Here is a 57,671-nt window from a genome sequence, read left to right as displayed (position 1 = left end):
TTCCCTGATCATTCAAATGATGAGATCAGCCAAATTAAACATTTAAATGCTTACATTTGTTCATATCCTATTAATGGCTCTCATATTAATACAGGAACTGTATTTGAACTCAGTGATAGAGATGAGCTGCAGTTCTGGGTCTGTTTAAGTCCTGCTTGTGATTTAGTTCCAAATCAGGCTCAAAAACGCTGGGGGGAGAGGCTTGGCAATAAACATTCTGCTTTTCAAGCAGTTAGGCTTTTTGAAGATCCCATAAGCAGTAGTGATGGTAAGGAGAAAAAAAAGAAGTTTAAGAAAAAAATAAATCAAAATGAACATATATTTATACGTTATGGTCAAGGAATAAAAACCTTTCGTTTTACAAAAGATGAAAGTTCTAACCCAGAGTGGGAAACTTTTTATGCTTTAAACCATGGTAATTATTTTGAGGGTAACATTTTAAAAATACAGCATTTAAGATCTATGCTTGATGACCAAAATGATCCTGAATCCGCTGCTAGCCTTAAGCTATCAGATGTGAAAGATGTTAAAGCCATCGTATCTCTCCGTTATGAATATGGCTTGAACTTATTACAAAAACTTGGCGGTAATCAATCGCGTGTTGGCCTAGATTTTATATCATCTTTATAGCAACCTATAAATTCAAAATTTCTTCAGCTTGCCTTTGCTTTAATCGCGATGGATACACTGTATCCATCGCGATTAAAAACTCATGAACACTCGAATATAGTTCATTTTCATACACTATTTTACTGACTTCCTCGGCCACTCTTAGGCCGTGGATAAGTATGATGGGGTATTTGCCTTCAATCACTTCTCTCTACACAGAATCAGAGAAATAGCTTGTCGTCACATAGACACCTAGCCAACCTCGCTTTAACTTAACGGGCCACAGTACCATCGTAAACCTGCCCTGCCAGTGATTTATGGATTTAAATCCCTTGTCACTTTCATTTTTAATCGATCGCTGTAAAATCCGCGCCTTGTTTTAGTCTTTAACCTTAAGCAGTCCATTTTTGATGATCGATCTCAACCTACTACCACTCTATTTAACCACTGTAATTGCGCTGCTGCTGATCCCTGGCCCTGACATGCTATTAATCGCCAGTTCTAGCCTAAGCTATGGTAAAAAGGTGGGGGTTTATGCCAGCTTTGGTAATGCCACATCGGGGCTTATTTTGACATTGCTGGCGGCACTGGGCGTTTCTGCAGTCATAGCGGTTAATCCATTAGCTTTAGAACTACTTCGTATATTAGGTGCCGCCTACTTATTGAAGATGGGATGGGATTGTATTCGCAGCAGTGCGGCCGATGCCCCGCAAATTGAGCAACAAGATAATATTGCTAAACAACTGTACCGACGTGCAGTGATGAGCAATCTGCTCAATCCTAAAGCGTTGATCTTTTTTGTATTGTTTTTACCGCAATTTGTCTCGACTCAGCTAGCCACGAGCTCTGGCCAGCAAATGTTAGTCTTAGGTCTATTACTCAATGTGATGGGATTACTATTTAATCTATTATTGGTCGCAATGGTGGGTACATTAGGTAAGTCATTACTTAATAATGATAAATTTAGACAAAATCAAAATAAGTTTATGGGGATCATCTTTTTTGCTTTAGCCATTTGGCTTTTGGTATCACAGGTTAAAAGTATTAGTTAACCCAGCTTTAACGCGTTGTTGGCTGCTGTACTAACTAATATAAGCCTACTAAATATAAGCTTATGAACAGTAAGCCGCCGACAAAAGCACGCCTTTTACCTGCTAATTACCCAGTGTTGTTTAAACCACACTTTGACACTGACTAATAAAGTAAAGCCGCCTCATTCTGAGTGAGCAATAACTAGTTATCAATAACACTCAATAATGCTTAGCCATTAAGTCATAGCCCTAAAATAAACGACTTAACCACCCCACTCTTTCCCCTGTAAACAGCTACCACTGGGCGCCCAGCGCTTGCCTCTTTTACTACACTGTTAATGATTGATAAATCTGCAGCGCTATACTATTCGTCACTTGATGCCATGACTAACCTTCCTTTAGCCTAAAATTAATGATGGCTCCGACAAGTAATGTGTGCACTGATTTAGGTGAACTATCGTCACCGTTTTGTACGTATATAATCAAATAACCTGCAAATAGAAATGGATCTTTATGTTAGATAAAAGCCAGCTGAGCAATAGACCCAAGATGCTCGACCAACAAGCTGAAATCGCCAAATTTGATGCACTAGCGCAGGAGTGGCGCGATCCTAAAGGTAAATTTAAGCACGTATTAGCCTTTAATCAGACGCGCTTAACCGCCATAGAAGATGCCATAGCAGGTCATTATCAACGAGATTTAACTCAAGACGTCTGCTTCGAAGGTTTGTCGATCTTGGATATTGGTTGTGGTGTAGGCCTACTATGCGAACCGTTAGCCAGTCAGGGGGCTGATGTAACCGGTATCGATGCCAGCGCCCATAATGTGTTATTGGCACAACGGCATGCTAAAAGTTGGTCGATCAAAGTCGAGTATCTACATTGCTTAGCCGATGATTTACTGAATAAACCACTCCAATATGATGTGATTTTAAATACCGAAGTGATTGAACATGTCGACGACCAACGCCAGTTAATCGATGTGTGTTGTCAGCTGTTAAAACCAGGAGGATTATTGGTGATGGCGACCCTCAATCGCACGATAAAATCCTATCTTATCGCCATTATCGGGGCTGAGTATGTCATGGGGTACCTACCCAAGGGCACTCATGATTGGCGTCATTTTGTAAAGCCACAAGAGATAGATAACATGATATCGCGCCACGGATTAACCACCATAAAAGTGGAAGGAATGCGCTTTAATCCATTTTTTAACCAATGGAAAACCTGCCGCCAACCCGACGTAAACTATTTGCTCTATGCCCAAAAACCGCTTTAAAACTGGCTAGCAGAGACCCCATCACATTATGAGGTATGGCGTTTATTTATCGTTATAAGCTGCTTACCTACAAGACCTAAATGGGCTTTTCACTTATGATGCCATAATGGCTTAGATTGACATTAACTCGATTTTAATCGGTTAATGCGGCATAAAGCTTAATCATCTTGTGACTCAATATAGGAAAAATAATGGCGAAAATAGAACTGATTGTCGGTACAACACTGGGCAGTGCCGAGTATGTTGCTGATGAATTAGCGGCACAATTAGAGGCTTTAGATCACCAAACTCAAGTACATTTAACCCCAGAACTGAGCGATCTTGATCCTAAATGCCTATGGTTAATCGTGTCATCAACCCATGGTGCAGGCGATCTACCTGACAATATTCAGCCTTTTTACGAAGAAATAGTGGCCAAAAACCCCGATCTTAGTCGAACCAAATATGCTTTGTGTGCCATTGGCGACTCCAGCTACGACACTTTTTGCCAAGGGCCTGAAAAATTAATTGAAGCGATCGAAAATTGCGGAGCACAAGTCTATGTGGATAAGATCCAGATCGATGTGCAATACGATCCTATCCCTGAAGAGCCAGCTCAGGCTTGGTTAAGCACTTGGCAAGATCATCTCTAACGATCCCATATCCGTATAACTCTAGTAATAGCCCACAGATTAGATCACGTTTATCCACATATTACGATCTTAAATGATAAATATGTGGATAACCTATTATTTGATCATGATCTAACTCTGTATTATTCACTGACCTCGATGACCAAAGATCCCCCTTGTGGATAAGTAGGCGATCTATCCCCAAGCTTAAGCCAGTTAGATCGCGATCAGATCACAGGATCAGAATGACGCTATCTATTGATATTAAAGGTGAATTAGAGTTATCCACCGAAAAGTGCGATCCTAATAGTAAACATAATAAAGGATCTATATAAAGATCTTAAGATCTATTAAGCAGATCCACTTGAGATCGAAAGGGCTAAATTGATCTTTCACCAAATGCCTTCCAGGTGCTAAAATGCTCGGCTACTCGATGGTTCGTTTGTCGGTAGCGAATATCAATCTACTTTCAATTTCGATACAGGTTTTATTTAAGGTACTGTGATGCATTTTCATGAACGGTTTGATGTAATTGTTGTTGGTGGCGGTCATGCCGGAACCGAAGCTGCATTGGCATCAGCTAGGATGGGGTCAAAAACATTATTGTTGACCCACAACATTGATACCTTGGGACAAATGTCCTGTAATCCAGCAATTGGAGGGATTGGTAAGGGCCATTTAGTTAAAGAAATTGACGCCTTAGGTGGCGCTATGGCCATAGCAACAGATCATGCGGGGATTCAATTTAGAACCCTAAACTCGAGCAAAGGCCCTGCAGTTCGAGCCACCAGAGCCCAAGCTGACAGAGCTCTTTACCGAGCTAAGATCCAACAAATTTTACAAAATCAACCTAACCTGCGCTTATTTCAACAAGCGGTAGATGATCTCATTGTTGAAAACGATCGCGTTATAGGGGTTGTTACTCAGATGGGCTTAGCATTCGAAGCTCCAGCGGTAGTGTTAACTGCAGGAACCTTCCTAAGCGGTAAAATTCATATTGGCTTAGAAAACTACAGCGGAGGACGCGCTGGCGATCCGCCATCGATCTCTTTGGCGCAGCGATTACAAGAACTGCCTATCCGTGTAGGACGTTTAAAAACCGGTACTCCACCACGTATCGATGCCAACACCATTAATTTTGACTTGATGAGTGAGCAAAAAGGTGATGATCCATTACCTGTAATGTCGTTTATCGGCGATGTAAAAGATCATCCTCGTCAGGTCTCTTGCTATGTGACCCATACTAACGAGCGTACCCACGACATTATTCGTGGTGGACTCGACAGAAGCCCAATGTATTCAGGCGTCATTGAAGGTATTGGTCCGCGTTATTGCCCATCGATTGAAGATAAGATCAATCGCTTTGCAGACAAAACATCACACCAGATTTTTATTGAGCCAGAAGGGCTTAATACTAACGAGATCTACCCTAATGGTATCTCAACCAGTTTACCTTTTGATGTACAGTTAAACCTGGTTCGTTCGATCCAAGGTATGGAAAATGCACAAATTATTCGCCCTGGCTATGCCATCGAATATGATTATTTTGATCCGCGCGATCTCAAAAACTCACTCGAAACTAAAGCGATAAGTGGACTCTTCTTTGCTGGCCAAATTAATGGCACCACAGGTTACGAAGAGGCTGGCGCACAGGGGTTACTTGCTGGCATGAATGCATCACTACAGGTACAAGGCAAAGAGTCTTGGTGTCCACGTCGTGATGAAGCCTATCTTGGTGTTTTGGTTGATGATCTATCAACCCTTGGTACTAAAGAACCCTACCGCATGTTTACCAGCCGCGCGGAATACCGTTTATTGCTGCGTGAAGACAATGCGGATCTGCGCTTAACCGAGAAAGGTCGTGAACTGGGATTGGTTGACGATAACCGCTGGGCTAAATTTAATACTAAACGTGAAGCCATTGAACTAGAGCTTCAACGTCTACGCAGCCAGTGGATCCACCCTAATTCACCTTTGGTGGATGCGTTAAATCCGCACCTCAATACGCCAATTACGCGTGAAGCGACCTTTGAAGATTTACTACGCCGCCCAGAGCTAGATTATCCTAAGTTGATGAGTATTGAAGGTTTTGGCCCAGCCATTGAAGATCAACGTGCTGCAGAACAAGTGCAAATTCAGGTGAAATACTCTGGCTATATTCAACGCCAACAAGATGAGATCGATAAAGCGATTCGCCATGAAAAGACTCGTCTGCCGTTGGATCTTGATTATCAAGAAGTGCCCGGTTTATCTAACGAAGTGATCGCCAAATTAAACGATCATAAACCTGAAACTGTCGGCCAAGCGTCGCGTATTTCTGGTATCACACCTGCCGCGATCTCTATTTTGTTGGTCCATCTTAAAAAACGTGGTTTGCTCAGAAAGAGCGCATAAAACCAAGCTGTTGATTGATATAAGTCTAGATGGTAAGCCTTGGTGCTTCCCATCTAGGCTCGTCCGCTTCATAATATCCCATTGTTTATCGAGGATACGTCTGTGTTATCAGCCCAATTAGATACTTACCTTGCCGAAATCGAGATGACGGCAACGCCAGAGCAAAAACAACAGCTGCTCGACTTTGTTGCCATGTTGGCTAAATGGAATAAAGCCTACAATCTAACGTCGGTGAGAGAACCCGAGCAGATGCTGATCCGTCACATCATGGACAGCTTAGCGGCAAGCAAACATCTTGTTGGAGAGCGTTTTATCGATGTGGGCACTGGCCCAGGATTGCCCGGTATTCCGCTGGCGATTATGAATCCCGATAAAACCTTTGTACTGCTTGATAGTTTGGGTAAGCGAATTCGCTTTCAGAAACAGGTTCAATTTGAGCTTTCTATCGCTAATATAAGCTCGGTGGAAAGTCGTGTCGAAGCCTATCAACCTGAAGAAAAGTTTGATGGCGTATTAAGCCGCGCATTTGCCTCAATTCAGGATATGCTGCATTGGTGTCACCATTTACCGAAAGAGACTGGCTGTTTTTACGCGCTAAAAGGCCAATTAAGTGATGACGAAATGGCACAACTACCTGAAGGCTATAGCGTTACTCATGTATTTGAATTAAAAGTCCCTCGTCTCGATGAGCAGCGTCATTTGCTCAGAGTGGTTAAAAACCCTTAGGCTCGAGGTCGATGACTGTTGCATTATTAAATCAGTTCAAGCAATTTGATAGCAGAATAAACTGACCCTAAACCAGCTAACAAGATAGACAGGATAATATTGTGGGTAAAGTGATAGCCGTGGCCAACCAGAAAGGTGGTGTCGGGAAAACAACAACTTGTGTGAATTTAGCTGCATCTTTGGCTGCCACTAAGCGCAAAGTTTTGCTTATCGATCTTGATCCTCAAGGTAACGCTACTATGGGTAGCGGTGTCGACAAATACAGTGTCGAAAATACCGCCTATGAGTTGCTCGTTGAAGAAAAAAGTTTCGATGACATAGTGTATCGCGACACAACGGGTAAATACGATCTGATCGCCGGTAATGGCGATGTGACCGCAGCTGAAATTAAGCTGATGGAGTTTTTTGCCCGCGAAATTCGCCTTAGAAATGCACTTGCGCCTATCAAAGATGATTACGACTTTATCTTTATCGACTGCCCGCCTTCGCTCAACATGTTGACGGTCAACGCCATGTCGGCAGCCGATTCAGTGCTTGTGCCTATGCAGTGTGAGTATTACGCTCTCGAAGGCTTAACCGCACTCATGGATACCATCAGTAAGTTAGCTGCTATGGTTAATCCTGGGCTGTCTATCGAAGGGATCTTACGCACCATGTACGATCCGCGTAATCGACTATCTAACGATGTATCCGATCAACTTAAACAGCATTTTGGCGATAAAGTGTACCGAACGGTGATCCCTCGTAATGTGAGGTTGGCTGAAGCCCCCAGTTTTGGTGCTCCTGCCATGTATTACGATAAGTCTAGCGCGGGGGCTAAGGCTTATTTGGCGCTAGCTGGTGAAATTATTAGACGTGCAGAGCAACATTCTCAGTTAGAGCAAGCTTAAGGAAAAATTGATGACACCGAAAAAACGTGGCTTAGGCAAAGGGTTAGATGCGCTATTAAGCACTAGCCATGCAGCGGCTAGCAATATGGCTTCTAAAGATACCAGCAGTGACAGCCATGAAGAGCTAAAGATGATTGCCGTAGACTTGCTGCAACCGGGTAAGTATCAGCCTCGTAAAGATATGTCACCCGAAGCGTTAGACGAACTTGCTGAATCGATTCGTAATCAAGGTATTATTCAGCCCATCGTTGTGCGCCGCGTTTCTGAGCAAGGATATGAAATTATTGCCGGTGAACGTCGCTGGCGTGCGTCTCAATTAGCTAACTTAGACAAAGTGCCTTGTATCATTAAACAGGTGCCTGATGAGTCGGCTGTTGTTATTGCATTAATTGAAAATATTCAGCGTGAAGATCTCAACGCGATGGAAGAAGCGATTGCGTTAAATCGTTTAATTGAAGAATTTGACCTCACCCATCAGCAAACTGCCGATGCTGTAGGAAAGTCGCGTACTACTGTATCAAATTTATTACGCTTGAATGGCCTAAACGAGCCAGTAAAGCGCATGCTTGAGTATGGTGATATCGATATGGGCCATGCCAGAGCGTTACTTGCCGTCTCTGGCGATGAGCAAACGACACTGGCTAGATTAGTGAGTGCTAAAGAGCTAACTGTTCGAGAAACTGAACGTTTAGTTAATAAAACCTTAAATCCACCTGAAATCATCGATAAGCCAGCAAAAGATCAGGATGTTGCCCGCTTAGAGAGCCAGTTAATTGAAAAGTTAGGTGCCAAAGTTTCTATTACTCATAATAAAAAGGGTAAAGGTAAAATGGTAATTAACTATCAAAACTTGGCTGAATTAGATGGGATTATTGAAAAAATCCGCTAATTATTACAAGTTAACGCAATATTATGTAATTTTGTGACATCTGTTAATCTTCCTCTTTTAGACTTTTGGCGTAGATCACGCGAAAAGTCTCGATTTTCCCTACCTTAAACTTGCTTTGAATGTGCGAAAAGGTATACTTTCGCAAGCTTTTTGTACCTCGTCAGTGAACGGATATTTGTAGTCCGGTCATAGAAACAAAAAGTATGAATGCGGAGAAGATGAATTGAGCAAGGTTTTAGCACGTCGTGGCCGGTGGTCTGCCTATAAGTTGGTGATGATGCAGGCGGCGATGGCTGGGGGTGTTTCGATTGTCTTTTTCGCCGTGTGGGGAGCTCAGTTTGGACTATCTGCGTTAGCAGGCGGTGCAATTGCTGTACTCCCTAATTTTGTATTCGCGACCCTCGCTTTTTCCCACACGGGAGCAAGTTCAGCAGGAAAAGTTATGAAAACTTTTTACTGGGGGGAAGCGGTAAAGTTGCTGTTAACCATTGCTATGTTTTCGTTAGTGTTTATCAATCTTAAAGTCGTATTTATGCCGCTTTTCGTTTGTTATGTTGCTACCTTATTCGTACATTGGACAGCTCCTTTATACTTCAAGCAAAGTTAAGTGGGATGAATCATGGCTGCAACTGGTGAAGCGTTAACACCGCAGGGCTATATCCAGCACCACCTTACCAACTTACAGGTTGGCGAAGGCTTCTGGACATGGCACATTGATTCGTTGTTCTTTTCGGTTGGGCTTGGTGTTCTATTCTTGTGGCTATTCCGCAGTGTTGGCAAGAAAGCAACGACAGGTGTTCCCGGTAAGCTTCAATGCTTTATCGAGATGATCGTTGAATTCGTCGACTCTAGTGTGAAGGAGACCTTCCACGGCCGCAATCCTGTTATTGCTCCGTTGGCGCTAACTATTTTTATGTGGGTATTCATGATGAACTTCATGGATATGATTCCAGTTGACTGGATTCCATCACTGGCAGCTGCTGCTGGTATCCCATACATGAAAATTGTGCCAACTACTGACTTAAATATCACCTTCAGCTTAGCTATTGGTGTGTTTGTGCTGATTATCTATTACAGCATCAAGGTCAAGGGCATTTCAGGTTTTGTTAAAGAATTGACATTACAGCCTTTTAACCATAAGGCAATGATACCCGTCAACCTCCTATTAGAGTCAGTTACTCTGATCGCTAAGCCTATTTCATTGGCATTGCGTCTATTTGGTAACTTGTACGCAGGTGAGTTGATCTTCATCCTTATTGCGCTGATGTATGGTGCTAACATGGCGTTATCTGCCCTAGGTGTGACATTACAACTAGGTTGGTTAATCTTCCATATTTTAGTTATCACTCTGCAGGCGTTTATCTTCATGATGCTGACGATCGTATATCTCAGCATGGCACATGAAGATCATTAAGGGTTGCTGAAGAAATTTTTTTTAAGCTAAATCACTAACTAACTAAAGATTTAGAATACTGGAGATAGAGATGGAAACTGTATTAGGCATGACAGCTATCGCTGTTGCTCTACTGATTGGTATGGGTGCTCTAGGTACCGCTATCGGTTTCGGCCTACTAGGTGGCAAGTTCTTGGAAGGCGCTGCGCGTCAACCAGAAATGGCTCCTATGCTACAAGTTAAGATGTTCATTGTTGCTGGTCTATTGGATGCGGTAACCATGATCGGTGTAGGTATTGCACTATTTATGCTGTTTACTAACCCACTAGGTGGCATGCTAAAACCTGCGGTAGCAGCTGTGGTAGGTTAATCAACGCTTCTGTCTTTAATCTAACTAGGAGGCTGTTGTGAATATCAACGCTACCCTAATCGGTCAGACGGTTGCCTTTATTATCTTCGTGTGGTTCTGCATGAAGTTTGTTTGGCCCCCTTTGATGAATGCCATCGAAGAGCGTCAAAAAAGGATAGCCGACGGTCTAGCTGATGCTGATCGTGCTGTAAAAGACCTTGAGTTGGCACAGGCGAAAGCCACCGACCAACTAAAAGAAGCTAAGGCAACTGCTAACGAAATCATTGAGCAAGCTAATAAGCGTAAAGCTCAGATTGTCGAAGAGGCCAAAGCCGAAGCAGACGCTGAGCGTGAAAAAATTATCGCTCAGGGTAAAGCAGAAATTGAAGCTGAACGTAATCGCGTGAAAGAAGACCTGCGTAAGCAAGTCGCCTCTCTAGCCATCGCTGGCGCAGAGAAAATCCTTGAGCGTTCGATTGATGAAGCCGCCCACAGTGACATAGTTAATAAACTAGTTGCTGAAATTTGATAAGGGAGTTGAGTTATGGCTGAAATAACCACCATCGCTCGTCCTTACGCAAAGGCAGCGTTTGACTTTGCTCTTGAAAAAGACACAGTAGAAAGCTGGGCAGAAATGCTTAGTTTTGCAGCTCAAGTCAGTGAAAACGAGACGATGAAGCCGCTACTGTCTGGCGCATTAGCCAGTAACCAGCTTGCAGAACTTTTTATTAAAGTGTGCGGTGAGCAGGTCAATGAGCAAGGTCAAAACCTGTTAAAGGTAATGGCTGAAAACGGTCGTTTGGAAGTACTTCCTGCCGTATGTGAACTCTTCCAAGGGTTCCGCAATGAGTGGGCGAAAGAGGTTGAAGCACATGTTGTTTCTGCCACTGAGCTTAGCGCAGAGCAACAACAGCAAATCGGTGCTTCTCTAGAGAAACGTCTCACACGCAAAGTTAAGCTGAATTGTAGCGTAGATGCCAGCCTAGTCGCTGGTGTAATTATCACGGCAGGCGACCTAGTCATTGATGGCTCGGTCAGCGGTAAACTAAACCGTCTGTCTGATACGCTGCAGTCGTAATTGGGAGTTTGAGCATGCAACTGAATTCCACTGAAATCAGCGATCTGATTAAACAGCGGATCGAGCAGTTCGAAGTCGTTAGTGAAGCTCGCAACGAAGGTACTATCGTTGCAGTAAGTGACGGCATCATCCGCATCCACGGCCTAGCCGATGTGATGCAAGGTGAAATGATCGAACTGCCTGGTAACCGTTTCGCAATCGCGTTGAACTTAGAACGTGATTCTGTCGGTGCCGTAGTTATGGGTCCTTATGCCAATTTGGCTGAAGGTCAAAAAGTTAAAACAACTGGTCGTATCTTGGAAGTTCCAGTTGGCCGTGGTCTATTAGGCCGCGTAGTCAACACATTGGGTCAACCAATCGACGGTAAAGGACCTATCGACAACGATGGTTTCTCTCCTGTTGAAGTTATCGCACCAGGTGTTATTGAACGTAAGTCAGTAGATCAGCCAGTGCAAACTGGTTATAAAGCCGTTGACTCTATGATCCCTATCGGTCGTGGACAACGTGAATTGGTAATTGGTGACCGTCAGACTGGTAAAACAGCGCTAGCGATCGATGCCATTATCAATCAAAAAGACTCTGGCATTAAGTGTGTATACGTAGCAGTAGGCCAAAAGGCTTCTACCATTGCTAACGTAGTTCGCAAACTTGAAGAGCACGGCGCATTGGCTAACACCATTGTTGTGGTTGCAACCGCTTCTGAAGCTGCTGCACTACAATACTTGGCGCCATATTCTGGCTGTTCAATGGGTGAATACTTCCGTGATCGCGGTGAAGACTCACTAATCGTCTATGATGACCTGTCTAAGCAAGCAGTTGCTTACCGTCAGATCTCATTGCTACTTAAGCGTCCTCCTGGACGTGAAGCATACCCAGGCGACGTTTTCTATCTTCACTCACGTCTACTAGAACGTGCTTCACGTGTAAACGTTGAGTATGTTGAGAAGTTCACTAAAGGCGAAGTTAAGGGCAAAACAGGCTCTTTAACAGCACTGCCGATTATTGAAACTCAAGCGGGTGACGTATCTGCATTCGTACCGACCAACGTAATTTCGATTACCGATGGTCAGATCTTCCTTGAAACTGACCTATTTAACTCGGGCTTACGTCCAGCAGTTAACCCAGGTATCTCTGTTTCTCGTGTTGGTGGTGCGGCGCAGACTAAGATCATCAAGAAACTGTCTGGCGGTATCCGTACTGCACTTGCACAGTATCGAGAGCTTGCGGCGTTCTCTCAGTTTGCATCTGATCTTGACGATGCAACTCGTGCTCAGCTTGAGCATGGTGAGCGTGTTACCGAACTAATGAAGCAAAAGCAATACGCGCCAATGAGCGTAGCTGCTCAGTCTGTGTCTATTTTCGCAGCTGAAAAAGGTTACCTAAAGGCTGTTGAGCTTAAAAAGATCGGTGATTTCGAAGCTTCTTTGCTCTCTTACATGAACAGCGAGCATGCTGACCTAATGAAGACTATCAACGAGACTGGCGATTATAACGCCGACATCGAAGCTGGTCTGAAGGCTGGCCTCGACAAGTTCGTAGAAACCCAAACCTGGTAAAGACCCAGAGGTGTCTTAAGGCACCTCAGGTCCAGATTGGAGAGTAAAGATGGCCGGCGCTAAAGAGATTAAAACCAAGATCGCGAGTGTTCAAAACACTCAGAAGATCACATCTGCGATGGAAATGGTTGCAGCCAGCAAAATGCGCAGAGCGCAGGAACGCATGGCAGCGAGCCGTCCATATGCAGAAAATATGCGTAAGGTGATCGGTCACGTGGCGCAAGGTTCTCTCGAATATAAGCATCCTTATTTGGAAGTGAGAGAGGCTAAGCGTGTTGGTTACATTGTAGTGTCAACCGACCGTGGTCTTTGTGGTGGTCTGAACGTTAACCTTTTCAAAAAGGTTATCGCAGACGTGAAGAAGCAACGTGAAGCCGGTGCAGAAGTTGAATTCTGCCCTATTGGCGCACGCAGCGTACAATTCTTCAATAGCTTTGGCGGTAAAGTGTCTGCTTCTGCTTCGGGTTTAGGCGATGCTCCAAAGCTCGCTGACCTGATCGGAACAGTACGCGTAATGCTACAAGCTTACAACGAAGGCAAGCTAGATCGTCTGTATGTGGTATTTAACAAGTTCGTTAATACCATGAGCCAGACGCCTGTGATCGAACAGCTGCTACCTTTGCCTAAGTCGGATAGCGATGAGATTTCTCATCATTGGGATTATCTATACGAGCCAGATCCAAAAGAAATTTTGGAAAAACTATTGGTTCGCTATGTTGAATCTCAAGTTTATCAAGGTGTTGTCGAAAATATCGCATCTGAGCAAGCAGCCCGTATGGTTGCTATGAAAGCTGCGACAGACAATGCTGGTGAGCTTATCGATGACTTGCAGTTGGTCTATAACAAAGCCCGTCAGGCTGCGATTACGCAAGAACTGTCGGAAATTGTTTCTGGTGCCGCTGCAGTTTAGGCTGGGTAACGAATACAAGTTTTAGAGGATTAATCATGAGCACAGGTACTGTTGTCCAAGTAATTGGCGCGGTTGTGGACGTTGAGTTTCCACATGATGCCGTACCTCAGGTTTATGACGCTCTAGAGATCAAAAGTGAAGGCTTGGTGCTGGAAGTTCAGCAGCAACTTGGTGGTGGTGTAGTTCGTACCATCGCTATGGGTACTTCAGATGGTCTGCGTCGTGGTCTTGAGGTAGTAAATACAGGTTCACCTATTTCTGTTCCGGTTGGGGTGAAAACTCTTGGCCGTATCATGAACGTACTAGGTCAACCTATTGATGAAGCGGGTCCTATTGGTGAAGAAGAGCGTTATGAAATTCACCGTGAAGCTCCTTCATACGAAGATCAATCAAGCACGACTGAACTGTTAGAAACAGGTATCAAGGTTATTGACCTTGTATGTCCGTTTGCTAAGGGTGGTAAAGTCGGTCTGTTTGGTGGTGCGGGTGTTGGTAAAACAGTTAACATGATGGAACTGATTAACAACATCGCTAAAGCACACTCTGGTTTGTCAGTATTCGCTGGTGTAGGTGAGCGTACTCGTGAGGGTAACGACTTCTACTACGAGATGGAAGAATCTGGTGTTCTCGATAAAGTGGCCATGGTTTATGGTCAAATGAACGAGCCTCCAGGAAACCGTCTACGTGTGGCACTGACTGGTCTGACTATGGCTGAAAAGTTCCGTGATGAAGGTAAAGACGTACTATTGTTCGTCGATAACATCTATCGTTACACCTTGGCGGGTACTGAAGTATCTGCACTGCTAGGCCGTATGCCATCAGCAGTAGGCTACCAGCCAACATTGGCTGAAGAGATGGGTGTTCTTCAGGAGCGTATTACTTCAACTCGAACTGGTTCTATTACTTCAGTTCAAGCGGTATACGTACCTGCGGATGACTTGACGGATCCGTCACCAGCAACAACCTTCGCTCACTTAGATGCGACTGTTGTATTGTCACGTAACATTGCTTCGCTAGGTATTTACCCAGCGGTTGACCCATTGGACTCGACTTCACGTCAGCTAGATCCATTGGTTGTTGGCCAAGAGCATTACGACGTAGCTAGTGGTGTACAGACTGTACTACAACGCTATAAAGAGCTTAAAGATATCATCGCGATCCTAGGTATGGACGAATTATCTGATGAAGATAAGACCACTGTATCTCGTGCGCGTAAGATTGAAAAATATCTTTCTCAGCCATTCTTCGTAGCAGAAGTATTCACCGGTTCTCCAGGTAAGTACGTTTCTCTAAAAGACACTATCCGTGGCTTTAAGGGACTATTGGAAGGTGAGTTTGATCACATTCCAGAGCAAGCGTTCTACATGGCTGGTTCTATCGACGAAGTTATCGAGCGAGCTAACAAAAAATAATCGGGCCCTAGGCTTGGTATTTTAAGGAGAACGGATGGCAGCCATGACAGTACAACTTGATATTGTAAGTGCAGAAAGTAGCATCTTTTCAGGTCTTGTAGCACACCTACAGGTAACTGGTAGTGAAGGTGATTTAGGTGTTATGCCAGGTCACGCTCCTTTGCTTACACCTATCAAACCTGGCATGGCGCGCATCGTCAAGCAAGATGGTAAAGAAGAAGTGTTCTATCTTTCAGGTGGTATCCTGGAAGTACAACCTTTTTCGGTATCCGTATTGGCTGACGTGGTATTGCGTGCCGAAGAGATTGATGAGCAGGCAGCTGTAGAAGCCAAGCGTCGTGCAGAAGCCCATATGGCTGATGCTGGTGCAGACTTAAACTATGCCGCTGCAGCGATTGAATTAGCTCAGGCTATCGCTCAATTGCGCGTTGTAGAAACCATCAAAAAGAACATTGCCAGATAAGGTTATTGTTTGATTATAAAAGGCGCCTCTGGGCGCCTTTTTTGTATCTAAAATCAGTTGATGGGAACCGCTATAACGTGACAGATACAGATCTTTCATTACACTGATACTGTTACTATTTGGCTATTTATCTCTGGTTGAAGAGAGCTCCAATGCTGCACGTGCTTATAATTGTTAATGACGCCCCCTATGGTTCAGAACGCTTATTTAATGCTTTACGCTTGGCAATACAGCTCAATGAGCAAGAATCACCACCAGCAAAGGTAAAGCTCTTCTTATTGTCAGATGCCATCACCGCAGTACTGCCTAAACAAAACCCCAATGAGGGTTACAATATTCAGCAGATGCTAGAAATTATTATCGCCCAAGGTAGTGAGGTGAAGTTCTGTGGCTCCTGTATGCAGGCTCGTGGCTTTGGTGAATTAGCGGTGATTGAAGGTTGCCAGGTTGCCACTATGGATGATTTAGCCCAATGGATATTAACCACGGATAAAAGCGTGACTTTTTAACTGTTAACAATGAGCGACGTTTTAATGAGCCCGTCATTCGCTTTTACATGCTCAATCCATTAAAATCACCCCCACAAAAAATTGACCTCATTATTTAAACCAGCATTAGCTCAAGGATAACCCATGGCACTGAATGTAGTGATTTTGGCCGCAGGCAAGGGAACCCGCATGCGCTCAGATCTTCCTAAAGTTCTTCACCCGATTGCCCACAAAAGCATGGTGCAACATGTGATAGATACCGCGCATAATGTGGGTAGCGATACCATTCAGCTGGTGTATGGCTATGGTGCCGATAAGCTGCAAGCCAGTTTAGGTGAGCAGCAACTTAACTGGGTGCTGCAAGCCGAGCAACTGGGTACCGGTCATGCTGTGGCGCAAGCCAACGACAATATTAATGATGACGATACCGTGCTGATTTTATACGGTGATGTGCCCTTGATTCAGCCATCGACTCTTCAGGCGTTGCTTGCAGCCCGCGAAGCTAATGGTTTGGCTATTTTGACTGTTAATCTGCCCAATCCAACGGGCTATGGTCGTATCGTGCGTGAGGCGGGTAAAGTCGTTGGTATTGTCGAGCAAAAAGATGCTAATGCCGAGCAGTTAGCCATTAATGAAGTGAATACCGGTATTATGGCAGCGCCAGGTAAACAGTTAAAAGAATGGCTGGGTCAATTATCATCGAATAACGCGCAAGGTGAATACTACCTTACCGATATCGTGGCTATGGCTCATCGCGATGGGGTTGCGATTACCACAGCCCAACCGCAGTCGGCTATTGAAGTGGAAGGCGCTAATAACCGCGTACAGTTAGCCCAACTTGAACGTGCTTATCAGGCGCGCGCCGCTGAAAAACTGATGCTAGCAGGGGCAAATCTTAGAGATCCAGCTCGTATCGATATTCGCGGTGATGTTAGCGTGGGTATGGATGTGATGGTCGATGTGAATGTGATATTCCAAGGTAAAGTGACCATAGGTAATAATGTGACCATTGGCGCAGGCGCGATTTTAATTGATTGCGACATTGCCGATAACGCGGAAATCAAACCTTATTCGATTGTTGAAAATGCCATTGTTGGCGAAAAAGCCAGTGCAGGACCTTTTGCGCGTTTGCGCCCCGGCGCCGAACTTAAACGTGATGCTCATATTGGTAATTTCGTTGAGATGAAAAAAGCCGTGTTAGGTGAAGGCTCTAAAGCGGGTCATTTAGCTTATATTGGCGATGCGCAGATTGGCGCGGGAGTGAACATCGGTGCCGGCACCATCACCTGTAACTATGATGGCGCCAATAAACATCTTACTGTGATTGAAGATAATGTGTTTGTCGGCAGTGATACTCAGCTTGTAGCGCCTGTTACCATAGGTAAGGGCGCAACATTGGGCGCGGGTTCGACCATAACCCGTGATGTAGCGGCCGATGAGCTCGTTATTACTCGTGTTAAGCAGCGCCACTTAAGCGGCTGGACTCGTCCCGTTAAGCTAAAGAAGTAAAACACGGTATTAAGTTTGGAGTTGAATACCACAATTAAGCGACCTTACTGGGTCGCTTTTTTATTGCTAGCTCATTGAAGTGCATGAAATTTAACCGCTAAGGCGCAATAAATTGAACTGGCTCACCTTGCAATGTAAATAGATGTAAAGAAACTTAAATAAAAACGATTCTCATTTATATTTAGCGCAACTTTTTCTGTTGTCGTTTTTAGTTATGGGGTTGTTATGTCAATCAAGGGCGCTGCGTTTAAATACTCGAGTGTAGGTTTAGCGGTTATAGCTGCATTAGCCAGTGTGTCAGTTTCGGCTGATGAAGCGGGTAATACTACTGCCGATGCTAACATAGAACGTATTACGGTTACCGGCCGTACCTTTAACGATTATAAAGTGGGTGTTGCTTCTGGCGCCATGCGTGGCGATATTGATTTAATGGATACTCCTCAGTCTGTTGCCGTCATCCCTGATTTTGTCACTGATGAGCAGTTAGCAACTAACCTTTCTGAAGTATTGGTGAATGACTCAAGTGTCACTGGTGGTAGTGAGAAATGGAACCGCCAAGTGTTTAATATTCGTGGTTTTGAGTTGTCTTCAGGTTCAGGTTATTTGATCAATGGCCAGCAACAGTGGTCTCACTATGTGCAGCCTATCGAGACATTGCAGCAGGTTGAAGTGCTCAAAGGTCCATCTAGTATGCTATATGGTCAGTCTGGTCCTGGTGGATTGATCAACATGGTGACCAAAAAGCCAACCTATGACACCATGTTTGAGGTCGGTTTCGATACTGATGAATACGGCTCTACCCGCGTACAACTCGATGCTGGCGGTAGCTTAAACGAAGCTCAAACTATGCGCTATCGCACTGTGTTGGTTAAGCAAGATACACAATACTGGCGTGACTATCAGGATGACACTAATCAAGAGCGTGACCGTTGGTTAGGTTATCTAAATCTAGAATTTGATATTACCGACGACCTTCTGTTGTCACTCAAATATGATCATACCCAAGATAAAACCGGTATTGACCGTGGTGGTTGGTTAAACCGTGACGGTGAGTTGATTGGTGGCCGTGACATTATCTGGGATATGCCGTGGGCGTTTACCGACAATACTATTACTAACTTGGGCGCCGAACTGACTTACCACATCAATGATGATTGGAAAGTTAAAGCCGGTTATAACGACCAGCAGTTTAATCGTCAGCGCCTAGACTCGTCACCTAGCTTAGTAAAGGGCTCTGAAAACCCATTCCAAGACGGCTACACAGTCAGCCCATTTGATAGATACGACGATTGGCAGCACAAAACTGGCTTTGTTGATATCACGAGTAAATTCAGTACGGGCAGTTTTGAGCATCAGTTCTTAATCGGCGCCAATATGCTGGATTACTATTACGGTCAGTTGAAAGACTCTGGACCTAAAGGCCAGGTGGTGATGCCGGGTCAGCCGCTTGCCAGACCCGATCTTGATTACCATAGAGATGACACTAAATATGAAAGTGATTACAAACACTATGGTTTCTATATCCAAGACTTGATCAGCATTAACGATAGCTGGCAAGTATTGGCGGGTGTGCGTTATGACGAGCAGAAAAAAGAGGGTGCGGGTAATAATAGTTATGCTGTGTCGCCAAAATTTGGCGTGATCTACTCGCCAATGGATAATGGCAGTATCTATGTTAACTACTCTAAGAGCTTCACACCGCAAGGCCAGGTTAACGATGCCGAAGATGTTAACGATAAGATGAACCTTAATCCTGAGTATGGTGAGCAATACGAAATCGGTACTAAGTGGGAGCTATTTGATGGCAGCTTACTACTGACGGGAGCCGTATTTGATATCACAGTCTCTAACGTCACGGTAACCGAAGAGCTTGATGTTATCGCTAGTGTCGATAAGCAAACCATTACCACCCAAAGCGGCGAGCAGCGCCATAGAGGCTTTGAGATGGGAGCGCAGGGTCAAGTCAGTGAACAGTGGTTTGTAACCAGTTCAATGATGTATCTGGATGCCGAGTATGTTCGTCCAGCTGCTGACAGCTTGAATGGTAAGACTCCTGTTGATGCTCCTGAGTGGTCGGCAAACGTCTGGACTCGTTATGAAATGACTGATGATCTAGCGTTTAACTTCGGTGCTATCTATGTGGGTGAGCGTTTTGCCAATACCAGCAATAGCATCAGCAAAGATAGCTACGTACGCTTTGATATGGGCGCGGCTTATAGTATGGATATCTTTGGCAGCGACATGAATGTGCGACTCAATGTGAAAAACCTATTCGATACCGACTACCTAGCTGGCGGTACTAATACCGATGTCACGGTTGGTGAAGGGCGTCATTTCAGCCTAGCATTAGAAGCTAAATTTTAACATAAGCTCATAGTGATGATATAAAAGCCTCTGTCTTATCGGATAGAGGCTTTTTGCTATTTAAGGCATTTGCCATTTTTTAAGCTTCAAGTCTGGCAAAAAAGTTTCGTTTCATTATAATCGGCTTTCGAAACGAAACTTAGCAGCCACTTTTATGAATAAACGCAACACTCAACAGCGTCGACATAGCATTATCGCCATCCTCAATGAGCAAGGTGAAGTGAGCGTTGATGAGTTATCGTTACGTTTCGATACCTCTGAAGTTACCATTCGTAAAGATTTAGCCGCTTTAGAAAAAACTGGTCTTTTACTGCGCCGTTACGGTGGCGCGGTTGCCATTCCCGATGAAGTTACTTTGCATTTTAGTGCCAAGGTTGCACCCAATAAATTAGCCATTGCCGCGGCAGCGGCTAAATTAATTAAAGATCATAACCGCATCATTATTGACAGTGGCAGTACGACCTCTGGTTTAGTGCAGCAGCTTAATGATAAGCGTGGCTTAGTGGTGATGACCAATGCGCTGCAATTGGCCAATGCCATACATGAGTTGGAAAACGAACCGACATTATTGATGACCGGTGGCACCTGGGACCCGCACTCTGAATCCTTTCAAGGACAAGTTGCCGAACAGGTATTACGTTCATATAACTTTGACCAACTGTTTATCGGCGCTGACGGCATCGATCTCGAGCGTGGTACCACCACTTTTAATGAATTGACGGGCCTGAGCAAAGTGATGGCCGAAGTCTCGCGCGACGTTATCGTGATGGTTGATTCAGATAAAATTGGCAAACGAATACCGAATTTAGAGCTGGCATGGCAACAGATAAGCGTGCTGGTGACAGACGACCGCATTGATACCGCGGTGGTTAAAAAAATTACCGAGCAAGGCGTTGAAGTGATCTTAGCCCCTTACTCAAACTAGCTTTTATTTTTAAACCTTAAGATTAGCGTGTAGGAAAACATTATGTGTGGAATTGTTGGCGCAGTAGCGCAACGGGATGTTGCAGAAATTTTGGTCGAGGGGTTACGTCGTCTCGAATACCGCGGTTATGACTCAGCCGGTGTGGCGGTTATCCACAATGGCGAGCTCAAGAGTACGCGCCGCGTGGGTAAAGTACAGGAGCTCTCTAGTGCGTTAGAGCAAACGCCATTAGCGGGCGGCACAGGTATCGCCCACACTCGCTGGGCAACCCATGGTGAGCCAAGTGAGCGTAATGCCCATCCACATCAATCATCTGGCGACATTGCCGTGGTGCATAACGGCATTATTGAGAACCACAATAAACTGCGTGCAATGCTAAAAGGCTTAGGTTACGTATTTACCTCTGATACCGATACCGAGGTGATTTGTCACTTGGTGCATCACGAGCTTAAGTCGCACGACACCTTATTGGCAGCGGTACAGGCAACGGTAAAACAGCTAGAAGGTGCTTACGGCACTGTGGTGATTGACCGTCGTGATTCTGAGCGCATGATCGTGGCGCGTTCTGGTAGTCCGTTGGTGATAGGCTATGGCTTAGGCGAAAACTTTGTTGCCTCCGATCAGCTAGCACTGTTACCTGTGACCCGCTCTTTTGCTTTCTTAGAAGAAGGCGATGTGGCCGAAGTGACTCGACGCCAAGTCTCAATTTTCGATATTGACGGTAATCCTGTTGAGCGCGAAGTGAAAGAGTCTGAAGTGACTCATGATGCGGGTGATAAAGGCGAATACCGTCACTACATGCTCAAAGAGATCTATGATCAGCCACGTGCGATTGCCCATACCTTAGAAGGCCGTATTGCTGGTGGTCAGGTATTGGACTCGGCGTTTGGCGACAATGCTGCAGAGTTTTTAAAAGACATTAAACACGTGCAGATCATCGCCTGTGGTACCAGTTATCACGCCGGCATGGCGGCGCGTTATTGGCTTGAAGATTGGGCGGGGGTGTCATGCAACGTCGAAATCGCCTCTGAGTTCCGTTACCGTAAGTCTCACCTGTTCCCCAATAGCTTGTTAGTGACTATCTCTCAATCGGGTGAAACGGCCGATACGCTTGCTGCACTGCGCTTGGCTAAAGAGATGGGTTATAAAGCCACCATGACCATCTGTAACGCGCCGGGTTCATCTTTGGTGCGTGAATCAGATATGGCTTACATGATGAAAGCGGGCGCCGAAATTGGCGTTGCGTCAACCAAAGCCTTTACCGTGCAGTTAGCCGGATTGCTGATGTTAACGGCCGTGATTGGTCGTCATAATGGGATGTCTGACGAGATGCAGGCAAAAATCACCCAGAGCCTACAATCTATGCCTGCCAAAGTGGAGCAAGCACTGGGCTTAGATGATGCCATTGCCGAACTGGCGGAAGACTTTGCCGACAAGCATCACGCACTCTTTTTAGGTCGTGGCGATCAGTATCCCATCGCGATGGAAGGGGCGCTAAAGCTAAAAGAGATCTCTTATATTCATGCCGAAGCTTATGCCTCGGGTGAGCTTAAGCATGGCCCGCTAGCGCTTATCGATGCCGATATGCCTGTGATAGTGGTGGCACCTAATAACGAGTTACTGGAAAAGCTTAAGTCAAACGTGGAAGAAGTGCGTGCTCGTGGTGGCTTAATGTATGTGTTCGCCGACAAAGATGCTGAATTTGAGTCAGACGACACCATGAAGGTGATCCCTATTCCTCATTGTGATGAGTTTATGGCGCCACTGATCTACACCATTCCGTTGCAGTTGCTGTCATATCATGTGGCACTGATTAAAGGCACCGATGTGGATCAGCCACGTAACCTGGCAAAGTCGGTCACGGTTGAGTAATAAAATCGATTCACGATAGTGATTGGTTAACCGATAGCAAAAGCCTCCTTTTGGGAGGCTTTTGCTTTTATTCATACAATGAGGCGGGTTGGTTCATGACTGTGATTTGGTACAGTATATGCTAGGAAGGACAGTAACTACTTAGGCCTAATGGCATTGCACGACGATTTTCTATTCGTTTCCATACCTTATCATGAAAATAAAACACCACAGTGTTAACCGCTGGCTCAATAAGGGCTACCGCGCCACCAATAACTAAGCTACCCGTTAATAGGTAAGTAATCGTAAAGGCAACGCTAAAGTGCAGTATTGCAAAAGTGAATGTCTTAGCCATGATGAAACTCCTCTTTAATTAAGGTAAATGATATTCGTTATCATTTGAGTTCTAAAGAGGTTAATGTCGATAGGGCTAAAAGAGTTTTTAGATTGACCGCAGGTATATGCGAGTTATCAATATAAGCAAGCCGCAGTGATGCGGCTTGCTTAGTAGGTGAGCCTATTCGTGGTTAATAGTGCCAAGGGAATTTAGAAAAATCTTGCTCACGCTTCTCTAAAAAGGCATCTCTGCCTTCTATGGCTTCATCGGTGCCGTAGGCTAAGCGAGTCGCTTCACCGGCAAACAGTTGTTGGCCGACGAGTCCATCATCGGGCAAGTTAAAGCCGTATTTAAGCATGCGCATGGCGGTGGGTGATTTCGAGTTGATCTCTTTGCCCCAATTTAATGCTTCGATTTCCAGCTCTGCATGGGGCACTGAGCGATTGACCATGCCCATATCGAACGCTTCATCGGCACTGTAATTAAAACCTAAGAAGAAAATTTCACGGGCACGTTTTTGACCAATCATTTTAGCAAGATAGGCGCTACCGTAACCTGAATCGAAACTGCCCACATCGGGATCCGTTTGCTTGAATATGGCGTGTTCCTTCGAGGCGAGAGTGAGGTCACATACCACGTGTAGGCTATGACCACCGCCCACCGCCCAACCTGGGACGACCGCAATCACCACTTTGGGCATAAAGCGGATAAGCCGTTGCACTTCTAATATATGCAACCGTCCCATGCGAGCGATATCGGGCTTACCCTCTTCTGCACCTTCGTATTTGTAGCCATCTTTGCCACGAATGCGTTGATCGCCGCCGGCACAAAAAGAGTACTGCCCTTTAGCCGATGGGCCGTTACCGGTTAATAGTACGCAGCCAACATCAGACCATTGGCGCGCATGATCTAAGGCGGTATAGAGTTCATCAACGGTTTTAGGGCGAAATGAGTTAAGGCAATCAGGGCGATTGATAGCAATACGTACCGTGCCTTGCTCTTTAGCCCTGTGATACGTGATATCTTCAAATGCAAATCCGCTGACTTGCTCCCAAAGGCTTGGGTCAAAAATATCGGAAACTTGGTCTGTCATATGGATTACCTTGTGTCTGTATTGTCAATTGAGACGAATCGCCCAAGGCTAGGCTCAATCGTTATAGAGGTCAATTATGGATATAAAAACCGTGCGCAGGGCGCGGCATTGATATCGGCGCTAATGGGAAATTATCGTAATTTATCGCATATGAATAATTGGTTGTCGCGGCTTAATATCGTAAAACGACTGGCGTTATCACCGCAGTATTGTTCTTTATAGGCCATGACAGATTGCTCTGATTCGAAAATACCCTCTAACGCGGCCTGTTCCGCCTTGTTGAGTCGGTTAGCGATCTCTGCCTTTAGCTGAGATAAATGATTATCGACTTTAATAATTTTCGTGCCTGTCATTGAGTCGAGTTTTCGCTCAGCTTTTTGCATAAGCGCATCGGCTTGAGCCATTGGCTCATCGAGCTTATTGGTTTCGGTTGCAAGGTAATAGAGTAGCCCTGCACCTGCGCCTAAAATAATCCAGCCTCTCATTATTTCTCCAACCATGATGAACAATTTGTGATAGAAAAGGTATAATAAGCCAGTTTTCATGGAATATTAAAGCTGTAAGGCTGTTAAATATGAACGCAGAATCAAATAAAAAGGACTATTCGAAGGTTGAGCGAATCAAAATTCACCAGCCTGATGTAAATAAGTCCGACCGCTTCAATCCCCGCAATCGTATTTATGTCAGAGCAATACAAGGGTTTTGGACCCAGCTGCGCCGCCGTCTAGGTTGGGTCGCAATATTGTTCTTCCTTATATTACCTTGGATCCCATGGGGTAATAGGCAAGCGGTATGGTTTAACCTAGGTGAGCAAAAGTTTCACATCTTTGGGTTGACCATTTGGCCGCAAGATTTAACCCTGTTAGCCGCACTCTTAATGATAGCCGCTTTTGGGTTGTTTTTTGTGACCACCTATCTTGGTCGAGTCTGGTGTGGCTATACCTGTCCGCAAACGGTATGGACCTTTATCTTTATTTGGTTTGAAGAAAAGCTTGAAGGTGCACGTAACAAGCGCATTAAGCTTGACCAAATGCCATGGAGCTTTAATAAGGTATGGCGTAAAACCGCAAAGCACCTCGCTTGGTTGCTAGTGTCCTTGTTAACAGCCATGACCTTTGTCTCCTATTTTGTTCCCACCACAGAAGTGTATGCCGAGGTATTCAGTGGCACCGCATCTGGCGGGGTTTACTTCTGGGTCATGCTTTTTACCTTAGCGACTTATGGCAATGCTGGTTGGATGCGCGAAATCATGTGTACCCACATGTGTCCCTACGCTCGTTTTCAATCGGCCATGTTCGATAAGAACACCTACATCGTTGGTTATGACACTAAACGGGGTGAAGCCCGAGGTCCTCGCTCGCGTAAAGCTGACCCTAAAGAGCTAGGTTTAGGTGATTGCATCGATTGTGACTTATGCGTTCAAGTGTGCCCGACAGGTATCGATATCCGTAACGGTTTACAATATGAATGTATTAACTGCGGAGCATGTATTGATGCTTGCGATAACACCATGGAGCGTATGGGATATCAAAAAGGCTTGATCGCTTACACCACCGAAAACAAACTCGATGGGATAAAAGAGAAAGTATTAAGACCAAAGCTGGTCGGTTACGGTGCGGTGTTAGCCATCATGATCGTTATCTTTGTCTATGCCAGTGCCACCATTGCCCCTGTTCGTGTTGATATTATCCGCGATCGTAATCAGCTATTTAGAGTCAACAACCAAGGATTAATTGAAAACACCTTCACATTAAAGATACTCAATAAGACCGAAGCGCCGCATGAGTACCAGTTGGGCGTAGAAGGATTACCCAATTACAAATGGTATGGCCCGCAAACGGTCACCATTAATGGTGGCGAAGTGTTAACTCTGCCAGTCAGTATTGCGGTCGATCCTGTTGAGCTTTCGCGCCCCATGATAAAAATCGACTTTAAAGTGACGACCATCTTAGATGGTGAAAAGGTAGAGGCTACACAAGAATCGCGATTCTTCGGCCAATAACCGCCAACAAGTGTACGAACACAAACAAGAAAGGGGCTAACTAGCCCCTTTTTTATACGTATCGTTTGATAAGTATTCACTCAATAGTAAAAGTGTTACTTTCTTTCAAAAAGCGCTTGCGCCCATCCGAGAACTGCCTATAATGCGCATCCACTGACACGGCACAGCAGGCCAACTACCTAGGTAGTACGGGACTTGCAGCGGTGTTAGGAGTTGAACTCTTCGGAGATTAACTCAGGTGATAAGCGCTTTTAAGGGCTTCGATTGATGACTTCTGTTTAAGAAAGCATCGCTTGGAAAACTTCTTAAAATAAGCACTTGACGCCAACAACGGGGCGTGTAGAATACGCATCCCTAAGCCAACGACCTAGCGTCAACGGCGGCTAAATGAAAGATTGATTCTCTCATGCTAGCAACGCTCTTTAACAAGATAAAACAAGAAATCTGTGTGGACACTCACAGGTGTTGAGTTAATCGAAATTGCCTAACCTTCGGGTTGGCAATCAAAGAATTAAATCAATGTAACGATGAGTGTTCATAGCAATATGTACAAACGTTTTTAAGATTCTTCCGAGTCTTTTAAACGGAATCAGAATTCATTGAGCCGAATCGCAAGATTCAACAAAACTTTAATTGAAGAGTTTGATCATGGCTCAGATTGAACGCTGGCGGCAGGCCTAACACATGCAAGTCGAGCGGTAACAGGAAGAAAGCTTGCTTTCTTTGCTGACGAGCGGCGGACGGGTGAGTAATGCCTAGGGAACTGCCCAGTCGAGGGGGATAACAGTTGGAAACGACTGCTAATACCGCATACGCCCTACGGGGGAAAAGAGGGGACCTTCGGGCCTTCTGCGATTGGATGTACCTAGGTGGGATTAGCTAGTTGGTGAGGTAATGGCTCACCAAGGCGACGATCCCTAGCTGTTCTGAGAGGATGATCAGCCACACTGGGACTGAGACACGGCCCAGACTCCTACGGGAGGCAGCAGTGGGGAATATTGCACAATGGGCGCAAGCCTGATGCAGCCATGCCGCGTGTGTGAAGAAGGCCTTCGGGTTGTAAAGCACTTTCAGCGAGGAGGAAAGCTTAAGCGTTAATAGCGTTTAGGTGTGACGTTACTCGCAGAAGAAGGACCGGCTAACTTCGTGCCAGCAGCCGCGGTAATACGAGGGGTCCAAGCGTTAATCGGAATTACTGGGCGTAAAGCGTACGCAGGCGGTTTGTTAAGCGAGATGTGAAAGCCCCGGGCTCAACCTGGGAATTGCATTTCGAACTGGCAGACTAGAGTCTTGTAGAGGGGGGTAGAATTTCAGGTGTAGCGGTGAAATGCGTAGAGATCTGAAGGAATACCGGTGGCGAAGGCGGCCCCCTGGACAAAGACTGACGCTCAGGTACGAAAGCGTGGGGAGCAAACAGGATTAGATACCCTGGTAGTCCACGCCGTAAACGATGTCTACTCGGAATTTGGTGTCTTGAACACTGGGTTCCCAAGCTAACGCATTAAGTAGACCGCCTGGGGAGTACGGCCGCAAGGTTAAAACTCAAATGAATTGACGGGGGCCCGCACAAGCGGTGGAGCATGTGGTTTAATTCGATGCAACGCGAAGAACCTTACCTACTCTTGACATCCAGAGAATTCGCTAGAGATAGCTTAGTGCCTTCGGGAACTCTGAGACAGGTGCTGCATGGCTGTCGTCAGCTCGTGTTGTGAAATGTTGGGTTAAGTCCCGCAACGAGCGCAACCCTTATCCTTATTTGCCAGCACGTAATGGTGGGAACTTTAGGGAGACTGCCGGTGATAAACCGGAGGAAGGTGGGGACGACGTCAAGTCATCATGGCCCTTACGAGTAGGGCTACACACGTGCTACAATGGCAAGTACAGAGGGTTGCAAAGCCGCGAGGTGGAGCTAATCTCACAAAGCTTGTCGTAGTCCGGATTGGAGTCTGCAACTCGACTCCATGAAGTCGGAATCGCTAGTAATCGTGGATCAGAATGCCACGGTGAATACGTTCCCGGGCCTTGTACACACCGCCCGTCACACCATGGGAGTGGGCTGCACCAGAAGTAGATAGCTTAACCTTCGGGAGGGCGTTTACCACGGTGTGGTTCATGACTGGGGTGAAGTCGTAACAAGGTAGCCCTAGGGGAACCTGGGGCTGGATCACCTCCTTACCTATACGACTAACTTAATGTTTGTTGAGTGTTCACACAGATAACTTGTTCTTGTTAGAGCAGGTGGCACGTCTTAACGGCGATGCTTGTTCTTTAAAAATTTGGAAAGCTGATAGTGTTAATGTGAAAGGGACTGTGATTGCTTACTTTGTAGGTGGTTATGGTTTGTAGCATTGACGCGAAAATTAAAATTGAGTTCTCAAACACTTAAATCAAGTGCCGAATCATTGTAATGATGATTCATGAGTATTCTTTTGGCGAAAGTAAACACCATTAGTTGCGATACAGCCATCAAGCTTACCCGCTTGATAGGATGTGTTTTGTAAACATTAGTTTGTGAAACTCATTTGGGTTGTATGGTTAAGTGACTAAGCGTATACGGTGGATGCCTTGGCAGTCAGAGGCGATGAAGGACGTAGTAACTTGCGAAAAGCGTTGGCGAGCTAGTAACAAGCATTTGAGCTAACGATGTCCGAATGGGGAAACCCACATGCATAAGCATGTATCACAACATGAATACATAGTGTTGTGAGGCGAACCCGGGGAACTGAAACATCTAAGTACCCGGAGGAAAAGAAATCAACCGAGATTCCCCTAGTAGCGGCGAGCGAACGGGGATTAGCCCTTAAGCGTAGAGGGTGTTAGTGGAATGTGTTGGAAAGCACAGCGGCACAGGGTGATAGCCCCGTACATGAAAACTAACTTTACGTGAAAACGAGTAGGACGGGACACGTGACATCTTGTCTGAACATGGGGGGACCATCCTCCAAGGCTAAATACTCCTGACTGACCGATAGTGAACCAGTACCGTGAGGGAAAGGCGAAAAGAACCCCTGTGAGGGGAGTGAAATAGAACCTGAAACCGTATACGTACAAGCAGTGGGAGCGGTTCTTGAGACCGTGACTGCGTACCTTTTGTATAATGGGTCAGCGACTTACATTTTGTAGCGAGGTTAAGCGAATAGCGGAGCCGTAGGGAAACCGAGTGTTAACTGCGCGTTTAGTTGCAAGGTGTAGACCCGAAACCCGGTGATCTAGCCATGGGCAGGTTGAAGGTTGAGTAACATCAACTGGAGGACCGAACACACGTATGTTGAAAAATGCGGTGATGACTTGTGGCTGGGGGTGAAAGGCCAATCAAACCGGGAGATATCTGGTTCTCCTCGAAAGCTATTTAGGTAGCGCCTCGAGCGAATACCATTGGGGGTAGAGCACTGTTAAGGCTAGGGGGTCATCCCGACTTACCAACCCTTTGCAAACTCCGAATACCAATGAGTACTACTCGGGAGACACACGGCGGGTGCTAACGTCCGTCGTGAAAAGGGAAACAACCCAGACCATCAGCTAAGGTCCCAAAGTTATTGCTAAGTGGGAAACGATGTGGGAAGGCTTAGACAGCTAGGATGTTGGCTTAGAAGCAGCCATCATTTAAAGAAAGCGTAATAGCTCACTAGTCGAGTCGGCCTGCGCGGAAGATTTAACGGGGCTAAGCAATACACCGAAGCTATGGGTACTAGCGCTTGCGCTAGTGCGGTAGAGGAGCGTTCTGTAAGCCGTTGAAGGTGAAGGGGTAACCCACGCTGGAGGTATCAGAAGTGCGAATGCTGACATGAGTAACGATAAAGGGGGTGAAAAACCCCCTCGCCGAAAGACCAAGGGTTCCTGTCCAATGTTAATCAGGGCAGGGTGAGTCGACCCCTAAGGCGAGGCCGAAAGGCGTAGTCGATGGGAAACAGGTTAATATTCCTGTACTTCTGCTAACTGCGATGGAGAGACGGAGAAGGCTAGGCTAGCGCGGCGTTGGTTGTCCGCGTTTAAGGCTGTAGGTGGTGCACTTAGGCAAATCCGGGTGCACATACACTGAGAGTTGACGACGAGGTTCTACGGAACTGAAGTAGTTGATGCCATGCTTCCAGGAAAATCTTCTAAGCTTCAGGTTAGCAGGAATCGTACCCCAAACCGACACAGGTGGTTGGGTAGAGAATACCAAGGCGCTTGAGAGAACTCGGCTGAAGGAACTAGGCAAAATGGTACCGTAACTTCGGGAGAAGGTACGCTCCTGTTGGTGATGAGACTTGCTCTCTAAGCTGACGGGAGTCGCAGATACCAGGTGGCTGCAACTGTTTATCAAAAACACAGCACTGTGCAAACTCGCAAGAGGAAGTATACGGTGTGACGCCTGCCCGGTGCCGGAAGGTTAATTGATTGGGTTATCTTCGGAGAAGCTCATGATCGAAGCCCCGGTAAACGGCGGCCGTAACTATAACGGTCCTAAGGTAGCGAAATTCCTTGTCGGGTAAGTTCCGACCTGCACGAATGGCGTAATGATGGCCACGCTGTCTCCAGCCGAGACTCAGTGAAGTTGAAATTGCGGTGAAGATGCCGTATACCCGCGGCTAGACGGAAAGACCCCGTGAACCTTTACTATAGCTTGGCACTGAACATTGACCCTACATGTGTAGGATAGGTGGGAGACTTTGAAGCAGGAACGCCAGTTCTTGTGGAGTCAACCTTGAAATACCACCCTTGTAGTGTTGATGTTCTAACTCTGGCCCCTGAATCGGGGTTGAGGACAGTGCCTGGTGGGTAGTTTGACTGGGGCGGTCTCCTCCCAAAGAGTAACGGAGGAGCACGAAGGTTGGCTAAGTACGGTCGGACATCGTACGGTTAGTGCAATGGCATAAGCCAGCTTAACTGCGAGACATACACGTCGAGCAGGTGCGAAAGCAGGTCATAGTGATCCGGTGGTTCTGAATGGAAGGGCCATCGCTCAACGGATAAAAGGTACTCCGGGGATAACAGGCTGATACCGCCCAAGAGTTCATATCGACGGCGGTGTTTGGCACCTCGATGTCGGCTCATCACATCCTGGGGCTGAAGTCGGTCCCAAGGGTATGGCTGTTCGCCATTTAAAGTGGTACGCGAGCTGGGTTCAGAACGTCGTGAGACAGTTCGGTCCCTATCTGCCGTGGGCGTTGGATGATTGAAGGGAGCTGCTCCTAGTACGAGAGGACCGGAGTGGACGAACCGCTGGTGTTCGGGTTGTCATGCCAATGGCATTGCCCGGTAGCTACGTTCGGAATCGATAACCGCTGAAAGCATCTAAGCGGGAAGCGAGCCCTAAGATGAGTCATCCCTAGGACTTTAAGTCCTCTAAAGGGCCGTAGGAGACTACTACGTTGATAGGCAAGGTGTGTAAGCGTTGTGAGGCGTTGAGCTAACTTGTACTAATGACCCGTGAGGCTTAACCATACAACCCAAAAGGGTTTCTAACTAAGTGAATACTTAGCGAAAGAATACCGACACTTGATTTAGTGTGACCAATTTTAATCTCTCTTGCTTCTTGAAATACAGGATTGAGAGCAGCTTTTCAAATTTACCAAATTTGTCTGGAAACCATAGCATTGTGGTACCACCTGATCCCATCCCGAACTCAGAAGTGAAACGCAATCGCGCCGATGGTAGTGTGGGGTCTCCCCATGTGAGAGTAGGTCATTTCCAGACGCCTAATACGATAAAGCCCGTTGCTAATGCAACGGGCTTTTTTCGTTTAACCGCTTAAAAATATGACGTTTGGACGTTAATGTATTATTAGTATTTGATATGTTATCTGCAGCGCACTGTGATCTTTATGGCTAACATGCAACGTGAATAGAGGTATAATGCGGTATGAATTGTCGTTTAGGATGTGGTGCATGTTGTATTGCGCCTTCAATAACCAGCCCAATACCAGGAATGCCTAACGGTAAGCCTGCTGGTGTGCGTTGTATCCAACTCAATGATGATAATCTTTGTCAAATTTTCGGTCAGTCTGAGCGACCTGAGCTGTGTGCTCGGTTTGCGGCTACAGAAGATGTCTGCGGCAACACAAACGAAGAGGCCCTTTGGCTTATCACTTCATTAGAAGCAGCGACACAATCCTAGAAGGTTATTTATGCAGTTAACTCGTTATACAGATTTTGGTATCCGCACTTTGATGTATCTAGCACTATTTCCTGAAAGGGAGCAGCTGTTCAGGATTGCTGAAATTACAGAGGTGTTTGATCTCTCCCCTAATCATGTATCAAAGATTGTGCATCATTTAGGTAAAGAGGGTTATTTGCAGACTATTCGTGGTAAGAGTGGTGGCTTTAGGTTGGGGAAATCTGCTGAAGATATCAATATTGGTCAGTTGGTGAGGATTTTAGAAAACTCTTTGGCCCCAATAGATTGCAGTAAGCCCTATTGTCGTTTTACTCCCTCGTGCCAATTAAAAGGTGTATTGGCAGAAGCGGTTGAGGCTTATCTTGCGGTGTTAGACCGTTATACTCTCGCCGATATTATCAGTAACCGCCAAGAGCTTAAGGGGTTATTAACTGATATTTCAATTCCTATCTTAGAGTTATAAAGTCGCAGAATAAAGACTAAGTTGACCTACCTTAATCGTGTAGGGCTTGCTGTCGATTTCAACTTAGGTTGCTGTGCTAGGCGATAAGGAAGCAGTGTAGAGGTTGGAACTAAAGTAATGCCTTCTTGCTGCAGTCTACTTACATTGTGTCGCAAAAAGCGAATCGTTTCAGGGTAAGGGTGCGCGATCGCTACCACGCTACCTTGGTTATTAGCTAATTGGATTAATTGTTGAAACTGTTTTTCTAATGCCTCTTCTCTGACATCATTGTCAAGAAACAGTTGTCTTCTTAGTAATGGAATACCGAGTTTATTGGCATTATCCGCTGCCTTGCTATAACGGGTTGTCACACTGTCAACAAAGTAATTATCTTGTTGTTTTAAGCTTTCCATTAGCCATAACATGGGTTTATCCATCTGGGTTAGCAAGCTGCCCATATGATTATTAACCCCTTTTACGTGGGGAATACTGTTAAAAGCACTGGATATTGTCTGTTTAAAAGTGTGCTCATTCATGTCATTTGTTAATCCCCCCGGGCCGAGTTTTTTACCATTGAGTGCCTGCATCGGAATGTGCAGCATGATCTCATGACCTCTATTGTGGGCGGCAATGGCAATTTTTTTGCCTAGCGGAGTATTAGGCAGTACTGACAGGGTAACGCCAATAGGGAGAGACAGTACGGCCTCATCGGTTTGACGATATCCAATATCGTCAATGATGATAGCGACTTGAGCGGCCTTTGCAGAGTTAGCAATAAAAGTAACAATCAATAAAAGTAATAAGCGCACTATGATTTCATGGTATTTAGCTGTTTGTTTTTATCCATGTGACAGCCGAATTAATCAGCCTGTCTTGAGCGATATCATCATGGGGCGATAGCTCAGCGATTATAGGCATACTTTTAATTCCAGTCATAGCGTCTTTAGTGATATTTATATCAGGTTCAATACCAATAGTGTTGATATCCCTACCTTTTGGTGTGGTGTAGTGGCCGATAGTGAGCTTGATTGCATGGCCATCAATTAGGGTAGGGATCAGACTTTGAACCGTGCCTTTTCCGAAGCTTTTTTCACCGATTAAAATAGCTCTTTGGTTTTCTTGCAGGGCTGCCGCTAAGATCTCTGATGCCGATGCGGATCCTTTGTTGATGAGGACCACTATTGGCAATTTAGAAAACATATTTTTCGGCGAGGCGAAGTAGTCACTATTGGCATCAAAAAATCGTCCTCGAGTCGATACTATGCGCCCTTTTGCTAAAAATAGGTCGGCAATTTTTATGGCTTGGTCCAGTAAGCCTCCGGGGTTATTACGCACATCTAAAATAAGCCCTTTCATGGGCAGGTCTTGCCACTGGTTGAGCTGGTTGACCATATCTCGAGTCGAGTCATCTTGAAAGCTGCTGAGTTTGATATAGCCAATATCATTAGTGAGTAGTGTGGCGCTAACGGAGTTTACGTCAATAAGGGAAGGCTTGAGGGTAACGTTGACAAGGTTTTCAGAATTTTGCCGACGTAACGATAAGTTAATCGCTAAATTGTGTTTGCTATGGTGTTTTATCTGCCGCAGCACGTTATCTAATTGGCTAGGATCGATAGCTTTATCATTGACTTTAACAATTTTATCGCCAGGTAATATACCTGCTGCTGCGGCTGGAGAGTGTGGAAATGGACTGATAATCGTGACCTGATTCTCCTCGGTAGCGATCTCGATACCAAAGCCAAAATATTCGCCACTATTGGCATTTCTGATGTCTGAGAAGGCTTCTGCATCGAGAAAATTAGAGTAAGAGTCGAGAGAGTTAAACACTCCGTCAATGGCTGCCTGTATTAAAGTTTCTTGGGGGATCTTGTCGATATAGTAGCTTTCTACGGTACTAATGATATCGATGAGTAATGGATAATTAAGTTTAGAGTGATGCTGCGCAGTGTGCTCTGTGCCTGATAATGTGATGGATAAGCCGAGTGTTAATCCTAAAATAACGCAGGCAAAGTAACGAATAAACTTTATCATAAACAACCCTCTATAAAAGGGTTGCTGTTGTCCTAGCGCTTACAATAGAGTGCTGGGTCGATAGCCTGCCCTTTGTGCCTTACCTCAAAGTATAGGCCAGGTTCGGTTTGTCCACCCGAGCGTCCAACTAGGGCAATGGTTTCACCTTTGTCGACCGCATCACCGGCGTTTTTAAGTAAGGTCTGGGCGTGACCATATAGGCTCATATAGCCTTTGCCATGGTCGACTACCATCACCATACCAAAGCCTCGTAACCAGTCGGCATAGATCACCTTACCTGAAGCAATAGCACTAACTGATTGCCCTTCAGGAGCGGCGACGATCACCCCTTTCCATTTAACTTCACCGGAACGTTGGCTACCAAAGCCTGAACGAATGCGGCCTTGAGTGGGCCAATTGAGCTTATGTTGGCGTGATAACCCTTCCATTACAGGGCTGTCTTTCATCGCCTTTAGCGCTTGTTCTACCACGCGCTTTAAACTGGCTTCTTCAATTTGTAACTGTTCAAGTTTGGCACCATGAGAGTTAAGCGTACGCTGCAGTTGTTTGAGCGTTTGTTGCCGTTGAGCTTGCTCTTGAGTTAGATTTTTGGCTTGCTGCTGTTGTTCGAGCACCAGTTGGTTGAGGCGGATTTGTTTCTGCTTTTGCTCTGCTTCGACACTGTCTAATTCGGTGATAGTTTGCTGCAACTTATTGATCGAGTCGATGCGGGCCTTATTAAGGTATTGGTAGTAAGCCAGCAGGCGCTCTATGGTTGCAGGGCTCTGCTGATTAAGTAGCATTTTGGTGTAATCATGATTGCCTGCAAGGTAGGCGCTGGCCAACTGATTTGATAGGGTTTGCTGTTGAATTTTTTTCAGTTTATCGAGTGTGACTCGGCGAGATTCTAGCGCTGCGAGTTGTTTATCGGTTGTCGCCAAGGAGGCCTTAGTGTTATTGACCTTTTTGGCCGCGTCAGCGATAGCCTGCTCATCTTTTTTTAGCAGCTTGATCAGTTTTTCATGCTGCGAGCTAGTATCTTTGAGCGCCGACTGTTGGCTGCTGATCTGCTTTTGTATCGCCTCTAGCTGCGATTGACGCTGCGTCAGATCGGAAGCCTGCACAGTAAAAGATAACATGATAAAGCCAGCAATTATGCTGGCTTTATGAAAACCGTATCGCTTAAGCAATGAATCGTTACTCGCTTAGTTGGTTGTTAGAGTGATGAGAGAGCGTCCTGTCATCTCGGGTGGAACCGTTTGATTCATCAAGGTTAACATGGTTGGGGCTATATCGCTTAATCTTCCGTTGTCGGCAATTGTTGCCGGGCGGCCCACATAGATAAATGGCACTAACTCGCTGGTATGCGCGGTATGTGCTTGACCGGTTTGCTCGTCGGTCATCTGTTCGGCATTACCATGGTCGGCAGTAATTAAACACTCGCCATCCACTTTAGCTAAGGCTTCGACCACGCGGCCAATACAAGCGTCTACCGCCTCACAGGCCTTAACGGCGGCTTCAAAGTTACCCGTATGGCCTACCATGTCGCCGTTAGGGTAGTTACAGATAATCACGTCATATTTCGTTGACTCAATGGCTGCGACCAATTTATCTGTTAACTCGGCAGAGTTCATCTCTGGCTGCAGATCATAGGTGGCAACTTTAGGTGATTGCACCAAAATACGGTCTTCACCTTCAAATGGTTCCTCTTTGCCGCCATTGAAGAAGAAGGTGACATGAGCATATTTTTCAGTTTCAGATATACGTAACTGGGTTTTAGCGCTGTTTTGTAACACTTCACCTAAGGTATTGACCAAGTCTACCGAGGGGTAAGCGATAGGCGCCTTAATGTCGGCGGCGTATTCAGTCAAGGTGACAAAGTTGACCTTAGGCATGACCTCGCGGGTAAAGCCATCAAAATCAGCATTGATAAAGCTGCGAGTAATTTGGCGGGCACGATCGGCGCGGAAATTCATGAAGATCAATGCATCGTCGTCGTTAAGGGTTGCCACTTGCCCCTGCGCGTCGGTGATCGTCGAACTGGCGACAAACTCATCATTTTCATCACGCGCATAAGCGGCGGCCAAGGCATCGACAGCATCTGCAAACTGGTATTGTGCTTTACCTTGAGTGATCAACTCATAAGCCTGAGACACTCTATCCCAGCGGTTGTCTCTGTCCATGGCGTAGTAGCGACCAATGATAGAGGCTATACGGCCAGTGCCTAAGGTGTTAAACAGCTCATTGAAATGGGCAAGGCTCGATTTTGCGCTGCGTGGTGGGGTGTCGCGGCCATCGAGAAAAGCATGTAAATAAACATGTTTTGCGCCGCGCTTAACCGCCATCTTACACATAGCTTCGATGTGATTCTCGTGGCTGTGCACGCCACCAGGTGATAATAGCCCCATGATATGCACAGCACCATTGGCTGCGATGGCTTTATCTACGGCTTCGACGAGGGCTGGGTTGGTGTCAAACTCACCGTCTTCGATAGCCTTGCCGATACGGGTCAATTCTTGATAAACCACACGGCCGGAGCCGATATTGATATGGCCCACTTCAGAGTTACCCATTTGACCATCGGGCAGTCCGACATCGAGGCCTGAGCCTGAAATTAAGCTGTTGGGATACTGTTGGTTGAGTCTGTCGAGCACTGGGGTGTTGGCGTGATATACCGCATTATTATGGGTGTCTTCACGATAACCCCAGCCATCAAGGATCAGCAGTGCCAGAGGGCGTTTGCGTGTCGTCATGGTGGTACCTTTAAGTTTAAGAAACAAAGATTACAATTCGAAATTGGTTAAATATTACTACGTACGCAGGCGATCAAAAAGCGATTTACTCCGATAGCGGTTATCGAACATTGGACCGATGGCGCGATTGTCACCATCTGTCAGCCCGTTAAGGGTTAACAACTTGCTGCAATCTGCGGCGACAATCGGTTATACTCTTGGCCCTGACAGAACCTCCAGCCACAGAAGTAGGCCGTAAATTATGCAAGAATATATCGAATTTTTAAAAGCCAATCCCATGCTTAGCCTTGCTTGGATTGGTTTACTTGTTGCGCTTTTAGTGAGCGTTTTTAAGTCTAGTCTTTCTAAAGTGAAAACAGTTGATCATCAACAGGCAACCTTGTTAATTAACAAACAAAACGCCAAAATTGTCGATGTGCGCTCTAAAGAAGAGTTCAAAAAAGGTCATATTGTTGATGCAGTTAACATCCCGTTAGCGGAAATTAAAAATAATCAGTTAAGTGCACTTGAAAACGCTAAAGCCAGTCCCATTATAATGGTATGCAACGCAGGAATGACCTCGGCGCAAGCGGCTCAGTTGATGGTAAAAGCAGGTTTTGAATCTGTGTATAATCTCAAAGGCGGTATGAGTGAATGGCAACAAAGTAACTTACCTGTTGCTAAGGCTAAGCGCTAACTCTACCCACTCAGTGTTTGCTTTTTTAAGGCGACTTTGAGTAGAGTGTCATCTCTTAAAAAATGGCTTGAAGGATTACCAGTTAATCCTTCAAGCAAAACTAAAACCGGGATGGTGGCTGAGGTCTTATTGGGACTCGAGTAACAAAAGCCCTAAGATGATTCTTCTGTTTGGAAGATCACATAAATTGATTAGGTAGGAAATTATGGCTGAAGTAGCAAATAACGAACAACAGGGTCCACAGTTCAACATTCAACGTGTTTACACTAAAGATATCTCTTTTGAAACACCAAATAGCCCAGCTGTTTTCCAAAAAGAGTGGAGCCCTGAAGTTAAGCTAGATCTAGATACTCGCAGCGCTAAATTGGCTGACGACGTTTATGAAGTGGTTCTTTCGCTAACTGTTACTGCTAAAAACGGTGAAGAAACAGCTTTCTTATGTGAAGTACAGCAAGCGGGTATTTTTGCTATCAGCGGCCTAACAGAGCAGCAACTGGCTCACTCTCTAGGTGCATACTGTCCTAACGTACTATTTCCATACGCGCGTGAAACCGTTGGCAGCCTAGTGGCTCGTGGTACTTTCCCACAGCTAAACCTAGCACCAGTTAACTTTGATGCGCTATTTGCACAATACGTGCAACAGCGTCAAGCAGCTGCCGAAGCCGCTCCTGCTGCAGAAGAAGCGAACGCTTAATCACGCATGAAAAATACTGCCGATATTACGGTACTGGGGGCGGGCTCTTATGGCACCGCCCTTGCTATTTCTTTAGCCAGTAACGGTCATAAAACATTGCTTTGGGGACATGACCCTGAGCATATCGAAAACCTTAAGCGCGATCGCGCTAATGAAGCGTTTTTGCCCGGTATTGCATTACCCGATTTACTCATTCCCGAGTCTGATTTAGCCACGGCATTAGCCGCGTCTAACAATGTGCTAGTGGTTGTTCCAAGCCATGTATTTGGTCAAGTGTTGAAGCAGGCTAAACCTTTACTGCGCCAAGATGCGCGTATTGTTTGGGCGACCAAAGGCTTAGAGCCTGAAACCGGCCGCTTGCTACAAGAAGTCGCACGCGAAGTGCTCGGTGACCAATATCCGCTGGCGGTGTTGTCTGGGCCTACATTTGCTAAAGAGCTCGCTGCGGGCATGCCTACAGCCATCTCGGTGGCGGGCACAGATGACACCTTTACTAACGATCTGGTCGAACTGCTGCACAGCCCGAGTCGTTTGCGCGTCTACGCCAATGATGACTTTATCGGGTTGCAGTTGGGTGGTGCGGTTAAAAACGTGATCGCCATCAGCGCTGGTATGTCTGACGGTATCGGTTTTGGCGCCAACGCTCGAACCGCACTCATTACGCGCGGGCTTGTTGAGCTCACGCGTCTAGGTGAAGCCATAGGTGCCCAAGGTTCAACCTTTATGGGGATGGCGGGCCTTGGTGACTTAGTGTTGACTTGTACCGATAACCAGTCGCGTAATCGTCGCTTTGGCTTGGCATTAGGCCAAGGTAAAGATGTCGATACAGCGCAAGCTGAGATTGGCCAAGTGGTTGAAGGCTACCGCAATACGAAAGAGGTCTACACCTTAGCGAAACGCTTAGGGGTTGAAATGCCTATTACAGAGCAAGTCTATCGTGTCTTGTATCAGGGTGGCACTCCTCACGAAGCTGCAAAAGCTTTGCTGGGTAGAGAGAAAAAATCAGAGACGGCAGAAAGCGATTAAAGCCTAGGCTGTGTGATACTAAATAATAAAAGGGTGCTAAAATAGCGCCCTTTTTTATGCAATAAGTATTTATCTCCGAAGCGCATGGATGGCAGTGAAGGAGAGTGATATTGGGGCTAACATGTTTCATACCTTTTTGGCATTTGCTCCATGCAACGCGTAACCATGACTCAAAGTAAGAGGTAATCTAAGTGGAACATCATGATGTGATCATTATCGGCGCAGGCGCAGCGGGGCTTATGTGTGCGGCTACCGCAGGATATCGAGGTCGTGATGTCTTAGTTATCGATAATGCTAAGCAGGCGGGACGTAAAATTCTGATCAGTGGCGGTGGACGCTGCAATTTCACCAATCAAAAGGTTGAGCCCGCTAACTTTATCTGCCGAAACCCACATTTTGTAAAATCGGCATTGGCTCGCTATCGCTCGCAAGACTTTATTGAACTAGTTGAACGTCATGGTATTGAATACCATGAGCGCGATCATGGTCAGCTATTTTGCAACGATTCGGCTAAAGAGATAGTCACCATGCTACTGACCGAGTGTGAATGGGCCGGCGCGCGCATCCAGCTGCGCACCGACATCATCTCTGTGAGCAAAAATGACAGCGGCCTATTTGTATTACGCACCTCTAAAGGCGAATACAGTTGTGATTCGTTAGTGGTGGCCACCGGCGGATTGTCTATGCCTAAATTGGGCGCGACGCCATTGGGCTATCAGTTGGCCGAACAGTTTGGCCTTAAAGTACTCCCCACCTGCGCAGGGTTGGTGCCTTTTACTTGGCACAGTGAGCAAAAGCAAAAGTTTGAGCCATTATCTGGCATCGCTGTGCCATGTACCATCACCGCTCAGGATGGCACACAATTTAGTGAAGCGTTGCTGTTTACCCACCGGGGGCTTTCAGGGCCCGCGGTGTTGCAAATATCGAATTACTGGAAGCCGGGCGAAACTATCTCTATCAACCTGTTACCGTACATGGATGCGGCGCAGGGCTTGTCTGAGGCACTCGAGCAGCACCCGAAACAAAGCTTGCGCAATACCTTAAGCCAGTGGTTACCTAAGCGTCTGATTGAGGTGTTATTCGATGAGGCGTTACTCAATATGGCGCTGAATCAATTGGTGCATGCTCAGCGTGATAAAGTGGTTGCCGACTTGCATCGCTGGGAATTGTTGATGAACGGAACCGAAGGTTACCGCACGGCTGAAGTGACCCTAGGTGGCGTCGATACCGACGAGTTATCGTCTAAAGATATGCAAAGTAAAAAGGTCGCAGGGTTATTTTTTGTCGGTGAAGTCATGGATGTCAGCGGCTGGCTCGGTGGGTTTAATTTCCAGTGGGCATGGTCATCCGGCGTGGCCGCCGGTCTTACGGTGTAATTGCGAGTATTAAGCGGTTTAAAACGGGCAAGGGCATTGGCCATGGTAGGTTTCGCCAAGAGTTGGATGCTCAAAATACAGGTCACTGGCGTGTAATTGTAAGCGCTCTGCCAGTTGTTCACTTTGGCTGCTGTTATACAGATCGCACCCAAGAATGGGGTGGCCCATGGTCAAGCTGTGTATTCGCAGTTGATGCGTACGGCCGGTAACTGGGGTAAATTGCACTAAGGTGCGACAGGGCTGCTCAAGGCGCTGTAAGACAATGTATTCACTGATGGCCGGCTTGCCTGTGGTGGAGCAAATTTTGACTCGTGGAAAGTGATCCCTATCTTTTGCTATTGGCGCGGTGATCTGGCCATTATCATCTGTAACCCAACCTTGTAGTAGTGCCATGTAGCGCTTGTTAATGGTGTGCGCTTGAAACTGTTTATTGAGGTGTCGGGTCGACTCTGCATGCAGCCCCACAACCATGATGCCCGATGTGCCAAAGTCTAATCGATGTGGCAATTTGGCCTCAGGAAATGCAGGGCTAACTCCTGCCTGACCATGGACTAAGCGGTAGTGTACTGAATCTTGGTTAAGGGGATGTTTGCCTGACAAGCTCAGTAAACCACTGGGCTTATTGATCAATAAGATATCATCATCTTGATATAAAATCGTGACCACATCATCGCACTTAGGTGCGATAAAATCGTCAAAGCTGGTATCAGTCGGCGAGCCGATATTAGGCATGGGTTGTTCCTGTTACTGGTATATCTAGAGTCTCTGCTGCATCACGACAATCATCTTGTATTGCACACGGCTATCTTGTTGGTAGCGGTGAACAAGGATGTTAGTTTACACGGTTTCTCATCTCAACTTGTCTCTAGTGCCATTTAAATGGATATTAAGGTGATTGCTATCGCACGATATTATTTTTTATTGTTGTTTTTATTGTACTTTTTACCCAACCCTTTGAATGGTGGTGCATCTGCTACACTGTTAAATTGAGGCTATCCATTTGAATAGTTGTATCTAATTGACTGATGAAAGCTAGGGGAAAGTATGGACGCGCTTTCTGTTGTGCTGGTGGTTGATGATGTAAAAACCAATGTGCTCATCATGAGGCAATGTTTAAAAGGGCAATATCAAATTTGGGCCGCAGCAAGCGGCAAAGAGTGTTTAGCTTTGGCTAAGCAGCAACCCGACTTGATTTTGTTAACGATAGACATGCCCGATATGGACGGTTATGAGGTGTGTCGGCAGTTGAAGGCTGATACCGACACGGCCCATATTCCGGTTATTTTTGTTACCGCTAAAGATGCCGATGATAATGAGCAAAAAGGCTTAGCGTTAGGTGCCGTCGACTACATTAACAAGCCTATTCACCCTGCGATTGTCCGTGCTCGAGTCGCGACTCATTTGCAATTAAAACAGCATAGCGACAAGTTACAGTTTATGGCGTTGCACGATCAGTTGACCGGTCTCTACAATCGTCACTTCTTGGCCGAGTGGGCAGCTCAGAGTCTGTCGAGTATGGCTCGCCACCAAACAGAACTGTCTGTGGTGATGTTAGATTTGGATAACTTCAAAAAAATTAATGACTTTAATGGTCACCATGTTGGCGACAAAATATTACAGGCCGTGTCTAAGCTGCTGCAAGATAGCTTTCGCAAGGAGGATATGGTGGCGCGGATGGGCGGTGAAGAGTTTATTATTTTGATGGAGTCTGGCATGACAGAGGCTCGTGAGAAAGCTGAAAGTGTGCGCCAACGTCTACAGCAGCTAAAGCCGATGGGGATAATGGTGACCGGAAGTTTTGGCTTACTGGTCGCCAATGCGCAAATGACCGACTTTTCTCATCTGTTGGTATTAGCCGAAGAAGCCGTTTATAAAGCCAAAGCTGATGGGCGTAATTGCCTTGTCTATTATGATGACGGTCAATACATTACCGTTGGCTAAGGTGCATAGGTATTGTCCTACGCAGGTGGTTCATTTTTATGTCACAGGCTTATTATCAGGCTACGTCATTCCATTTACTCCAACCGTATCATGCCCTTAAGTGTGTTTTTGCTCTTTAGCATGCGCAGAGCAAGCTTATGTCAGGCTTAGCGGGACAGAGGCTTACATCCGCTGTCTCAATTTGGTGCGATAGATGCCAAGCTCAAGGTAAAATGTGTTATTTTAGCGGCTAAACGAGAGTGGTTAGCATTCTCTCAATCGACTGCGCTAAAAGAGGAAAGTGTAATGGCAATAGCAAAAATTGGCATAGTGACCGTAAGTGACCGAGCGAGTGCGGGCGTGTATGAAGATATTTCTGGTAAGGCCATTATTGAGGTGCTAAACCAATACCTGACCTCTGAGTGGCAACCGGTTTACGAGGTGATCCCTGACGAGCAGGATGTGATTGAAGCGACCTTAATTAAGATGGCCGATGAGCAAAATTGTAGCCTTATCGTCACGACTGGCGGTACAGGCCCTGCAAAGCGCGATGTGACGCCAGAAGCCACCGAAGCTGTGTGCGATCGCATGATGCCTGGTTTTGGTGAGCTGATGCGCGCCGAATCATTAAAATTTGTGCCCACCGCCATTTTATCGCGTCAAACCGCTGGCCTGCGCGGTGACTCATTGATAGTTAATTTACCCGGCAAGCCAAAATCGATTCGTGAATGTCTCGATGCGGTATTCCCTGCTATCCCTTATTGTATCGATTTGATGGACGGGCCTTTCTTAGAGTGTGATGAAGCTGTGATTAAGCCATTTAGACCCAAAGCTAAATAAGCCATATCAGTCGACCTTTTACCGATGTAAAAAGAGCGCATATTAGGCGCTCTTTTTAACTAATGTTCCCCATCCATAAGGCGTTTGTCGTGTATGCATTACGATAGCCTTTATTGCCGCTTAGCGATTAAACGCCAGCTCAACACCGAGTCACCACTATCATCTGCCATATTGAGTTTGCTTTTTCGTTTAACGCGATCGATCTGCTCATAGTCTTATATTTTTACTTATAAACACATATTTACTAGGGCCTTTTTAGAGTTTTTTATGATGTTTTTAGCCGTTTGTGTGATTTATGCTCATTAAATTATGTGCAGCTGGCTTACTCTCCTGCACCAGTATTAGCGACATTAGTGTGGCTCAATCATCGATAAAAAATTAAAAAGGTGAGCAATGAAATTTCTTTCTTCGGTAACGATTAGGCATAAGTTAATGGCAGCCATGGCGGTATTTTGTCTCTCTGGCTTCATTATTATTACGACAGTATTGGTCAGTACTGACATTGTTGAGGATAGGTTTGTTGAATATGATCAGGCTGGCGTTAATGGCCAAAAGTATATTTTGTCTATAAATCGAGATATGAATTACTGCTCGCGACTCTCTAGAAGCATCATGCTTGGTGACGATTATGACAAAAACTTTACGTTACTCGAGCAGCGAATTCAGAGTATTTATACCCATTTTGATAATCTTGATATGGCAATAAGTTTGATTACAGATGCCAAGGTAAAAGCAGATTTGCTACGCTTGAGTCAAGAATCAAAAGTGACTACTCAGGCTTTTCTTGAGGATGGTAAGAGGCGGATGGCAGCCTTAGGTAATCAAGTGCGCTCGCCACAAATGCTGCAACAAGCGTGGACCGAATATAGTCAACAATCCTCTCCGTTTGCGAATAAGGCTCGACTCAGCTTTAACGCATTAACTAAAGCAGAGCAACAAGCTCGTGCAGATATACAACAAAGCGCTATTAATGCTATGTCATCAATGAAGCGCGAGTTGGTGTTGATAAGCGCTGCGTCGGTATTGCTGGTGGGATTATTATTATTTTTGGTGACGCGTTCGATTATGGCGGGGGTCAATGCGTTGCAGTTGTCGATTAATCAAATTGAGCAGGATGCAGATTTAACGCAACGAATAACCATCGTGGCTAATGATGAGTTGGGGCGGGTATCGGGTTCGTTCAACTTAATGTTGGATAAATTTCAAAGCAGTATTCAAGGCGTTTTCGACACCGCTACTCAATTAACTTCGTCGGCAAATAAAGTGGCCAGCGTGACGGCTCATGCCGCCGAGTCGGTGCAAACACAGCGTCACGAACTCGACATGGTATCGACGGCTATGAATGAGATGACAACGACAGTCGTTGAAGTGGCTAAAAATGCCAATGAGGCCGCCGATGCGGCGAATCAAACCGACCGTCAATCTCAAACCGGTTTAGTGGTGGTTAATGAAACGGTCAAGAGTATCGAAGGCTTTGCTAATGAAATTAAGCGTGCCGCAGAGGTGATTAATGCCGTAGAGGCTGACAGTAATGAGATCGGCTCGATTTTAGGGGTGATTAAGGATATTGCTGATCAAACCAACTTACTGGCACTTAATGCTGCGATTGAAGCGGCTCGTGCTGGAGAGCAAGGTCGAGGTTTTGCTGTAGTTGCTGACGAGGTTAGGACATTAGCGAGTCGGACTCAGGCGTCAACCGAACAGATTCAAATGATGATTGATAAGCTGCAAGGGGGAGCAAAAGAGGCGGTTGAAGTGATGATGCAAAGCAGTCGTGATGCCGATAACTGTGTCAATCATGCAAATTCTACCGGTGAAGCGCTGCAAGTTATTGCCGCAGCCGTTGCAACGATAACGGATATGAATGCTCAAATTGCCGCAGCTGCAGAAGAACAAAGCGCTGTATCGGAAGAGATTAATAACAATATCGTTAATATTAGTCATGCGGCAGAAGCTACGGCCGAAGGGTCAAATACCACTTCAAATGAAAGTGAAAACTTAGCTAAGATGGCACACCAACTTTCACAATTAGTACAAGCCTTTAAAATATGAGGCATCATTAGCATCAGGTTTTTAAACTCTGGTTAGCCAATATGAGGCTCTCTGTATTTAATCAGAGAGCCTTTTTGCATTACAAGCCAAAGACAATCTTTTCGCTCTTGAGGGAGCGCTCCATGCCCAGCATTAGGGCAAAGGTGATGGCTAAGGTTGTAGCACTCGACAGTAGCAGCTGCATGAGCGGTATCTCTTTGCCTTTAATAAAGGCGATAAGTGCCTGCATCTGTCCGGACACGGGTAGCCACTGTAAGGTGTCTGGCGCTATGTTGTAACTGGCCGCCATTGACAGCATCATGGGCACTATGAGCACTATCGTTAGGTAAGACTGTGCCTCTTTAAATGACTTTGCCATAAATGACACAAATAACTGCAATGAAGCGGCCATAAGTGCGATCGGCAGGCCGATAACCAGCATTAACCCAATAAAATCAGGGGTGATATTGACGCTAAAGCCCAGCTCTTGCCAAGGTACAAAGCCGTAGGCAATTTTTGAGATGAGTAAGGTCAACACTAATCCCAGCATGGCAAATATGGTGACCGCGGCGACCTTGGCGAGCACTATGTCACGCGTCGATACCGGATGGCTCAGCAGCAACGCCAGCGAGTTGCGTTCGCGCTCTCCAGCGCTGGTGTCGATGGCTAGGTTCATGCCCGAGATAAATACCGCATACACCATCATAAATATCGCAATACCTAAGATCATGCCGCCTTTAGAATCGCTGGTGGCTTGATCTTCTACCGTCACTTTTATCGGCTGCACCACTTTAGGGTCAATCCCCCTGGCTATTAGGCGTAGGCTACCCATTTCGGCGCTGTATTCTTGCAAGCTTTTTTCAATGCGCCGAATAGAGGATTGCAACTTTTCATTGGAATTATCGGCAATAAGGGTTAATTCGGCCGTGCGGCTTTTGGCCATATTGCTGGCATAATCTTGGCTAATTATCAGCTCTATCTCTTTGCGCTCGGCTTTATCGCCTTGGCTAATATCGTTACTGGCAAGAAACTTAACCAGATCGGGGGCGCGTTCGCCATGGGTGATGGTAATATTAAGTGCTTCGGGGCTGGTTATTTGGCCTATCAGCAGCATAAACATGCCGCACATCATCAGCGGCGCGCCGATAGCATAATAGAGGCCGGCCATGACCGAGCGTTTATCGCGGGCGGCATCGATCAGCTCTTTTCGAACCATGGCTATAATGGTGCTGATCATGCTGCAATCCCCTCATCGGTGCCAATTAATGCGATAAAGGCATCTTCTAATGAGGCCTTGCCTGTTTGTTGGCACAACTGCTCTGGGCTGCCGATGGCAACCACCTTGCCTTGTGCCATCACTATCACCCTATCGCACAGAGCGGCGACCTCTTGCATCACATGGCTAGAAAACAACACGCAGTGGCCGGCCGCTTTAAGGTCTTTTAGCAGATCGCGCAGTACTCGCGTGCTCATCACATCTAGGCCTCGGGTGGGCTCATCGAGAATGATGTTGGTAGGTTCGTGCACTATGGCCTGGGCTAGGGCGGTTTTCATTCGTTGTCCCTGAGAAAAGCCTTTGCATTTGCGGTCGGCAATATCATCCATATGTAATTTGTTGAGCACGCTTGCCGCCGCTGCTTTGGCCTGTGCACGCGGTAACCCGTTGAGCTCGGCAAAATAGCTCACGTATTCTCTGGGGGTAAGGCGTTCATACAGGCCAAAGGGATCGGGAAATAACCCCAGTTGCTGCTTGGCTTTGACCGGAAACTTAGCCACATCGATACCGTCAATTTCGGCGATGCCATTATCGGGTTTAAGTAAACCAAACACGGTACGCAAACAGGTGGTTTTACCCGCACCATTGGGGCCGAGCAGTCCGGTTATTTGGCCATCGAGCGCCTCAAAACTCAGGTCATTAAGCGCCTGTACGTCACCAATACGCTTAGAAAGATTAGCTACTTTAATCATGACGCACTCCTTGTGCCTTAGTATGGGATGTCGATGAACGGGCTTGTTTGGCTGCAGGGAGCGCTTCGACAGTATTCGCGTTGAGGTAAAAATTACGGCTAACATCTTTGCTTAGGCATTCATCGGATATGTCATCAAGGCTGTTGCTGCTGACAAGCTGGGCGATGAGATCGTTGCCACAGGATTGGTAGGCTACTCCGTGGGTGGCATAGGGGGCGATAAAATGCTTGGCATTGCTCAGTTGCGCCATCGCCATCTCGCCCCAGCTCGGAGGCGTCGCGGGATCTAACTGTCCCGATAACACCAAGGTGGGAATATTACTGGCAATCGGGGCTGAAAACTCGGCGTCAACAGCGGGTACATTCCAAATCGGGCAGTAAAGATCGAAGGCATTGACCATTTCGCGGGTGAAGTAGCTTTGCTCGGCTTGCTGGCGCTCGACTTGGCTAAAGCGCTGCCAATCTTCACCACACACCACTGATGAGTGCATGCCAGTCGCAATGCCTGTGCTGTCTATCGTCAGAGCATATAAGCCCATAATGGCTTGGAAGTTATCTTGCGCGGCTTGATGAATCGCGTGGGGCAATAGCGCTCTGATATTCGGGGTGTACATGGCCATACGCAGCGCCCCCATAAACTTAGCGCGGGTCATCACAAGCGTGAGCGGCTCGTTGGTTAACGGGTCGCGAACTTGGCTACTCACTGGGGCTTGGGCGAGGCGCGTATTCACCTGCTGCAAGTCCTGTTCAAGGTCGGCAAACTGCCCATGGCATAAGGCATTACTGCTGCAGTCATCGATCAGTAAGCTGATGGCTCTGTCTATCGCATCACCAATATGCAACACACTTTGCTGCATCGGCACTACGCCGTCTAATGTGACTGTGGCCAAGACTTGCGGGTAATGACGCATGTACAGTTGCGCCATACGCGTACCGTATGAAATGCCATAGACATGGAGTTTGTCGTAACCTAAGTGGGCTCGAACTGCTTCGAAATCTTTTAACGCTATTTCACTGCCATATTGGCTGACATCGGCATCGAGTCCGTCGAGGCACTTTTGAGTTTCGCTCGCAATATCTAAATCATCCTCGTTGAGTGATAACGCCCCTTCAAAGCCTTCGCCCTCGCATTGTAATAGGTTGGACTGCCCTGTACCTCTTTGGTCTATCAGCAGAATATCGCGCTGCTGGCGGACTTTACTTAACATGCGATCGAACGTCGGCGCGTTTTCAATTGCCGATTGCCCTGGGCCGCCGGCAATGGCGAGCAAGGCTTCGTTAGTAAAGCTCGGTTTTATTGCTGGCAGTACCGAGTAATGGATGTTGAGCTGCCGACCTTCGGGGTGAGCGTAATTTTCAGGCACTGTGACAAAGCCGCAGCGCAGCCTATCTGGCAGACCGTCGACATAACAAGTGTCGTTGGTGGGCGCGGTCTCTGTCTCGGCATGGCTGGTAAGAGAAAATAGCATGGCAGCCAGCGGCAGTAACAGCCACAGTGCTAACTGAGTCTGACGTTCCTTATCGCTTGCCGTGTGCATAATGTTGGCTTGTGGCATGATATTCATCCCTTGAATGCGCATATTGCGACAATGTTAATTCAGTTTTTTATCAATAGGTTAATAAGCTGCTGAAAGGCTAATGCGAGAACGACATTGTGTCAACAGACTGATTCGTTATAGCAGCCAGCCTATGGAATGAAGCTCAATTAAATTATGTTATCTATAAGAGGTCTGATGAGTCTGGTTTTTACGTCTAACTTACTGTAATAAAATAAAAATAATATAATCACAGTGGGTGAGTCATGTGTCATTTGCTACCGTTTTGTGCGCCAATTAACAGTGTTGGAGCAAAAGCTCTTATTTTTTAGGCAAGGTTAAAGTAAAATGCGCTAAAAGAGGTACACCTGTACGCTAAAAAGGTTATAAAACTTATGTCACTCGAGCAATATCATCCAATACGCCTGATCCAGGAGCAGAGCCTTAAACGCGGCGATGCCATTGCGCTCGAGGGCTATGGTAGTGCAGCACCTTGGCATCAGATCAGCTGGTCTGCATTTGATAATATCAGTGATGCTATAGCTAAGGCGCTGATCCGTTTCGATTTAGCGCTACAAGATAGAGTCGTTATCCTGTCACAAAATTCTCCACAATGGACTTGCGCCGATGTGGGAGCCTTAAAAGCCAAAACGGTTGTGGTGCCTATATATCCCACTAGTACAATAGAACAAGCGGTTTACATCATAGATGATGCGCAGGCAAAACTGATTTTTGTGGGGGATGCGGCGCAATACCTGATGGCTTGCGAGCTCACCAAGCGCTGTGCCACGCTGACCCATATAGTGGTGTTTGATTCAGATGTGACCCTGATTGACCCAGCGCATTATCATTTCGATAGCTTGCTTAATCCGGCGGTAGATCCCGCGATTGAAGTTGAGTTATTGCAACGACTGAGCCAGACCAGTCTCGATGATCTATTAACCCTAATCTATACCTCAGGCACAACGGGGGATCCTAAAGGGGTGATGCTCGATTATCGCAATATCGCCTCGGTTATCCGTCAACATGACACCATTTTGCCTTTTACTCCCGGCGATGTGTCACTGGCCTTTTTACCATTAAGTCATGTATTTGAGCGTGGCTGGAGCTTCTACGTGCTATGCCGTGGCGGTCACAACGTTTACCTGCAAAACCCTATGATGGTCAAAGAAGCCATTGCCGATGTGAAGCCCCATACCCTGTGTGTGGTGCCGCGTTTCCTCGAAAAAGTCTATAGCGCAGTGCAAGATAAAGTGGCGAAGGCGCCAGCGGCAAGGCAAAAACTGTTTGCGTGGGCGATGTCAGTCGGTGAGCGTCAGTTTGAAGTCAGCCAAGGGCGCGCTAAAGGCTCGGTGTGGTTGGGTTTACAGCATAAACTGGCGCACAAATTAGTGTTTAGCAAGTTGCAGCAAGTACTGGGTGGACGCTTAAAGTTTATGCCTTGTGGTGGTGCTGCGCTGGATAAAACGGTGACGAGCTTTTTCCATGCCATCGATATTCCGGTTTTATGTGGCTACGGCATGACAGAAACCACGGCAACCGTTACCTGTAATACCTTATCCAACCGCTTAGCGGGCTCCAACGGTAAGGTGCTGCCTGAAGTGGAGATCAAGTTAGGTAAAGATGATGAGATCTTAGTTCGCGGCGCTACTGTGATGCGTGGCTATTACAACCGCCCGCAAGAGACAGAAGCTACCTTTGAAGATGGTTGGTTAAAAACCGGAGACGCAGGTTATATCGACGAGCAAGGTAATCTGTTTATTACCGATCGCATTAAAGAGTTGATGAAAACCTCAAATGGTAAATATATTGCGCCGCAACGTGTCGAAGGTAAGGTGGGCTGTTGTCCTTATATCGAACAGGTGGCCATTATTGCCGATGCCAAAAACTATGTGACCGCCTTAATTGTGCCGGCATTTGCCTCGCTCGAAGCTTGGGCCAAAGACAAGGGAGTGCATTATGAGTCGCCTATTGAACTGTTGCGTCATAGTCATGTGATTGAGCATTTTGAACAAAGGTTAAAGCATTTGCAGGTTGAGTTGGCAGGGTTTGAGCAGATCAAAAAGTTCACTTTGTTACCCGAGGCATTTTCTATGGAAGCAGGGCTTATTACCCCCACCATGAAACTACGCCGTAAGATGATTTATCATAAATACTCTACCGAAATTAATGCCATGTACGGTAAATAGCTAAAGACTTTGTGCGAAAGAGGGGCTTGATGCAAGGTTGAGGTGATAATCTTACTCAAGCACTCAAGCACTCAAGCCCTCAAGCCCTCAAGCCCTCAAGCCTAAAGTTCATATTGCATCGTTCAATCTTCTCAGTTAACGTCAGCAGCACAATAATAAGCGTACCTTTACAAGGATACTTCAGTGGCTGAGACATTTTTTAGCGCAACCCTTAACCCACGTTTCAATGAAACCGATGGCTTGGGGCATATCAACAATACCGTGATCCCCATTTGGTTTGAGGTGGGGCGTGAGCCTATTTTTAGCTTGTTTAATCCTAGCCTGAATCTTGATGAGTGGAACTTGATTGTGGCAGGGTTCACCATTGCCTATACCTCGCCCACCTTCTTTGGTCAGCCTGTTGAGGTCAAAACGTGGGTGAGCCGTATTGGTAACAGTAGCTTTGAGGTGACGCAGCAATGTTGGCAGGCGGAGAAAAAGACCGCAGAGGCGCAAACCACCTTAGTACATTATGATTATGGCGCAAATCAGAGCGTGCCGATCCCCAATATGGTCAAGCAGGCCTTAGCGCTGCGCACCGGAGATTAAGCGATTTAACTTGACCGTCGCGAGCAAGTAGTGCGCTGGGGGTATGCGGTCACGACGGCGATTTATCATCAGTAGGTTAGCGCAAGAATTTTTGTACATACCAGCAACTGGCACTGATGGTTAGTTGTTGTGCCTTGGCCCACTTTAGCCCATGGCGCACTAAACGTTCGGCTAGTCCTCGCCCTCTCAATGCATCGGGTACGTAAGTGCGATTAAAATCGATATGATCGCCCTCAATCAGGTATTCAAGCAGTGCTTGCTGGTCATCGATTAAAATCACAAATCTCTGTTTGTCGGCCTGATGTAAAATGGTTGACTGGCTCATGTATATTCCCTTGATATCTAGGCTCTGCTGACGTTAGCACGTTTAGTGCTGTGATGCCTGTGTTGTGCTTATCAATCTTGGCGATCCCTTTTCATGGGAGCCTTGGTTGTATTTAGCGATCGGGCTATGTAATCTGAACTCAGGATAACCAAGGTATCTCAAATAGCTGCCATCAATACTTAACATTTTGTATTAAAAGTAAAATACACTGTTTATTTGTGTGTGAGTTCGCCTTGTTAATAACATCAAGGACAAGTTTGAGCCTGAGAGCAATATCTCATCAATAGAAAGTTATATGGCGTTAGAGTTAGCGAGGTGCAATTGATTCATCGATGGTTAACTGGGGGCATTATGTTGCGTTATTTATCGGCGCTCGGTTTGGTTTTGATCGGATGGAGTCTCCCTGTATCGGCGGTTGAGGATGCATTGCGACAGGCTGTCGAAACCAAGGTCAAAGGCGATGTCACTAGCGCAATTGTGCTTACTGATGCAAATTTGATCACCTTAGGTATTGTCGACTTCGATCCTAATGCGTTTATCGATTTAGGCTCAATTGGCGATATTAATGCCGGAGATGCAGAGTCATTGCGCCGGCGCAGTCAGTTGCGCAGCTATTCTCTGCCTTGGGAAAGCCAGCCCAGTGAGTTTAATCGCGACTGGCAGGTATCGAGTGCGGTGCGACTCTCCTATGTTAACGCCACAGAAGATATTTTGGGTATTGATGATAAGTCGTTAATGAGTCCCCTAGAGGACACCAGTTATCTATTAGCGGCCGAGTACCGCTGGCAATATCGGTTCACGCCTCGTTGGCAGGTGGTATTCGGTGTGGGTGGACAGTTATTGTGGTTAGAAAACCGTTTAGAGTATCGCGATCCTATCTTGGCCGCACAGCGGTCGCAGTTGGATGGCGTCATAGTAAACACCCGTTATGGCGCGGTAATGGTCGATCCCAATGTTGAATTGACGTACACCAGTGACTTATTTGGCCACAAATGGGAGTTTATCAGTGCGTTTCGTTATGCCTATGGCCGCACAGTATTGACCGATAATGGCGCGCAGTCAGTGTCACCCGAGGTGAGTCGTTTTAGCAATACACTGGTGTTCCATTATGGATTACCCAGTGTATGGTCGCGTCGTAATGAACTGGTGTTGCAGGTTAAGCGGGTTGACTTAAGTGGTGATGTGGTCGACCCAATGGGCACGCGTTATTACTATGAGCTGGGGGCTGGCTGGATAATCGAAACCCCATCACTGGCGGCTTGGGTCGATAATATCGGTTTAGGCATCACACTTAATATTAACAGTGGCTTAAGTGGCGGTGGCTTGATATTACTGTTTAACGAGCCGTTATAAACCCACCATATTGTTAGCCTCAATGCATGAATTACTGATTAAATTGGATGAACATAAACGGCTTATTTACACGCGGGGCGCCTAATCAACATCGTGACCGAGGCGCCTGTGGTTGTGTTATGCGTCTTGTTGATGTTCATGCAATACAGCAAGTAACTCAGGGGCTCGCTTAACTTGAGCTCGGCTTTTTTAGTTTGTGAAAATGAAACTAACGCTGCGACCGAGGCGCCTGTGGTTGTGTTATGCGTCTTGTTGGTGCTCACGCAATACGGCAAGTAACTCAGGGGCTCGCTTAACTTGAGCTCGGCTTTAGTTTGTGAAAATGAAACTAACGCTGCGACCGAGGCGCCTGTGGTTGTGTTATGCGTCTTGTTGGTGCTCACGCAACACGGCAAGTAACTCAGGGGTGAGCTCGGCTTTAGTTTGACTATGAAAATTAAACATCACAGCGACTGAAGATCCAGTAGTCGTAATCGCTTGTTGTTGCTCGCTGTAAATATGGTAATGCATGGTAAATCTATCGCTTTGTATATCGCTAATGCTCACACCAACATGCAAGGTGTCGGGAAAGGTCACCGGCCGCTTATAGCGTGCGCTGTTATCGCTGATCACAGGTCCAACCCCCGATTTATACATCTCATCGAGCGGAAAAAAGCGATTAAAGAAGTTAATTCGAGCGGTTTCGAAATAACGGAAATAAACGACATTATTAACGTGTTGTAGGGCATCCATCTCTCCCCAGGCGACATTGATTTGACTGCGAATGGGGTACTGTTTGATAAATTGTTCCACTTGGCTTACTTCCTGTTGCTGTTATTGGGACTCAAATTAAAACGCTCGTTTAATTGAGCATAACAGCATGTTTAGTCAGCAACAAGGGGGAGTGAGTGGATCAAAAAAGGCATCGTTAACGATGCCTTTTGCTGGGTAAAATCACTGTTTAGTCTTGCAGTTTTAGCTCGGCAAAGCTGGTGATTTGTGGGTACTCACCAGTGCGCTGGGTGGTGTCGCGTACCATCTGTACCGTGCGAAGCCCCGCTTGTTCGGCGGCTTTTAACTCCTCTAACAAGTCAGAGATAAACAGCACTTGCTTGGGTTTTAAGCTGATGGTGTTGATGATATTGCTATAGGCCTGCTTAAAGAGCTTATGGCCTGTACGAGTGTCGAAATGGCCATTGAAATATTCGGTCAGATCGCCGCCATCACTATGACTAAAAAGCAATTTCTGTGCATCTACCGAGGCAGAGGAGAAGCTGTAAACGCGCAGGTTTTCGGCTTTAAATTGCTTAATGGCGTCGATAAAGTCAGGGAATATATGGCCCTTAAACTCGCCTTTATCGTAACCCTGTTTCCAGATTAAGCCTTGCAGGGTTTTTAGTGGCGTTGCTTTACGGTCTTCATCTATCCATTGCTGTAAAATTTCGACGACACGATCCAGAGATGCTTCTGGTTCTAAGGCGATATCTTTTACATCGCTAATGCAGTTATCAACTAACACATTGTTTTGATTTTCTTTAATAAAATCGGGAAGCGCCTTCGCAGAATAAGAGAAAAGGATGTCTTTAATAAAGTTAAGATCGGTTGTTGTACCCGCGGTATCTACAACTATGGCTCTAATACCCATAATGTTGGCTTACTCCACATTGCATTAAAATTAATCGCCTCAATAGCTACCCCGATCCTAAGCTGATTTCCCCAATTTGGCTAGCTTATTTGGCCAGCGCTGCGAGTCCAAGAGGTAAAATCAGCTTGCAGTGTAAGTCATTGACCCACTTAGTTCGCAGCGACCAAACCTTTGAACTGTGCTCGGCGTTAATTGCTCATTTTTCTCTTAGTGGTCAGCGAGGCTGCATCTATTAACCATGCTCTATTTTGGTGCGCACGAGCTCAGTCGGTGCGTTTCGAGGAGTAGTATCGGCGCGATTAGCTGCCTTATTGGTTGGGTCTGATGATTGGCGGCCCTCTGCCTAGCGCCCCTGTTGGGGGGGGGCGCTGACGATCGCATATGGTTATGGTCGACGCTTTGTCATTGGCGTCATAGTTGCAAAGGCCTTGCTTGTGGTCATTATTGGAGCAACCTATGGCAGCCATGAGCTATTTGAGTGTAATAGAGCGATACCATGAACATCAGCAGTTGGTGAAAGAGCTGCTGGAGTCGATTTTAGTGGGGATTAGCGATCCTGTGATGCTGTCGGACCCTGGGATGCGGGTGCGGGCTATGGCCGAAATGGCCAACAGCTACCCCTTCATCGAGTTGCTGTATATCTTAGATGCCGATGGAGTGCAGATCAGTGATAACGTCGCCATTGTTAATCGAGTCGTGCAGGCTATTCCTGTGGGGCGTAACTTAAACCGCAGCCATCGGCCTTATTTTTCAAAGGCGCAACCACTACAGACGCTGAATATCACCCATCCCTACTTGTCGAATGCCAGTGGTAAATTATGTTTGTCGGCTTCCTACCGAATTGGGGATAACGGCGAGCAAGGTTATATCGTGGTCGATGTGAATCTGACTCAATTGATCGAATTTATGATGGGCGATAGCGCTCGTCGTAAGGCCACTCCTTTATTTAAAAGTGTCTACTGCGCCCTGGTGCTGGGACTGTTTATTATGGTGATGGTGCTGATCAGTATGGCTGCGGTGGACATTGCCTCGCTGTTAGCTGACGGGCGAGTGCCCAGTGGCTCAATTAAACCCTTTGGCATTATTATCTTTATCACCTTGGCGCTGGCGGTATTTGATTTGGGCAAAACTATATTGGAAGAGGAGGTGTTGATGCACAAAGATATCTTCCGTCATAGCTCGACGCGGCGCACCATCACCCGTTTTATCTCCACCATCTTAATTGCTATTTCTATCGAGGCCTTGCTGACCATGTTTAAGGCATCGTTGGGTGAGATGAAATATGTTCAACCCGCTATCTGGATGATGTTTGCTGTGGTTGGTTTGCTGGTGGGGTTGGGGATTTATGTGTACCTAGGGGCTAAGGCCGAGCTATTGCTCAAGCAAGGTAGCGCTAAGCCTTAAGCGTTGTTAACGCTAAGCTGGCAACACATAGTGTTTAGTGAGTTGGGGATTCGCCGCCCACGCAGGCTTTGTTAAGCTGACGTGGGCGGCGAGCTTGGTTTAGCACAGGGTGCCCGTGTGCGTTATGGGCATTATCCAGTAGCGGCATGGATTGTGTTTGCATACCAAGGTAATAGCCGCCAATAGCGCTTCTTGTTGCTCGCAGGGATGCATAATTTCAAACTTACAAAACTCCCGATAGCCTTCCACCTGCTCCTTAATATTAAAGTGGCTGTGTTCGCGACTAAAACCGCAGATATTGCCCAAACTAAAACCGGATAAAAAATCGAGTTCAATCAAGGTATCAACGATATCGTCTTTTATCTCGTTTTGGGCGATCAGCACTAACATCTGCTTCGGGCTCATTGACGTTTCTCCAGCCAGTAATAGAGGATTGGTAATAGGTATAAGGTGGTGATCGTCGAGGTGAGCAAGCCACCAATCACCACTATGGCTAAGGGTTTTTGAATTTCAGCGCCGGGCCCAGAGGCAAACACTAATGGCATTAAGCCAAACATAGCGGTCGTTGCCGTCATCAAGATCGGGCGTAAGCGCCGCGCTGCGCCTTGCTCTACTCGCACTAACAGACTGCTAAATTGGTGTTTGGTTTGCTCATAATAAC

Annotated in this window: 52 protein-coding genes and 3 rRNA genes (2 of these 55 only partly in view); 39 read left to right on the top strand and 16 right to left on the bottom strand. The window is 46.3% G+C overall.

Annotation, left to right across the window (positions count from 1 at the left end; all coding sequences use genetic code 11):
• From AC5YBX_RS17810 to glmS, 22 genes are all read left to right on the top strand, one after another.
• Positions 1-630 carry the end of a response regulator receiver domain gene (locus tag AC5YBX_RS17810; RefSeq protein WP_494524191.1) on the top strand. The gene continues 1,218 nt to the left of window position 1, outside the view, so 630 of the gene's 1,848 nt are visible here — the last part of the coding sequence; its start codon lies beyond the left edge, outside the window; it ends in the stop codon at positions 628-630.
• Between the two features lie 389 nt (positions 631-1,019).
• A complete protein-coding gene (locus tag AC5YBX_RS17805) occupies positions 1,020-1,661 on the top strand; it encodes a LysE family translocator (protein WP_204165148.1) in 642 nt (213 codons plus the stop codon).
• Positions 1,662-2,153: 492 nt separating this feature from the next.
• Positions 2,154-2,918, top strand: coding sequence for a bifunctional 2-polyprenyl-6-hydroxyphenol methylase/3-demethylubiquinol 3-O-methyltransferase UbiG (gene ubiG, locus AC5YBX_RS17800; protein WP_494524190.1), 765 nt, complete (start codon positions 2,154-2,156; stop codon positions 2,916-2,918).
• Between the two features lie 191 nt (positions 2,919-3,109).
• Positions 3,110-3,550 carry an FMN-binding protein MioC gene (mioC, locus tag AC5YBX_RS17795; RefSeq protein ID WP_119978634.1) on the top strand — a complete coding sequence of 147 codons (441 nt, stop codon included), beginning with the start codon at positions 3,110-3,112 and terminating at the stop codon, positions 3,548-3,550.
• Between the two features lie 483 nt (positions 3,551-4,033).
• Positions 4,034-5,923 (top strand): tRNA uridine-5-carboxymethylaminomethyl(34) synthesis enzyme MnmG, encoded by a 1,890-nt coding sequence (gene mnmG, locus AC5YBX_RS17790; RefSeq protein WP_494520441.1) that lies wholly within the window; start codon positions 4,034-4,036, stop codon positions 5,921-5,923.
• 102 nt (positions 5,924-6,025) lie between these two features.
• Positions 6,026-6,649, top strand: coding sequence for a 16S rRNA (guanine(527)-N(7))-methyltransferase RsmG (rsmG, locus tag AC5YBX_RS17785; RefSeq protein ID WP_494524189.1), 624 nt, complete (start codon positions 6,026-6,028; stop codon positions 6,647-6,649).
• A 101-nt stretch (positions 6,650-6,750) separates the two neighbouring features.
• A complete protein-coding gene (locus AC5YBX_RS17780; RefSeq protein ID WP_110458817.1) occupies positions 6,751-7,539 on the top strand; it encodes a ParA family protein in 789 nt (262 codons plus the stop codon).
• Positions 7,540-7,549: 10 nt separating this feature from the next.
• Positions 7,550-8,428, top strand: coding sequence for a ParB/RepB/Spo0J family partition protein (locus AC5YBX_RS17775; protein WP_494520443.1), 879 nt, complete (start codon positions 7,550-7,552; stop codon positions 8,426-8,428).
• A gap of 223 nt (positions 8,429-8,651) precedes the next feature.
• Positions 8,652-9,035 (top strand): ATP synthase subunit I, encoded by a 384-nt coding sequence (locus AC5YBX_RS17770; protein ID WP_494520444.1) that lies wholly within the window; start codon positions 8,652-8,654, stop codon positions 9,033-9,035.
• A gap of 12 nt (positions 9,036-9,047) precedes the next feature.
• Positions 9,048-9,842, top strand: coding sequence for a F0F1 ATP synthase subunit A (gene atpB, locus AC5YBX_RS17765; protein WP_494520445.1), 795 nt, complete (start codon positions 9,048-9,050; stop codon positions 9,840-9,842).
• 70 nt (positions 9,843-9,912) lie between these two features.
• Positions 9,913-10,191, top strand: coding sequence for a F0F1 ATP synthase subunit C (gene atpE, locus AC5YBX_RS17760; RefSeq protein WP_494524188.1), 279 nt, complete (start codon positions 9,913-9,915; stop codon positions 10,189-10,191).
• Positions 10,192-10,228: 37 nt separating this feature from the next.
• A complete protein-coding gene (gene atpF, locus AC5YBX_RS17755; protein ID WP_494520446.1) occupies positions 10,229-10,699 on the top strand; it encodes a F0F1 ATP synthase subunit B in 471 nt (156 codons plus the stop codon).
• A gap of 15 nt (positions 10,700-10,714) precedes the next feature.
• Positions 10,715-11,248: a F0F1 ATP synthase subunit delta gene (atpH, locus tag AC5YBX_RS17750; RefSeq protein WP_494524187.1), complete on the top strand. Its 534-nt coding sequence runs from the start codon at positions 10,715-10,717 to the stop codon at positions 11,246-11,248.
• 14 nt (positions 11,249-11,262) lie between these two features.
• A complete protein-coding gene (atpA, locus tag AC5YBX_RS17745; RefSeq protein WP_494520448.1) occupies positions 11,263-12,804 on the top strand; it encodes a F0F1 ATP synthase subunit alpha in 1,542 nt (513 codons plus the stop codon).
• 49 nt (positions 12,805-12,853) lie between these two features.
• A complete protein-coding gene (gene atpG / locus AC5YBX_RS17740; protein ID WP_494520449.1) occupies positions 12,854-13,714 on the top strand; it encodes a F0F1 ATP synthase subunit gamma in 861 nt (286 codons plus the stop codon).
• A 35-nt stretch (positions 13,715-13,749) separates the two neighbouring features.
• Positions 13,750-15,126: a F0F1 ATP synthase subunit beta gene (gene atpD / locus AC5YBX_RS17735; protein ID WP_494520450.1), complete on the top strand. Its 1,377-nt coding sequence runs from the start codon at positions 13,750-13,752 to the stop codon at positions 15,124-15,126.
• Between the two features lie 34 nt (positions 15,127-15,160).
• The gene (locus AC5YBX_RS17730; protein WP_494520451.1) at positions 15,161-15,589 is read left to right on the top strand and encodes a F0F1 ATP synthase subunit epsilon; all 429 of its coding nucleotides are present in this window, start codon (positions 15,161-15,163) and stop codon (positions 15,587-15,589) included.
• Between the two features lie 152 nt (positions 15,590-15,741).
• Positions 15,742-16,098 (top strand): DsrE/DsrF/TusD sulfur relay family protein, encoded by a 357-nt coding sequence (locus AC5YBX_RS17725; RefSeq protein WP_494520452.1) that lies wholly within the window; start codon positions 15,742-15,744, stop codon positions 16,096-16,098.
• A 123-nt stretch (positions 16,099-16,221) separates the two neighbouring features.
• Positions 16,222-17,586, top strand: coding sequence for a bifunctional UDP-N-acetylglucosamine diphosphorylase/glucosamine-1-phosphate N-acetyltransferase GlmU (glmU, locus tag AC5YBX_RS17720; protein ID WP_494520453.1), 1,365 nt, complete (start codon positions 16,222-16,224; stop codon positions 17,584-17,586).
• Between the two features lie 225 nt (positions 17,587-17,811).
• Positions 17,812-19,950, top strand: coding sequence for a TonB-dependent siderophore receptor (locus AC5YBX_RS17715; RefSeq protein WP_494524186.1), 2,139 nt, complete (start codon positions 17,812-17,814; stop codon positions 19,948-19,950).
• A 154-nt stretch (positions 19,951-20,104) separates the two neighbouring features.
• Complete coding sequence (locus tag AC5YBX_RS17710; protein ID WP_494520455.1) at positions 20,105-20,875, top strand: DeoR/GlpR family DNA-binding transcription regulator; 771 nt, start codon at positions 20,105-20,107, stop codon at positions 20,873-20,875.
• A gap of 42 nt (positions 20,876-20,917) precedes the next feature.
• Positions 20,918-22,747, top strand: a complete 1,830-nt coding sequence (glmS, locus tag AC5YBX_RS17705) for a glutamine--fructose-6-phosphate transaminase (isomerizing) (RefSeq protein WP_494524185.1) — start codon at positions 20,918-20,920, stop codon at positions 22,745-22,747.
• A gap of 121 nt (positions 22,748-22,868) precedes the next feature.
• Here the strand turns inward: glmS and AC5YBX_RS17700 are convergent, their stop codons facing one another.
• The 3 genes from AC5YBX_RS17700 to AC5YBX_RS17690 all read right to left on the bottom strand — a co-directional run bounded on the left by AC5YBX_RS17700 (position 22,869) and on the right by AC5YBX_RS17690 (position 24,641).
• Entirely contained in the window at positions 22,869-23,081 is a 213-nt protein-coding gene (locus AC5YBX_RS17700; RefSeq protein ID WP_494524184.1) for a DUF2061 domain-containing protein, read from the bottom strand.
• A 172-nt stretch (positions 23,082-23,253) separates the two neighbouring features.
• Positions 23,254-24,156 (bottom strand): 1,4-dihydroxy-2-naphthoyl-CoA synthase, encoded by a 903-nt coding sequence (locus tag AC5YBX_RS17695; RefSeq protein WP_110457000.1) that lies wholly within the window; start codon positions 24,154-24,156, stop codon positions 23,254-23,256.
• Between the two features lie 131 nt (positions 24,157-24,287).
• Complete coding sequence (locus tag AC5YBX_RS17690; protein WP_475515371.1) at positions 24,288-24,641, bottom strand: hypothetical protein; 354 nt, start codon at positions 24,639-24,641, stop codon at positions 24,288-24,290.
• Between the two features lie 89 nt (positions 24,642-24,730).
• Between AC5YBX_RS17690 and ccoG the strand changes: the two genes are divergently transcribed.
• The 6 genes from ccoG to AC5YBX_RS17660 all read left to right on the top strand — a co-directional run bounded on the left by ccoG (position 24,731) and on the right by AC5YBX_RS17660 (position 32,720).
• Positions 24,731-26,158 carry a cytochrome c oxidase accessory protein CcoG gene (gene ccoG / locus AC5YBX_RS17685; RefSeq protein WP_494524183.1) on the top strand — a complete coding sequence of 476 codons (1,428 nt, stop codon included), beginning with the start codon at positions 24,731-24,733 and terminating at the stop codon, positions 26,156-26,158.
• 630 nt (positions 26,159-26,788) lie between these two features.
• A 16S ribosomal RNA gene (locus AC5YBX_RS17680) occupies positions 26,789-28,333 on the top strand.
• Positions 28,334-28,691: 358 nt separating this feature from the next.
• A 23S ribosomal RNA gene (locus AC5YBX_RS17675) occupies positions 28,692-31,585 on the top strand.
• A gap of 136 nt (positions 31,586-31,721) precedes the next feature.
• A 5S ribosomal RNA gene (gene rrf / locus AC5YBX_RS17670) occupies positions 31,722-31,837 on the top strand.
• Together the 16S, 23S and 5S rRNA genes form the textbook arrangement of a ribosomal RNA operon.
• A gap of 165 nt (positions 31,838-32,002) precedes the next feature.
• Entirely contained in the window at positions 32,003-32,257 is a 255-nt protein-coding gene (locus AC5YBX_RS17665) for a YkgJ family cysteine cluster protein (protein ID WP_494520460.1), read from the top strand.
• A gap of 10 nt (positions 32,258-32,267) precedes the next feature.
• Positions 32,268-32,720: an Rrf2 family transcriptional regulator gene (locus tag AC5YBX_RS17660; protein WP_494520461.1), complete on the top strand. Its 453-nt coding sequence runs from the start codon at positions 32,268-32,270 to the stop codon at positions 32,718-32,720.
• A 26-nt stretch (positions 32,721-32,746) separates the two neighbouring features.
• Here the strand turns inward: AC5YBX_RS17660 and AC5YBX_RS17655 are convergent, their stop codons facing one another.
• From AC5YBX_RS17655 to gpmM, 4 genes are all read right to left on the bottom strand, one after another.
• Positions 32,747-33,508 (bottom strand): divergent polysaccharide deacetylase family protein, encoded by a 762-nt coding sequence (locus AC5YBX_RS17655; RefSeq protein ID WP_494520462.1) that lies wholly within the window; start codon positions 33,506-33,508, stop codon positions 32,747-32,749.
• A 16-nt stretch (positions 33,509-33,524) separates the two neighbouring features.
• A complete protein-coding gene (locus AC5YBX_RS17650) occupies positions 33,525-34,730 on the bottom strand; it encodes a S41 family peptidase (protein ID WP_494524182.1) in 1,206 nt (401 codons plus the stop codon).
• A 32-nt stretch (positions 34,731-34,762) separates the two neighbouring features.
• Entirely contained in the window at positions 34,763-35,848 is a 1,086-nt protein-coding gene (locus tag AC5YBX_RS17645; protein WP_494520464.1) for a murein hydrolase activator EnvC family protein, read from the bottom strand.
• Positions 35,849-35,914: 66 nt separating this feature from the next.
• Positions 35,915-37,462: a 2,3-bisphosphoglycerate-independent phosphoglycerate mutase gene (gene gpmM, locus AC5YBX_RS17640; RefSeq protein WP_494520465.1), complete on the bottom strand. Its 1,548-nt coding sequence runs from the start codon at positions 37,460-37,462 to the stop codon at positions 35,915-35,917.
• Positions 37,463-37,703: 241 nt separating this feature from the next.
• Between gpmM and AC5YBX_RS17635 the strand changes: the two genes are divergently transcribed.
• The 4 genes from AC5YBX_RS17635 (at position 37,704) to AC5YBX_RS17620 (ending at position 41,234) form a co-directional block, all read left to right on the top strand.
• Positions 37,704-38,138 (top strand): rhodanese-like domain-containing protein, encoded by a 435-nt coding sequence (locus AC5YBX_RS17635; protein WP_494520466.1) that lies wholly within the window; start codon positions 37,704-37,706, stop codon positions 38,136-38,138.
• A gap of 205 nt (positions 38,139-38,343) precedes the next feature.
• Complete coding sequence (gene secB / locus AC5YBX_RS17630; protein WP_475515362.1) at positions 38,344-38,832, top strand: protein-export chaperone SecB; 489 nt, start codon at positions 38,344-38,346, stop codon at positions 38,830-38,832.
• 6 nt (positions 38,833-38,838) lie between these two features.
• Positions 38,839-39,858: an NAD(P)H-dependent glycerol-3-phosphate dehydrogenase gene (gpsA, locus tag AC5YBX_RS17625; RefSeq protein ID WP_475515361.1), complete on the top strand. Its 1,020-nt coding sequence runs from the start codon at positions 38,839-38,841 to the stop codon at positions 39,856-39,858.
• 191 nt (positions 39,859-40,049) lie between these two features.
• Entirely contained in the window at positions 40,050-41,234 is a 1,185-nt protein-coding gene (locus AC5YBX_RS17620) for a BaiN/RdsA family NAD(P)/FAD-dependent oxidoreductase (protein WP_494524181.1), read from the top strand.
• An 18-nt stretch (positions 41,235-41,252) separates the two neighbouring features.
• Here AC5YBX_RS17620 and AC5YBX_RS17615 read toward each other — a convergent pair whose 3' ends face one another.
• Complete coding sequence (locus AC5YBX_RS17615; RefSeq protein ID WP_494520468.1) at positions 41,253-41,966, bottom strand: RluA family pseudouridine synthase; 714 nt, start codon at positions 41,964-41,966, stop codon at positions 41,253-41,255.
• Positions 41,967-42,278: 312 nt separating this feature from the next.
• Between AC5YBX_RS17615 and AC5YBX_RS17610 the strand changes: the two genes are divergently transcribed.
• The 3 genes from AC5YBX_RS17610 (at position 42,279) to AC5YBX_RS17600 (ending at position 46,046) form a co-directional block, all read left to right on the top strand.
• On the top strand, positions 42,279-43,175 hold the full coding sequence (locus AC5YBX_RS17610) for a GGDEF domain-containing response regulator (RefSeq protein WP_494524180.1): 897 nt from the start codon (positions 42,279-42,281) through the stop codon (positions 43,173-43,175).
• 285 nt (positions 43,176-43,460) lie between these two features.
• Positions 43,461-43,994, top strand: a complete 534-nt coding sequence (gene mog / locus AC5YBX_RS17605) for a molybdopterin adenylyltransferase (RefSeq protein ID WP_475515357.1) — start codon at positions 43,461-43,463, stop codon at positions 43,992-43,994.
• A 393-nt stretch (positions 43,995-44,387) separates the two neighbouring features.
• Positions 44,388-46,046: a methyl-accepting chemotaxis protein gene (locus AC5YBX_RS17600; RefSeq protein ID WP_494524179.1), complete on the top strand. Its 1,659-nt coding sequence runs from the start codon at positions 44,388-44,390 to the stop codon at positions 46,044-46,046.
• Positions 46,047-46,125: 79 nt separating this feature from the next.
• Here the strand turns inward: AC5YBX_RS17600 and AC5YBX_RS17595 are convergent, their stop codons facing one another.
• Genes AC5YBX_RS17595 through AC5YBX_RS17585 form a run of 3 tightly spaced genes read right to left on the bottom strand, consistent with a single transcriptional unit; the run spans position 46,126 to position 49,548 of the window.
• Entirely contained in the window at positions 46,126-47,259 is a 1,134-nt protein-coding gene (locus AC5YBX_RS17595) for an ABC transporter permease (protein ID WP_475517069.1), read from the bottom strand.
• The gene (locus AC5YBX_RS17590) at positions 47,259-47,993 is read right to left on the bottom strand and encodes an ABC transporter ATP-binding protein (protein ID WP_494524178.1); all 735 of its coding nucleotides are present in this window, start codon (positions 47,991-47,993) and stop codon (positions 47,259-47,261) included. Before AC5YBX_RS17590 ends, AC5YBX_RS17595 begins: the two co-directional genes overlap by 1 nt.
• Complete coding sequence (locus AC5YBX_RS17585; RefSeq protein WP_494524177.1) at positions 47,986-49,548, bottom strand: alpha/beta hydrolase; 1,563 nt, start codon at positions 49,546-49,548, stop codon at positions 47,986-47,988. Before AC5YBX_RS17585 ends, AC5YBX_RS17590 begins: the two co-directional genes overlap by 8 nt.
• Positions 49,549-49,922: 374 nt before the next feature.
• Here AC5YBX_RS17585 and AC5YBX_RS17580 point away from each other — a divergent pair, with 374 nt between their 5' ends.
• On the top strand, positions 49,923-51,716 hold the full coding sequence (locus tag AC5YBX_RS17580; protein ID WP_494524176.1) for an AMP-dependent synthetase/ligase: 1,794 nt from the start codon (positions 49,923-49,925) through the stop codon (positions 51,714-51,716).
• A gap of 183 nt (positions 51,717-51,899) precedes the next feature.
• Entirely contained in the window at positions 51,900-52,304 is a 405-nt protein-coding gene (locus AC5YBX_RS17575) for an acyl-CoA thioesterase (protein ID WP_475515352.1), read from the top strand.
• 76 nt (positions 52,305-52,380) lie between these two features.
• Here AC5YBX_RS17575 and AC5YBX_RS17570 read toward each other — a convergent pair whose 3' ends face one another.
• Entirely contained in the window at positions 52,381-52,629 is a 249-nt protein-coding gene (locus AC5YBX_RS17570) for a GNAT family N-acetyltransferase (RefSeq protein ID WP_494520472.1), read from the bottom strand.
• Positions 52,630-52,980: 351 nt separating this feature from the next.
• On the opposite strand from AC5YBX_RS17570, the gene AC5YBX_RS17565 reads away from it, so the two are divergent.
• Complete coding sequence (locus AC5YBX_RS17565; RefSeq protein WP_494524175.1) at positions 52,981-53,982, top strand: Solitary outer membrane autotransporter beta-barrel domain; 1,002 nt, start codon at positions 52,981-52,983, stop codon at positions 53,980-53,982.
• 360 nt (positions 53,983-54,342) lie between these two features.
• Here AC5YBX_RS17565 and AC5YBX_RS17560 read toward each other — a convergent pair whose 3' ends face one another.
• Positions 54,343-54,774, bottom strand: coding sequence for an acyl-CoA thioesterase (locus AC5YBX_RS17560; protein ID WP_475515348.1), 432 nt, complete (start codon positions 54,772-54,774; stop codon positions 54,343-54,345).
• Between the two features lie 148 nt (positions 54,775-54,922).
• The gene (gene mtnC, locus AC5YBX_RS17555; protein WP_475515347.1) at positions 54,923-55,606 is read right to left on the bottom strand and encodes an acireductone synthase; all 684 of its coding nucleotides are present in this window, start codon (positions 55,604-55,606) and stop codon (positions 54,923-54,925) included.
• A gap of 456 nt (positions 55,607-56,062) precedes the next feature.
• Here mtnC and AC5YBX_RS17550 point away from each other — a divergent pair, with 456 nt between their 5' ends.
• Positions 56,063-57,010, top strand: a complete 948-nt coding sequence (locus AC5YBX_RS17550) for a PDC sensor domain-containing protein (RefSeq protein WP_494524174.1) — start codon at positions 56,063-56,065, stop codon at positions 57,008-57,010.
• A 99-nt stretch (positions 57,011-57,109) separates the two neighbouring features.
• Here AC5YBX_RS17550 and AC5YBX_RS17545 read toward each other — a convergent pair whose 3' ends face one another.
• A complete protein-coding gene (locus AC5YBX_RS17545) occupies positions 57,110-57,415 on the bottom strand; it encodes a DUF3240 family protein (protein WP_475515346.1) in 306 nt (101 codons plus the stop codon).
• Positions 57,412-57,671, bottom strand: the 3' portion of a protein-coding gene (locus tag AC5YBX_RS17540) for an efflux RND transporter permease subunit (protein WP_494524173.1). Its footprint extends 2,794 nt past the window's final position; the window shows 260 of its 3,054 coding nt (coding positions 2,795-3,054); its start codon lies off the right edge, out of view; it ends in the stop codon at positions 57,412-57,414. The genes AC5YBX_RS17545 and AC5YBX_RS17540 overlap by 4 nt, the downstream gene beginning before the upstream one ends.

The organism is Shewanella sp. 492 (genome assembly GCF_059338445.1).
The sequence above is the reverse complement of the archived record's forward strand: the minus strand, read 5'-3'. Positions and strand labels throughout refer to the sequence as shown.

Bases quoted from the DNA above. Each gene is read 5' to 3' on its own strand.
- AC5YBX_RS17805 (WP_204165148.1), top strand. From the start codon at position 1,020: ATGATCGATCTCAACCTACTACCACTCTATTTAACCACTGTAATTGCG.
- ubiG (WP_494524190.1), top strand. From the start codon at position 2,154: ATGTTAGATAAAAGCCAGCTGAGCAATAGACCCAAGATGCTCGACCAA.
- mioC (WP_119978634.1), top strand. From the start codon at position 3,110: ATGGCGAAAATAGAACTGATTGTCGGTACAACACTGGGCAGTGCCGAG.
- mnmG (WP_494520441.1), top strand. From the start codon at position 4,034: ATGCATTTTCATGAACGGTTTGATGTAATTGTTGTTGGTGGCGGTCAT.
- AC5YBX_RS17775 (WP_494520443.1), top strand. From the start codon at position 7,550: ATGACACCGAAAAAACGTGGCTTAGGCAAAGGGTTAGATGCGCTATTA.
- atpB (WP_494520445.1), top strand. From the start codon at position 9,048: ATGGCTGCAACTGGTGAAGCGTTAACACCGCAGGGCTATATCCAGCAC.
- atpE (WP_494524188.1), top strand. From the start codon at position 9,913: ATGGAAACTGTATTAGGCATGACAGCTATCGCTGTTGCTCTACTGATT.
- atpH (WP_494524187.1), top strand. From the start codon at position 10,715: ATGGCTGAAATAACCACCATCGCTCGTCCTTACGCAAAGGCAGCGTTT.
- atpA (WP_494520448.1), top strand. From the start codon at position 11,263: ATGCAACTGAATTCCACTGAAATCAGCGATCTGATTAAACAGCGGATC.
- atpG (WP_494520449.1), top strand. From the start codon at position 12,854: ATGGCCGGCGCTAAAGAGATTAAAACCAAGATCGCGAGTGTTCAAAAC.
- atpD (WP_494520450.1), top strand. From the start codon at position 13,750: ATGAGCACAGGTACTGTTGTCCAAGTAATTGGCGCGGTTGTGGACGTT.
- AC5YBX_RS17730 (WP_494520451.1), top strand. From the start codon at position 15,161: ATGGCAGCCATGACAGTACAACTTGATATTGTAAGTGCAGAAAGTAGC.
- AC5YBX_RS17725 (WP_494520452.1), top strand. From the start codon at position 15,742: ATGCTGCACGTGCTTATAATTGTTAATGACGCCCCCTATGGTTCAGAA.
- glmU (WP_494520453.1), top strand. From the start codon at position 16,222: ATGGCACTGAATGTAGTGATTTTGGCCGCAGGCAAGGGAACCCGCATG.
- AC5YBX_RS17715 (WP_494524186.1), top strand. From the start codon at position 17,812: ATGTCAATCAAGGGCGCTGCGTTTAAATACTCGAGTGTAGGTTTAGCG.
- AC5YBX_RS17710 (WP_494520455.1), top strand. From the start codon at position 20,105: ATGAATAAACGCAACACTCAACAGCGTCGACATAGCATTATCGCCATC.
- glmS (WP_494524185.1), top strand. From the start codon at position 20,918: ATGTGTGGAATTGTTGGCGCAGTAGCGCAACGGGATGTTGCAGAAATT.
- AC5YBX_RS17700 (WP_494524184.1), bottom strand. From the start codon at position 23,081: ATGGCTAAGACATTCACTTTTGCAATACTGCACTTTAGCGTTGCCTTT.
- AC5YBX_RS17695 (WP_110457000.1), bottom strand. From the start codon at position 24,156: ATGACAGACCAAGTTTCCGATATTTTTGACCCAAGCCTTTGGGAGCAA.
- AC5YBX_RS17690 (WP_475515371.1), bottom strand. From the start codon at position 24,641: ATGAGAGGCTGGATTATTTTAGGCGCAGGTGCAGGGCTACTCTATTAC.
- ccoG (WP_494524183.1), top strand. From the start codon at position 24,731: ATGAACGCAGAATCAAATAAAAAGGACTATTCGAAGGTTGAGCGAATC.
- AC5YBX_RS17665 (WP_494520460.1), top strand. From the start codon at position 32,003: ATGAATTGTCGTTTAGGATGTGGTGCATGTTGTATTGCGCCTTCAATA.
- AC5YBX_RS17660 (WP_494520461.1), top strand. From the start codon at position 32,268: ATGCAGTTAACTCGTTATACAGATTTTGGTATCCGCACTTTGATGTAT.
- AC5YBX_RS17650 (WP_494524182.1), bottom strand. From the start codon at position 34,730: ATGATAAAGTTTATTCGTTACTTTGCCTGCGTTATTTTAGGATTAACA.
- AC5YBX_RS17645 (WP_494520464.1), bottom strand. From the start codon at position 35,848: ATGTTATCTTTTACTGTGCAGGCTTCCGATCTGACGCAGCGTCAATCG.
- gpmM (WP_494520465.1), bottom strand. From the start codon at position 37,462: ATGACGACACGCAAACGCCCTCTGGCACTGCTGATCCTTGATGGCTGG.
- AC5YBX_RS17635 (WP_494520466.1), top strand. From the start codon at position 37,704: ATGCAAGAATATATCGAATTTTTAAAAGCCAATCCCATGCTTAGCCTT.
- secB (WP_475515362.1), top strand. From the start codon at position 38,344: ATGGCTGAAGTAGCAAATAACGAACAACAGGGTCCACAGTTCAACATT.
- gpsA (WP_475515361.1), top strand. From the start codon at position 38,839: ATGAAAAATACTGCCGATATTACGGTACTGGGGGCGGGCTCTTATGGC.
- AC5YBX_RS17615 (WP_494520468.1), bottom strand. From the start codon at position 41,966: ATGCCTAATATCGGCTCGCCGACTGATACCAGCTTTGACGATTTTATC.
- AC5YBX_RS17610 (WP_494524180.1), top strand. From the start codon at position 42,279: ATGGACGCGCTTTCTGTTGTGCTGGTGGTTGATGATGTAAAAACCAAT.
- mog (WP_475515357.1), top strand. From the start codon at position 43,461: ATGGCAATAGCAAAAATTGGCATAGTGACCGTAAGTGACCGAGCGAGT.
- AC5YBX_RS17600 (WP_494524179.1), top strand. From the start codon at position 44,388: ATGAAATTTCTTTCTTCGGTAACGATTAGGCATAAGTTAATGGCAGCC.
- AC5YBX_RS17590 (WP_494524178.1), bottom strand. From the start codon at position 47,993: ATGATTAAAGTAGCTAATCTTTCTAAGCGTATTGGTGACGTACAGGCG.
- AC5YBX_RS17585 (WP_494524177.1), bottom strand. From the start codon at position 49,548: ATGCCACAAGCCAACATTATGCACACGGCAAGCGATAAGGAACGTCAG.
- AC5YBX_RS17580 (WP_494524176.1), top strand. From the start codon at position 49,923: ATGTCACTCGAGCAATATCATCCAATACGCCTGATCCAGGAGCAGAGC.
- AC5YBX_RS17570 (WP_494520472.1), bottom strand. From the start codon at position 52,629: ATGAGCCAGTCAACCATTTTACATCAGGCCGACAAACAGAGATTTGTG.
- AC5YBX_RS17565 (WP_494524175.1), top strand. From the start codon at position 52,981: ATGTTGCGTTATTTATCGGCGCTCGGTTTGGTTTTGATCGGATGGAGT.
- mtnC (WP_475515347.1), bottom strand. From the start codon at position 55,606: ATGGGTATTAGAGCCATAGTTGTAGATACCGCGGGTACAACAACCGAT.
- AC5YBX_RS17550 (WP_494524174.1), top strand. From the start codon at position 56,063: ATGGCAGCCATGAGCTATTTGAGTGTAATAGAGCGATACCATGAACAT.
- AC5YBX_RS17545 (WP_475515346.1), bottom strand. From the start codon at position 57,415: ATGAGCCCGAAGCAGATGTTAGTGCTGATCGCCCAAAACGAGATAAAA.